Source organism: Nocardioides luteus (assembly GCF_014648595.1).
Lineage (GTDB): Bacteria > Actinomycetota > Actinomycetes > Propionibacteriales > Nocardioidaceae > Nocardioides > Nocardioides luteus.
Genome location: NZ_BMRK01000020.1, coordinates 1 through 57,288, shown reverse-complemented (window position 1 = coordinate 57,288; position 57,288 = coordinate 1). Strand labels below are relative to the sequence as shown.

50 protein-coding genes (1 of these 50 only partly in view) are annotated in these 57,288 nt (G+C 69.6%); 15 read left to right on the top strand and 35 right to left on the bottom strand.

The features are described 5' to 3' along the window. The 12 genes from IEY81_RS20035 to IEY81_RS19980 all read right to left on the bottom strand — a co-directional run. Positions 1–1,671: the 5' portion of an LpqB family beta-propeller domain-containing protein gene (locus IEY81_RS20035; protein ID WP_189120261.1), read on the bottom strand. Its footprint begins 48 nt before the window's first position; the window shows 1,671 of its 1,719 coding nt (coding positions 1–1,671); the start codon lies at positions 1,669–1,671; its stop codon lies beyond the left edge, outside the window. Next, a complete protein-coding gene (gene mtrB / locus IEY81_RS20030) occupies positions 1,668–3,287 on the bottom strand; it encodes an MtrAB system histidine kinase MtrB (protein ID WP_189120260.1) in 1,620 nt (539 codons plus the stop codon). Before mtrB ends, IEY81_RS20035 begins: the two co-directional genes overlap by 4 nt. After that, positions 3,284–3,991, bottom strand: coding sequence for an MtrAB system response regulator MtrA (mtrA, locus tag IEY81_RS20025; protein WP_189120259.1), 708 nt, complete (start codon positions 3,989–3,991; stop codon positions 3,284–3,286). Before mtrA ends, mtrB begins: the two co-directional genes overlap by 4 nt. A 112-nt stretch (positions 3,992–4,103) precedes the next feature. Beyond that, complete coding sequence (gene ahcY / locus IEY81_RS20020; RefSeq protein ID WP_189120258.1) at positions 4,104–5,543, bottom strand: adenosylhomocysteinase; 1,440 nt, start codon at positions 5,541–5,543, stop codon at positions 4,104–4,106. 81 nt (positions 5,544–5,624) lie between these two features. Further along, positions 5,625–6,752 carry an MFS transporter gene (locus IEY81_RS20015; RefSeq protein WP_268244513.1) on the bottom strand — a complete coding sequence of 376 codons (1,128 nt, stop codon included), beginning with the start codon at positions 6,750–6,752 and terminating at the stop codon, positions 5,625–5,627. A 144-nt stretch (positions 6,753–6,896) separates the two neighbouring features. Next, positions 6,897–7,856 carry a DUF808 domain-containing protein gene (locus tag IEY81_RS20010; RefSeq protein ID WP_189120257.1) on the bottom strand — a complete coding sequence of 320 codons (960 nt, stop codon included), beginning with the start codon at positions 7,854–7,856 and terminating at the stop codon, positions 6,897–6,899. 27 nt (positions 7,857–7,883) lie between these two features. After that, a complete protein-coding gene (locus IEY81_RS20005) occupies positions 7,884–8,702 on the bottom strand; it encodes a substrate-binding periplasmic protein (protein WP_189120256.1) in 819 nt (272 codons plus the stop codon). A gap of 120 nt (positions 8,703–8,822) precedes the next feature. Beyond that, positions 8,823–9,635: a substrate-binding periplasmic protein gene (locus IEY81_RS20000; protein ID WP_189120255.1), complete on the bottom strand. Its 813-nt coding sequence runs from the start codon at positions 9,633–9,635 to the stop codon at positions 8,823–8,825. Positions 9,636–9,851: 216 nt separating this feature from the next. Further along, positions 9,852–10,883, bottom strand: coding sequence for an SIS domain-containing protein (locus IEY81_RS19995; protein ID WP_189120254.1), 1,032 nt, complete (start codon positions 10,881–10,883; stop codon positions 9,852–9,854). A 7-nt stretch (positions 10,884–10,890) separates the two neighbouring features. After that, positions 10,891–11,079 (bottom strand): Trm112 family protein, encoded by a 189-nt coding sequence (locus tag IEY81_RS19990; RefSeq protein WP_189120253.1) that lies wholly within the window; start codon positions 11,077–11,079, stop codon positions 10,891–10,893. After that, the gene (locus IEY81_RS19985) at positions 11,076–12,476 is read right to left on the bottom strand and encodes a phosphomannomutase/phosphoglucomutase (RefSeq protein ID WP_189120252.1); all 1,401 of its coding nucleotides are present in this window, start codon (positions 12,474–12,476) and stop codon (positions 11,076–11,078) included. The genes IEY81_RS19990 and IEY81_RS19985 overlap by 4 nt, the downstream gene beginning before the upstream one ends. A gap of 19 nt (positions 12,477–12,495) precedes the next feature. After that, complete coding sequence (locus tag IEY81_RS19980; RefSeq protein WP_373292244.1) at positions 12,496–12,897, bottom strand: DUF3499 domain-containing protein; 402 nt, start codon at positions 12,895–12,897, stop codon at positions 12,496–12,498. A 49-nt stretch (positions 12,898–12,946) separates the two neighbouring features. Here IEY81_RS19980 and IEY81_RS19975 point away from each other — a divergent pair, with 49 nt between their 5' ends. Then, positions 12,947–13,363 carry a metallopeptidase family protein gene (locus IEY81_RS19975; RefSeq protein ID WP_189120250.1) on the top strand — a complete coding sequence of 139 codons (417 nt, stop codon included), beginning with the start codon at positions 12,947–12,949 and terminating at the stop codon, positions 13,361–13,363. On the opposite strand, the gene IEY81_RS19970 is transcribed toward IEY81_RS19975, so the two are convergent. The 3 genes from IEY81_RS19970 to IEY81_RS19960 form a co-directional block, all read right to left on the bottom strand. After that, positions 13,360–15,240: a DUF5719 family protein gene (locus tag IEY81_RS19970; RefSeq protein WP_189120249.1), complete on the bottom strand. Its 1,881-nt coding sequence runs from the start codon at positions 15,238–15,240 to the stop codon at positions 13,360–13,362. The genes IEY81_RS19975 and IEY81_RS19970 overlap by 4 nt on opposite strands. Continuing rightward, complete coding sequence (locus IEY81_RS19965) at positions 15,237–18,143, bottom strand: glycosyltransferase family 2 protein (RefSeq protein ID WP_189120248.1); 2,907 nt, start codon at positions 18,141–18,143, stop codon at positions 15,237–15,239. The genes IEY81_RS19970 and IEY81_RS19965 overlap by 4 nt, the downstream gene beginning before the upstream one ends. A gap of 190 nt (positions 18,144–18,333) precedes the next feature. Further along, a complete protein-coding gene (locus tag IEY81_RS19960; RefSeq protein WP_008361238.1) occupies positions 18,334–18,588 on the bottom strand; it encodes a WhiB family transcriptional regulator in 255 nt (84 codons plus the stop codon). A 353-nt stretch (positions 18,589–18,941) separates the two neighbouring features. Between IEY81_RS19960 and cofD the strand changes: the two genes are divergently transcribed. From cofD to IEY81_RS19945, 3 genes are read left to right on the top strand one after another with little or no spacing between them, the layout of a single operon-like run. After that, a complete protein-coding gene (cofD, locus tag IEY81_RS19955) occupies positions 18,942–19,955 on the top strand; it encodes a 2-phospho-L-lactate transferase (protein WP_189120247.1) in 1,014 nt (337 codons plus the stop codon). Next, positions 19,952–20,914, top strand: coding sequence for a coenzyme F420-0:L-glutamate ligase (locus tag IEY81_RS19950; RefSeq protein WP_189120246.1), 963 nt, complete (start codon positions 19,952–19,954; stop codon positions 20,912–20,914). The genes cofD and IEY81_RS19950 overlap by 4 nt, the downstream gene beginning before the upstream one ends. A 41-nt stretch (positions 20,915–20,955) precedes the next feature. Then, entirely contained in the window at positions 20,956–21,738 is a 783-nt protein-coding gene (locus IEY81_RS19945) for a DUF3105 domain-containing protein (protein ID WP_189120245.1), read from the top strand. A 180-nt stretch (positions 21,739–21,918) separates the two neighbouring features. Here IEY81_RS19945 and IEY81_RS19940 read toward each other — a convergent pair whose 3' ends face one another. After that, positions 21,919–22,995, bottom strand: coding sequence for a mannose-1-phosphate guanylyltransferase (locus IEY81_RS19940; RefSeq protein ID WP_189120244.1), 1,077 nt, complete (start codon positions 22,993–22,995; stop codon positions 21,919–21,921). Between the two features lie 23 nt (positions 22,996–23,018). On the opposite strand from IEY81_RS19940, the gene IEY81_RS19935 reads away from it, so the two are divergent. From IEY81_RS19935 to IEY81_RS19925, 3 genes are all read left to right on the top strand, one after another. Continuing rightward, positions 23,019–23,729 carry a TIGR03089 family protein gene (locus IEY81_RS19935; RefSeq protein ID WP_189120243.1) on the top strand — a complete coding sequence of 237 codons (711 nt, stop codon included), beginning with the start codon at positions 23,019–23,021 and terminating at the stop codon, positions 23,727–23,729. Between the two features lie 347 nt (positions 23,730–24,076). Further along, positions 24,077–24,454 carry a helix-turn-helix domain-containing protein gene (locus tag IEY81_RS19930; protein ID WP_189120242.1) on the top strand — a complete coding sequence of 126 codons (378 nt, stop codon included), beginning with the start codon at positions 24,077–24,079 and terminating at the stop codon, positions 24,452–24,454. A gap of 73 nt (positions 24,455–24,527) precedes the next feature. Continuing rightward, on the top strand, positions 24,528–25,535 hold the full coding sequence (locus IEY81_RS19925; protein WP_189120241.1) for an NAD-dependent epimerase/dehydratase family protein: 1,008 nt from the start codon (positions 24,528–24,530) through the stop codon (positions 25,533–25,535). Positions 25,536–25,538: 3 nt separating this feature from the next. Here IEY81_RS19925 and IEY81_RS19920 read toward each other — a convergent pair whose 3' ends face one another. The 8 genes from IEY81_RS19920 to IEY81_RS19885 all read right to left on the bottom strand — a co-directional run bounded on the left by IEY81_RS19920 (position 25,539) and on the right by IEY81_RS19885 (position 36,265). Next, positions 25,539–27,641, bottom strand: a complete 2,103-nt coding sequence (locus tag IEY81_RS19920; RefSeq protein WP_189120240.1) for an FG-GAP-like repeat-containing protein — start codon at positions 27,639–27,641, stop codon at positions 25,539–25,541. Positions 27,642–27,879: 238 nt separating this feature from the next. Then, positions 27,880–28,701, bottom strand: coding sequence for an ABC transporter ATP-binding protein (locus tag IEY81_RS19915; protein ID WP_189120239.1), 822 nt, complete (start codon positions 28,699–28,701; stop codon positions 27,880–27,882). Further along, positions 28,698–29,597 carry an ABC transporter permease gene (locus IEY81_RS19910; protein WP_189120238.1) on the bottom strand — a complete coding sequence of 300 codons (900 nt, stop codon included), beginning with the start codon at positions 29,595–29,597 and terminating at the stop codon, positions 28,698–28,700. The genes IEY81_RS19915 and IEY81_RS19910 overlap by 4 nt, the downstream gene beginning before the upstream one ends. After that, the gene (locus IEY81_RS19905) at positions 29,581–31,581 is read right to left on the bottom strand and encodes a glycosyltransferase (protein WP_189120237.1); all 2,001 of its coding nucleotides are present in this window, start codon (positions 31,579–31,581) and stop codon (positions 29,581–29,583) included. Before IEY81_RS19905 ends, IEY81_RS19910 begins: the two co-directional genes overlap by 17 nt. Then, positions 31,578–32,771, bottom strand: a complete 1,194-nt coding sequence (gene glf, locus IEY81_RS19900) for a UDP-galactopyranose mutase (protein ID WP_189120236.1) — start codon at positions 32,769–32,771, stop codon at positions 31,578–31,580. Before glf ends, IEY81_RS19905 begins: the two co-directional genes overlap by 4 nt. Positions 32,772–32,820: 49 nt before the next feature. Beyond that, positions 32,821–33,738: a glycosyltransferase gene (locus tag IEY81_RS19895; protein ID WP_189120235.1), complete on the bottom strand. Its 918-nt coding sequence runs from the start codon at positions 33,736–33,738 to the stop codon at positions 32,821–32,823. Beyond that, complete coding sequence (locus tag IEY81_RS19890; RefSeq protein ID WP_189120234.1) at positions 33,735–34,685, bottom strand: glycosyltransferase family 2 protein; 951 nt, start codon at positions 34,683–34,685, stop codon at positions 33,735–33,737. Before IEY81_RS19890 ends, IEY81_RS19895 begins: the two co-directional genes overlap by 4 nt. Positions 34,686–34,759: 74 nt before the next feature. Next, complete coding sequence (locus IEY81_RS19885) at positions 34,760–36,265, bottom strand: LCP family protein (protein ID WP_189120233.1); 1,506 nt, start codon at positions 36,263–36,265, stop codon at positions 34,760–34,762. Between the two features lie 113 nt (positions 36,266–36,378). Between IEY81_RS19885 and IEY81_RS19880 the strand changes: the two genes are divergently transcribed. The 3 genes from IEY81_RS19880 (at position 36,379) to IEY81_RS19870 (ending at position 39,352) form a co-directional block, all read left to right on the top strand. Beyond that, positions 36,379–37,713, top strand: coding sequence for an LCP family protein (locus tag IEY81_RS19880; RefSeq protein ID WP_189120232.1), 1,335 nt, complete (start codon positions 36,379–36,381; stop codon positions 37,711–37,713). A 95-nt stretch (positions 37,714–37,808) separates the two neighbouring features. Further along, the gene (locus IEY81_RS19875; protein WP_189120231.1) at positions 37,809–38,564 is read left to right on the top strand and encodes an ABC transporter ATP-binding protein; all 756 of its coding nucleotides are present in this window, start codon (positions 37,809–37,811) and stop codon (positions 38,562–38,564) included. Next, entirely contained in the window at positions 38,564–39,352 is a 789-nt protein-coding gene (locus tag IEY81_RS19870) for an ABC transporter permease subunit (RefSeq protein WP_189120230.1), read from the top strand. The genes IEY81_RS19875 and IEY81_RS19870 overlap by 1 nt, the downstream gene beginning before the upstream one ends. On the opposite strand, the gene IEY81_RS19865 is transcribed toward IEY81_RS19870, so the two are convergent. Beyond that, positions 39,322–40,065, bottom strand: a complete 744-nt coding sequence (locus IEY81_RS19865) for a response regulator (RefSeq protein WP_189120229.1) — start codon at positions 40,063–40,065, stop codon at positions 39,322–39,324. The genes IEY81_RS19870 and IEY81_RS19865 overlap by 31 nt on opposite strands. Beyond that, complete coding sequence (locus IEY81_RS19860) at positions 40,062–41,204, bottom strand: sensor histidine kinase (protein WP_189120228.1); 1,143 nt, start codon at positions 41,202–41,204, stop codon at positions 40,062–40,064. Before IEY81_RS19860 ends, IEY81_RS19865 begins: the two co-directional genes overlap by 4 nt. 219 nt (positions 41,205–41,423) lie before the next feature. Between IEY81_RS19860 and IEY81_RS19855 the strand changes: the two genes are divergently transcribed. Further along, on the top strand, positions 41,424–42,332 hold the full coding sequence (locus IEY81_RS19855; protein ID WP_189120227.1) for a crotonase/enoyl-CoA hydratase family protein: 909 nt from the start codon (positions 41,424–41,426) through the stop codon (positions 42,330–42,332). Between the two features lie 147 nt (positions 42,333–42,479). On the opposite strand, the gene IEY81_RS19850 is transcribed toward IEY81_RS19855, so the two are convergent. Then, positions 42,480–42,977: a gluconokinase gene (locus tag IEY81_RS19850; RefSeq protein WP_189120226.1), complete on the bottom strand. Its 498-nt coding sequence runs from the start codon at positions 42,975–42,977 to the stop codon at positions 42,480–42,482. Positions 42,978–43,041: 64 nt separating this feature from the next. Here IEY81_RS19850 and IEY81_RS19845 point away from each other — a divergent pair, with 64 nt between their 5' ends. Then, entirely contained in the window at positions 43,042–43,509 is a 468-nt protein-coding gene (locus IEY81_RS19845) for an SRPBCC family protein (RefSeq protein WP_189120225.1), read from the top strand. A gap of 137 nt (positions 43,510–43,646) precedes the next feature. Here IEY81_RS19845 and IEY81_RS19840 read toward each other — a convergent pair whose 3' ends face one another. From IEY81_RS19840 to IEY81_RS19820, 5 genes are all read right to left on the bottom strand, one after another. After that, complete coding sequence (locus IEY81_RS19840; protein ID WP_189120224.1) at positions 43,647–44,450, bottom strand: 3'(2'),5'-bisphosphate nucleotidase CysQ; 804 nt, start codon at positions 44,448–44,450, stop codon at positions 43,647–43,649. Between the two features lie 10 nt (positions 44,451–44,460). After that, entirely contained in the window at positions 44,461–46,524 is a 2,064-nt protein-coding gene (locus IEY81_RS19835; protein ID WP_189120223.1) for a serine/threonine-protein kinase, read from the bottom strand. 84 nt (positions 46,525–46,608) lie between these two features. Then, complete coding sequence (locus IEY81_RS19830) at positions 46,609–47,955, bottom strand: exopolysaccharide biosynthesis polyprenyl glycosylphosphotransferase (protein WP_189120222.1); 1,347 nt, start codon at positions 47,953–47,955, stop codon at positions 46,609–46,611. 155 nt (positions 47,956–48,110) lie between these two features. Then, on the bottom strand, positions 48,111–48,803 hold the full coding sequence (locus tag IEY81_RS19825; RefSeq protein ID WP_189120221.1) for a response regulator transcription factor: 693 nt from the start codon (positions 48,801–48,803) through the stop codon (positions 48,111–48,113). After that, positions 48,784–49,791: a sensor histidine kinase gene (locus IEY81_RS19820; protein WP_189120220.1), complete on the bottom strand. Its 1,008-nt coding sequence runs from the start codon at positions 49,789–49,791 to the stop codon at positions 48,784–48,786. The genes IEY81_RS19825 and IEY81_RS19820 overlap by 20 nt, the downstream gene beginning before the upstream one ends. Before the next feature lie 433 nt (positions 49,792–50,224). On the opposite strand from IEY81_RS19820, the gene IEY81_RS19815 reads away from it, so the two are divergent. Beyond that, on the top strand, positions 50,225–50,821 hold the full coding sequence (locus IEY81_RS19815) for a helix-turn-helix transcriptional regulator (RefSeq protein ID WP_189120219.1): 597 nt from the start codon (positions 50,225–50,227) through the stop codon (positions 50,819–50,821). Here IEY81_RS19815 and pth read toward each other — a convergent pair whose 3' ends face one another. Together pth and IEY81_RS19805 are read right to left on the bottom strand one after the other, a co-directional pair. Then, positions 50,822–51,442 (bottom strand): aminoacyl-tRNA hydrolase, encoded by a 621-nt coding sequence (gene pth, locus IEY81_RS19810; protein ID WP_229788018.1) that lies wholly within the window; start codon positions 51,440–51,442, stop codon positions 50,822–50,824. 7 nt (positions 51,443–51,449) lie between these two features. Continuing rightward, a complete protein-coding gene (locus IEY81_RS19805; RefSeq protein ID WP_189120218.1) occupies positions 51,450–52,070 on the bottom strand; it encodes a 50S ribosomal protein L25/general stress protein Ctc in 621 nt (206 codons plus the stop codon). Between the two features lie 222 nt (positions 52,071–52,292). Between IEY81_RS19805 and pepN the strand changes: the two genes are divergently transcribed. Further along, positions 52,293–54,722 (top strand): aminopeptidase N, encoded by a 2,430-nt coding sequence (gene pepN / locus IEY81_RS19800; RefSeq protein WP_189120217.1) that lies wholly within the window; start codon positions 52,293–52,295, stop codon positions 54,720–54,722. Between the two features lie 37 nt (positions 54,723–54,759). After that, positions 54,760–55,788 (top strand): LCP family protein, encoded by a 1,029-nt coding sequence (locus IEY81_RS19795; RefSeq protein ID WP_194501186.1) that lies wholly within the window; start codon positions 54,760–54,762, stop codon positions 55,786–55,788. A gap of 772 nt (positions 55,789–56,560) precedes the next feature. On the opposite strand, the gene IEY81_RS19790 is transcribed toward IEY81_RS19795, so the two are convergent. Next, positions 56,561–57,288, bottom strand: a 728-nt coding sequence (locus IEY81_RS19790) for an HNH endonuclease signature motif containing protein (protein WP_189120215.1), incomplete at its 5' end; no start/stop codon positions are given.

Below are 57,288 nucleotides of genomic sequence, written 5' to 3'. Positions count from 1 at the left end.
GAACCTGTCGAGGGGATCGAGGAGGTTCCAGCCCGAGGTCGCGTAGAGGCGGGCGGAGGCGACCGGAGAGCCGACGACGCCGGTGACCCGATCGCTGAGGGTGTAGCGCTCCGCGCTGGGGGCTCCGTCGAGCGAGACCGTCTGGAAGAGCGCCGTCGAGCCGATCTGCTGGACCGCGACGATCGTCGTCGGCGAGGTCCAGGCGATGTCGGTGACCTGCATGGTCGCAGCATCCGGATGCGGCAGCAGCACGGCCGAGGTCGCCGTCGTGATCTCACCCTTCGAGGTCGCCCGCAGCCGGCTGACGACGATCCGGTCGGAGGACTCCCCACCGATCACAGCGACGAACCGGGTGCCGTCGCGGGAGACCAGGAAGCGGGTGACGTTCTCGCCCGTCACACCGGGGATGGCAACACGGACCTGGCGGTCGCCGTCGACGTACATCACCCGGGCGCCGGTGGAGTCCTTGTCGACCAGCCACAGCCGTCCGGTGAGGTCCCAGGAGGGCCGGAGCAGGCGGGTGCCGGTCACCGGAGCGGTGCCGAGCCGGCCGTCGCTGGCCAGTCCGCCGACGATGACGCCGGTGCGGTCGGAGGTGATCGCCGCCGCCGTGGAACCGGCCGCGTCGACGGCGACGTCGGTCACGCCGTGAGACTCTGCCCATTCCCCCAGCACCGGCACCCACGGGTCGCCGTTCTCGCCGGAGCTGGTGACGAGCGCACCACCGCGGAGCGCGAAGAGATCGACCCGCGCCGAGGTGCCGTTGGGGTCGTAGCCCCCGCCGCTGTCGACGTTGAAGCTGTCGCCGTAGCCGGGCAGCACCACCGGCTCGCCGTCGATCGTGAGCCGGATGCGATCGACGCTGGCGTCCTGCCGCAGGGTCCAGGCGAGCTGGGCGGCCATGAGCTGGAGCTCCTCGGAGCCGTGGTCGCGCAGGTCGCCGGCGAGGTCGACCTCGGCGATGCCGTCGCGTACGGCCACGGAGCGGGGTTCGTCCGCCCCGGACGGAAGAGCGCTGCGGATCACGCCCTTCCGCTCCTCGCCCGGCCCGCTGAGCAGGCTGGAGACCAGGGTGGTGGCGTAGGACTTCCCCTTGGGCGCGAAGATCGGCTCCGGTACGAGGGTGTGGCCGGTCGGCTCGACGTAGTAGAGGTTGCTGCGGGCGAAGTGGGTGAGGAACCAGTCCTCCTCGATCACCAGGGCGTCCGGCGCCGAGCTGATCCGCCACTCGCCCTCGGTGCGGATCAGCTCGAAGTCGAGGATCGCCTGCGAGGCGGCCAGCCCGCCGCGCCACACGCCACGCTCGTCGAGCCAGCCGGCGTCCTCCAGCTCCACCGAGACCCGCGGCGAGGAGGCGCCGTGGCTGCCGAGCTCGCCGTAGACCAGGGTGCGGCCAGCCGGCGCCCAGTTCATCGCGGCGTCCTTGGTGAGGTAGCGGCGGGCGTAGGCGGTGCTCATCGGGGTGGCCTTCATGGCGTCGAGGAACCCGTCGACGATCTCACCCGGAGACGCGCCGGCGCGCGGGGCGCCCGGGTTGTAGGGGATGACCTCCTCCTGGGCGTCCGGCGCGTCCAGGTCGAGCTGCTGGACCGGCCCGGAGTCGGGCACGTTCGAACAGGCCGAGACCAGGAGCGCGATCGCGGTCATGATCACGGCGAGGGAGGTCCTCACGATGCCTCCAGGGTGTCGCGGGCGTCGGCCGGGACCAGCGGGAGCGGGCTGTAGCGCAGCGCCGTGCCGGCGTAGCGGGGAAGGGTCAGCCGGAACTGGGCGCCCTGGTTCGGTCGACCCCAGGCCTGGAGCCAGCCGCCGTGCAGGTGGGCGTCCTCCAGCGAGATCGACAGACCGAGGCCGGTGCCGCCGCTGGACCGGTCGCGGGCCGGGTCGGCGCGCCAGAACCGGTTGAAGACCAGGGCGGTCTCGCCCGGCGCCAGGCCGACGCCGTGGTCGCGCACGGTCAGGGCGGCCGCGTGCTCGTCGCTGTCGAGGCGGATGGTGACGGTCTGGCCGATCAGCGCGTGGTCGACGGCGTTGGCCACCAGGTTGCGGACCACCCGCTCGATCCGGCGATGGTCGACCTGAGCGATGCAGGGGTGGTCGGGGGCGACGATCTTCAGCTCGATGTCGCGCTTCTCCGCCAGCGGCAGGTGGGCCTCGACGACCGCCTCGGCCAGCGCGGTCAGGTCGGTGTCGTAGAGGTCGAGGACCGCGGCGCCGGCGTCGAACCGGCTGATCTCGAGCAGGTCGCTCAGCAGCGTCTCGAACCGGTCCAGCTCGGTCTGCAGCAGCTCGGCGGCGCGGGCGGTCGGCGCGTCGAAGGTGTCCCTGGCCTCGTGGAGCACGTCGCTCGCCATCCGCACGGTCGTCAGTGGCGTACGCAGCTCGTGACTGACGTCGGAGCTGAACCGTCGCTGGACGCGAGAGAGGTGCTCGAGCTGGCGGATCTGGTTCTGCAGACCGCTGGCCATCTGGTTGAACGAGATCGCCAGTCCGGTGAGGTCGTCCTCGCCATGGACGACCATCCGCTCCTCGAGCCGGCCCGCGGCGAGCCGCTCGGCGGTCCGACGCGCGATCCGGATCGGGGTGACCACGTGGCGGGTGACGATCCAGCTGCCGATGCCGATCAGCAGGATCAGCAGCACTCCGGCGGCGAGCAGCCCGCGGGTGATGATGGCGAGGGTCTCCTGCTCCTGGTCCATCGGGAAGAGGAAGTAGATGTTGTAGGTGTCGTCGTGGAGCTCCACCTGAGAACCGATGACGATGCCCGGGACGGAGGATCGGTCGCCGTCCTCGTCGAAAGAGATCCGGGTATAGGTCCAGGCCGGCTCGGCACGGATCGACTGGAACCTGTCCTCCAGGGCACGCGGGACGCTGGTCACGTCGAGCCCGGGCGTCCACTCGACACCGTCGTCGCTGATCCGGCCCGAGGTCGAGGTCACCGGCCCGGCCATCACGACGCCGTAGCCGCGCGAGAGGCTGCGCTGGATGATCGGGTCACCCAGGTCGTTGCGCTGCAGCGGGGTGCGGCCGTTGTCGCCGGAGGTCTCGGCGATGCTCGAGCGCGCGGCCGAGAGCTCCTCGGAAGCCTCCGCCTTCGCGGCGGCGACCCGGTCCTGGACCAGCTCGTCGCCGATCTGGTCGAGCAGGATCAGCCCGACCACGCTGACCGCGGCCGCGGTGAGCAGCACGGTGTAGACCACGACGCGGGTCTGGATCGACCGGCGCCAGATCGTCAGGAGCTTCTTCGGCGTCCGGGCTGCCGCTCGGACGACCTGCTGGAGTGTCACACGGGTCCTGCCTTGTAGCCGACGCCACGGACGGTGACGACGATCTCGGGGTTCTCGGGGTCGTGCTCGACCTTGGACCGCAGCCGCTGGACGTGCACGTTGACCAGCCGGGTGTCGGCGGCGTGGCGGTAGCCCCAGACCTGCTCGAGCAGCACCTCGCGGGAGAAGACCTGGTGGGGCTTGCGGGCCAGGCACTCGAGCAGGTCGAACTCCAGCGGCGTGAGCTGGATCTGGGTGCCGTCGCGGGTGACCTGGTGGCCGGCGACGTCGATGGTCAGGTCACCGATCTCCAGCACCTCGGGCTCGGCGTCACCGTGGCGGCGTACGCGGGCCCGGATCCTGGCGATCAGCTCCTTGGGCTTGAACGGCTTGACGACGTAGTCGTCGGCACCGGACTCGAGCCCGACGACGACGTCGACGGTGTCACCCTTCGCGGTGAGCATGACGATCGGGACACCCGACTCCTTGCGGATCAGCTTGCACACCTCGATGCCGTCCATCCCGGGGAGCATCAGGTCGAGCAGGACCACGTCGGGCTTGTAGTCGTGGAAGGCCGGCAGCGCCAGGTCGCCTCGGGAGACCAGCTGGGACTCGAAGCCCTCCTGCCTCAGCACGATCGCGAGCATCTCGCTCAGCGAGGCATCATCATCGACGACGAGGACCTTTCCCTTGGCGGGCTGGTCGGAAGCGTTGCGATCGGCCATGTGGCAGATTCTGTCACCAGGTGCGTGCGACACGTCACAGAGCCACCCCGAAACAGCGAGTCGGCGCGTCTACCCCGGTGTGGTGGGGCAGACGCGCCGACTCGGCGATCGCTCAGTAGCGGTAGTGGTCCGACTTGTAGGGTCCCTCGATCGGGACACCCAGGTAGTCGGCCTGCTCCTGCTTGAGCTCGGTGAGCTCGACACCGAGGGCGTCGAGGTGGAGGCGGGCGACCTCCTCGTCGAGGTGCTTGGGCAGGACGTAGACGCCGATCGGGTACTCGTCGGTCTTGGTGAAGAGCTCGATCTGGGCCAGCGTCTGGTTGGTGAACGAGTTCGACATCACGAAGCTCGGGTGACCGGTGGCGTTGCCCAGGTTGAGCAGACGACCCTCGGAGAGCACGATGATCTTCTTGCCGTCCTCGAAGATCCACTGGTGGACCTGCGGCTTGATCTCGTCCTTGACGATGCCCGGGATCTTGGCCAGACCGGCCATGTCGATCTCGTTGTCGAAGTGGCCGATGTTGCCGACGATGGCCTGGTTCTTCATCTTCTCGAAGTGCTCGACCCGGATGATGTCGAAGTTGCCGGTCGTGGTGATGAAGATGTCGGCGGTCTCGACGACCGACTCCAGGCGGCGGACCTCGTAGCCGTCCATGGCCGCCTGCAGCGCGCAGATCGGGTCGATCTCGGTGACGATGACGCGAGCACCCTGGCCGCGCAGCGACTCCGCGCAGCCCTTGCCGACGTCGCCGTAGCCGCACACGACCGCGACCTTGCCGCCGATCATCACGTCGGTGGCGCGGTTGATGCCGTCGATGAGCGAGTGGCGGCAGCCGTACTTGTTGTCGAACTTCGACTTGGTGACCGAGTCGTTGACGTTGATCGCCGGGAAGAGGAGCGAGCCCTCCTTGTAGCGGTCGTAGAGGCGGAGCACACCGGTGGTGGTCTCCTCGGTGACGCCCTTGATGCCGTTGGCGATGTTGGTCCACTTCTGCGGGTCGGCCTTCAGCGACCGGTCGAGGACCCGGAGGACCTCCTTGAACTCCTCGTTGTCGGTGGAGTCCTGGCCCGGCACGGCGCCGGCCTTCTCGAACTCGACGCCCTTGTGGACGAGGAGCGTGATGTCGCCGCCGTCGTCGAGGAGCATGTTGGGGCCGACCCGGTTGCCGGCCTCGTCGGTGAAGTCGAAGACCTTCTCGGCCTCGTCCCAGTACTCCGCCAGGGTCTCGCCCTTCCAGGCGAAGACCGGGGTGCCCTGGGGATCCTCGGGCGTGCCGTCGCCGACGACGACGGCCGCGGCGGCGTGGTCCTGGGTGGAGAAGATGTTGCAGGTGGCCCAACGCACGTCGGCGCCGAGCGCGGTCAGCGTCTCGATCAGCACACCGGTCTGGATGGTCATGTGGAGCGAGCCGGCGATGCGGGCGCCCTTGAGCGGCTGGTCCTTGCCGTAGCGCTCGCGCATGGCCATCAGGCCCGGCATCTCGTGCTCGGCGAGGGAGAGCTCCTTGCGGCCGAACTCGGCCAGGCTCAGGTCGGCAACCTTGTAGTCCATGGTTATTCCTTACCGAAGTTATGCGAGCCTGCGTCGCGCATCTGCGCACCAGCGGGATCTCCCACGCAGGGTCTTCTCAGACTACAAGCGGCCCTCCGGCTCTGCGGTAATCCTGGACATCCGGCGACGGCTGATGAGCAGGTGGCTGCACACCGCTCCGGTGACCACCGGGAGCCCGATCAGCGCGATCGCCACCGGCACCCCGACGAGCCCCGCGGTGACGCCGACGAAGAGGTACGTCGCCAGCGCGAAGGTCTCCTCCCCCACGCCCAGCACGCTGGTGACCGTCGCCCGGGCAGGGCCCTCGATGCTGTCCTGCAGCCGCGTCTCGGCCACGATCATGGCGTTGTTGAGCAGGCCGTAGCCGAGCGCGATGCCGACGAAGCCGACATAGGGGTGGACGAGCGCGCCGAGCGAGATCAGGGTGGCGCCGGCGGCCACGACCGCCGCGAGCGCACGCGGCGACATCCCCGCCGTGCGGCCGGCGAGCGCGGTGCCGACCGCCTGGGCGAGGGTGGCGAGCGAGACCAGCACCGGGACGGTCGCCGCCGCGACGCCGTGGGCGTCGGCGACCAGCGGGAAGAACTCGTCGTACGCCGTCATCCCGACCAGCACCGACGCCACCAGCAGGGCGCGGCGTACCGAGGGTGTCCGGGACGCCTCGGTCAGCCCCGCCCGCAGCATCGTCAGATAGCCGGCGCCGTCGTCCGGGTCGCGGCGACCGTGGCGAGCCTCCCGGCTCACCGGGAGCGTGGCTGCCAGGAGGGCCTGGACCATCGCCGTCGCGACGGAGGCGACCCCGACCAGCTGGTAGCCACCGGCGAGCAGCAGCGGCACCGCCGCCAGCTCCGCGAGCAGGGTGAGGACCAGGGCCGAGGAGCGCGCGTAGCCGATCAGTCTCGGGTAGCGCCCCGCCTCGCCGCGCACCGCCAGATCGTCGTAGAGCAGCGCCTCGAACGTGCCCGACATCAGCGCGCTCGAGACACCCCACAGCACGAACCCCAGCGCGAAGCCGGCGTAAGTCGGCCACCAGGTCCACGCCGCGAACGCGGTGGCATGGATCAGCGCCGAGAGCACCAGCAGGTGGCGTCGGTCGACCGTGTCGGCCCAGGCTCCCGAGGGCACCTCGGCGACGAAGGCGGTCACCGACCAGATCACGAAGAGCGATGAGATCTGCCCCGCCGAGAGACCGTGCTCGGCGAAGAGCAGGGCGTAGACGGCATAGAGCGGGACCGCGTCACGTGAGGAGTGATAGGCGAGGACACGCAGCGTCCGCGCACGGCCGGAGCCGCTGCGCTCGGAGACTTAGATCGGGTGCATGCTCCGAGGGTAGCCCCCGGCCGCGGGCATGGGTCAGTGGTTTTTCTTGAACGGCAGCACGTGCATCACGCCGACCACGACCGCGCCGACGATGAGCCCGACGATCGCGGAGAAGAAGGTGTTGACCAGCCACCCGGCGGCCGCACCGACGGCGCCGAGCGCGTGGTGGACCTCCTCCTCGAGGTGGTGCACCGTGTCGTAGGGCCACGACCAGCCGGGGTGGCCGGCGGCCAGGCCGTTGACGTCGTGGAAACCGACCAGGATCAGGTGTCCACCGACCCAGAGCATGGCGATGGTGCCGATGACCGAGATCGCCGCGAGCACCTTCGGCATCGCCGAGACCATGCCCAGACCCAGCCGCTGGGCGAACGCGCCCGACCGCTGGGAGAGCGCCAGGCCGGCGTCGTCCATCTTCACGATCAGGGCGACCACGCCGTAGACGGCGATGGTGATCAGGAAGGCGACGGCCACCAGGGCGCCGAACCGCATCCAGAAGCCCTGGTCGATGACCTCGTTGAGCGCGATGACCATGATCTCGGTGGAGAGGATCAGGTCGGTGCGTACGGCGCCGGAGATCATCGTCTTCTCGGCCTCGGGGCCGACCTCGGCGACCGGGGTGTCGTGGGTCTCCGCGTGCGGCCGGACCCACTCGAGGACCTTCTCGACACCCTCGAAGGCGAGGAACGCACCACCGAGCATCAGGATCGGGGTGATCGCCCAGGGCGCCCACTGCGCCAGGATGAGCGCCACCGGCAGGATGATCAGCAGCTTGTTGCGCAGCGAGCCGATGGCGATCTTCTTGATGATCGGCACCTCGCGCTCGGCGGCGATGCCCTGCACGTACTGCGGTGTCACCGCGGTGTCGTCGATGACCACGCCGGCGGCCTTGGCCGAGGCCTTGCCTGCGGCAGCGCCGACGTCGTCGACGGACGCGGCCGCCAGCTTGGCGATGGCGGCCACGTCGTCGAGCAGTGCAAAGAGTCCGGCGCTCATGCCCCGAACACTAGCGGGTCAGATCCGCTACTCCACGCCCTGCTCGCGGAAGAGCTCCGAGAGCGGGTACTCCCGGAAGTAGTCGGTCTTGATGCGGAGCCAGGTGCCGTCGACGATCATCTCGTCGATGGCCGCGTTGGACTGGTCGCGGAGCCGGTCGCCCTTGCGGAAGACGAAGGCGATCGGGGCCTTGTCGGACGGGAAGACGATCCGCTCCTCCATCGGCACCGGAGCGTGCTTGATCAGTCCGTCGGTGAACGGCGCGTCGTAGAAGAACGAGTCCGCCTTGCCCGCGGCGACCGCCTCGAGCGCTGCCTTCTCGTTCTTCCGCTTGACGATCTCCGCCTTGGGGAAGCGGTTCTTCAGGATGCTCTCCTGGGCGGTGCCGTCGACGATGGCGACCCGCGAGCCGTTGATGTCCTTGAGCTTCTTGATCGGCGAGCTCTTCGGCGTGGTGAAGGAGAGGTACGTGACGAAGTAGGGGTGCGAGAAGTCGTAGGCCTCCTCGCGCTCCTCGGTCACGCTCACCTGCGAGGCGATCATGTCGATCTCGCCCTCGTCGAGCGCCTTGAACAGGTCGGCGAAGTCCATCGGGACGAACGACGGCTTGATGCCGAGCGACTTGGTGACACCGAGGGCCATCTCGTAGTCGAAGCCCTTGGCCGAGCCGCCCTGGTTGTAGTACACCGGCGCGCTGTCGAGCACGCCGATCTTCAGGCTTCCGTCGTCAGCGGCGCTGCTGCGCTTGGCGGCGGAGGGGTTGCCGGGCTCCACGGTGTTCGACACCACGATGAGGATCACCAGAAGGGTGACCGCGCCCGCAAGGATGAACTTCAAGGATTTCATGCGACGTCCTGGTTGGGGGATGGGTGCGCCGAGACACGTGTGGCCTGGGGGGATCAGGCCAGCGGGCATCGTAGGCTACTGGACTTCAAGCGCCCCAAAATGGGGCGAGCGAGGTCAGGCTCAGACGCCCTTGTCCTTGAAGACGTCTGAGAGCGGATACTCCTTGAAGTACTCCTTCTTGATCTTCAACCAGTCCCCGTTGAGGATCATCTGCTCGAGCACGTCGTCCATCGCCTTCTTGCGCTCGTCGCCCTTCTTGATGACGAACCCGATCGGGGCATCGTCGGCCGGGTAGACGATCGCCTCCTTGAGCGGGATGGGCGCCCGGCTGATGATCGGCGCCGTGTAGGGGGCGTCGTAGAAGAACGCGTCGGCCTTGCCGGTCTCGATCGCCTTGACGGCGGAGTCCTCGTCGGGCGCCTTGACGACGTTGACGTTCTCGTACTGCTCGGTGAGGTAGCGCTCGTGGATGGTGCCCTCGACGACGGCGATGTTCTTGCCGTTGATGTCATCGCGCTTCTTGATCGTCGAGTTCTCGGGGGTGAGGAACGAGAGGTAGGTGACGAAGTAGGGCGCGGTGAAGTCGAAGTCCTTCTTCCGCTCGGCGGTCTCGGTGACCTGGGCGCCGATCATGTCGATCTCGCCGGCCTGCAGCGCGGTGAAGAGGTCGCTGAAGTCCATCACCACGAACTCGGGCTTCGACCCGAGGCCCTCGGCCACACCGAGCGCCATCTCGTAGTCGAAGCCCTTGGCCACACCGTCCACCTTGTAGAAGGCCGGTTCGGTGCCGTCCACTCCGATCCGGAGCGTGCCACCGGCAGCCGCACTCTCCTTGTCGGTGGCCTTGGGGGCCGGGTCGGCGAAGTAGCCTCCGATGACCATGGCCAGTAAGAGAGCCATGGCGCCGGCGACGACGTACTTGATCTGGTTCATGCGTAAAGTCCTGTATTTTTCCGGGATGGTGGGGCATGCCCGTCACGCCGGCGCCGAGATGCCGAGACGTGTTGGCCACAAGTGGCCGGACGATGTTGCATCAAACACCTGTCGGCTCCCCTGCGTCCAGGTTTTCGAACATCATCGGTACATTCCGTATCCGAACTTTCACCATCGTGAGTGATACGCATCACACACAATCCCGGTCATCAGGGATCAGTCGTCGGCGACCAGACCCAAACGCAAGTATTCGGCCGCATAGGTCCCCTGGAGCAACAACGAGGCGTATCGAGCGACCTCTGTTGACGTGTTCGCCTCGACGATCTCCACGCGTACGCCGCGGGCGTCCGCGGCCTCGGTGAGGGTGCGGCGCTGCTCCACCATGATCGGGTCGCTGGCCCCGTCGTCGAGGACGACCAGCACCGGGCGAGCCGAGGCCTGCTCCTCCGCGAAGGGGTCGTCGAAGACGTTGCGCGGGCGCGCGGCCTCGATCACCGGCAGCAGGTCGTCGGCGTCACCGGCGATCGCGCCGCGACCGCTGGCCCGGCGCAGCCCCTCGGCCACCCGGCGAGCCGCACGCGCTGCCAGGACGGAGCCGCCCCAGACGACCGGGAGCGAGTCGGCCAGCGAGATCGCCAGGATCTTGCCGGGGTTGACCGCGATGTCGCGGTGGGGCGAGCAGGCCGTGGCGACGTCGTCGAGCGCGTCGGCCACCGTCGTGGCGTCGGCCTCCGGACCGAGGCCGACGGAGTGGAGGTAGGTGAGCATCAGGATCGCCATCGCGAGCGTGTCACCGCTCTCGACCGGCAGCAGGGTGCTGTCGCGGCCCTCGGCGTGCTGGGCGACCATGGACTTCTCCGGGGCGGCCACGACCAGCTGGGCGCCACGGCGGACCGCCTCGGCAGCGGCCGAGGCCTCCCCCGGGTCGGAACCGGTCGGAGCCAGCACGACCACCAGGTCGAGGCTCCCGGCCCATCCCGGCAGGCCCGGGGCCGGCCAGGCCACGAACGGGACCGGGCAGAACGGCTCCAGGACCGCGCGCAGCAGGCGCGAGTCGGGACCGGCAGCGACCACGGCCCGGGGACGCCCGGCCTCCGCAGCGCGGCGTACGGCCTCCTGCAGGGGCGCTGCGGCACCCGCCGCCTCCCGGCGGACCCGGGCACCGGACTCGGCCAGCGACCGCAGCAGCTGGTCGATCCCGGCCAGCGCCCGCTCGTCGTCCAGCCGGGACTCGTCGAACCAGGTCATCGCTGCCTCACTCGGCCTTGGTCGGGCGGGCCTCATCGATGAGCAGGACGGGGATGCCGTCACGGACGGGGTAGGCCAGCCCGCACTCCCCCTGGCAGACCAGCTCACTGTCTGCTTCGACAGGGAGCAGATCTCCGTGGCACTGCGGGCAGACGATGATCTCGAGCAGCTTCTCGCTCAAACCTAGTGCGCTCATGCGGGAGCCCGCCTTTCATTGGGTTCAGTCTTTCGAATGATCGCGAGCGTCTCGTCGCGCACGCGCTCCATGGTGGGTATGTCCTTGCCCTCCGCGTTGAGCCGCAGCAGCGGCTCGGTGTTGGAGGCGCGGACGTTGATGGACCAGTCGGCGTGGGAGAGCGTCAGGCCGTCGAGCCGGTCGACGGTGACACCGTCACGTCCGGCGTACGCCTTCTCGATCTCGGCCACGGTGGCGGCCTGGTCGGGGACGGTGGAGTTGATCTCCCCGCTCATCGGGTAGCGGGCGTACGCAGCGAGCAGCTCGCTCAGCGGCTCGTCGGTCTTGGCGAGGGCACCGAGGACGTGCAGGGCGGCGAGCATGCCGGAGTCGGCACGCCAGAAGTCGCGGAAGTAGAAGTGGCCGCTGTGCTCGCCGCCGAAGGCCGCTCCGGACTCGGCCATCACGGCCTTGATGTAGGAGTGGCCGACGCGGGTGCGCACCGGGGTGCCGCCGAGCTCGGTGACGATCTCGGGGACGGCGCGGGAGGTGATCAGGTTGTGGATGATCGTCGCGCCCGGCTCGCGGGCCAGGGCGCGCTCGGCGATCAGGGCGGTGATCGCGCTCGGGCTGACCACCTCACCCCGCTCGTCGACCAGGAAGCAGCGGTCGGCGTCGCCGTCGAAGGCCAGGCCGGCGTCGGCACCGCTCTCGCGCACCTTCGCCTGCAGGTCGACCAGGGTGGCCGAGTCGAGCGGGTTGGCCTCGTGGTTGGGGAAGGTGCCGTCGAGCTCGAAGTACATCGGGATCAGCTCGACCGCCTCGGCGCCCAGCCGCCCGAAGACCGCGGGCGCGGTATGGCCGGCCATGCCGTTGCCGGCGTCGGCGACGATCTTCAGCCTGCGGCCCTCGACCGGCGCCAGGCCGAGCAGGTGGGCGGCGTAGGCGTCCAGCACGTCGGTCTCGCTGATGCTGCCCGTGGTTGCGGCGACCGGCGCCTCGCCGGAGACGACCAGGTCGCGGATCTCGTCGAGGCCGGTCTCGGCGCCGACCGGGACCGCGTTGGCGCGGCACAGCTTGATGCCGTTGTACTGCGCCGGGTTGTGGCTCGCGGTGAACATCGCGCCCGGCAGGCCGAGGTGGCCGGAGGCGAAGTAGAGCTCGTCGGTGGAGGCCAGACCGATCATCGTGACATCGGCGCCGGCCTCGGTCGCGCCCTCGGCGAAGGCGGCCGAGAGCACCGGGGAGCTCGGGCGCATGTCGTGGCCGACCACGACGTGGTCCGCGCCGACGACGTGGACGAACGAGCGTCCGGCGAGCCGGGCGAGCGTCTCGTCGATCTGGTCAGGCACGGTGCCACGGACGTCGTACGCCTTGAAGACGGCGTCGGCGGTCTCGCGGTCAACTCTCTCCGGCATGTCCGGAACTCTAGTCGTCCTACTCCGAGGTCAGTACGCGGAGGTGGCCGCGACGAGTGCCACCGGGACGGGGCGGACCGTCGCTGGGTCCGGGCTCGTCAGAGTCATCCTGTCCGGGATGGGCGACGGGGCCTCGCGGAGCGGGAGCGGGCGGCCGGGCGGCCTCCCGAACGGCATCGGCCAGCGCGAGCAGGTCATCACCCTTCGGCTGCGGGTCGACCGGCTCACGGGCCAGCCTGACGACCTCCCAGCCGCGGGGCGCCGAGAGCCGCTCGGCATGCTCCTCGCACAGGTCGTAGGCGTGCGGCTCGGCATAGGTCGCCAGCGGGCCGAGGACGGCCGTCTGGTCGGCGTACACATAGGTGAGCGTGCAGACGGCTTGACGCTGGCAGGCGGTACGCGAACAACGACGAGCAGTCACGGGTGAACCGTACTCCCCTGAGGCCAGCCTCGCAGTTAGGCTCGCGTACATGACCAGGCACAGGGATCGACACGGCCGTGGCAGACGCGGACCGATCGCCGTCCCGACCGACCCGAAGGTGCCGGTCCTGCGCACCCGCCGGGAGCGTTTCGACGACATCGCGCTCTCGATCGTCACCGAGATCGACGCTCGGTGGCAGTCCCGGCTGGGCCTGATCGAGTACGCCGTCGAGGAGTCTCCCGACATCCCCTCCGACTGGACCGCCGAGGACCACATCCCCCTCGGTTCCCTCGAGCGCGGCGCCGGCGCGAAGCCGGCGCGGCTGGTGATCTACCGGCGCCCCATCGAGCACCGCTGCCAGACCCGCGCGGAGGTGGAGGCGATGGTGCTCATGGTCGTGGTCGAGCAGGTCGCCGACCTGCTCGGGATCGACGCCGAAGAGGTCGACCCGCGCTACCAGCCCTAGGGCTTCAGCGGCAGCGGGAGCCCTGGAGCGACCCCGGCGGTGCGTACCTCGGAGCGCAGCGGGCGGAACGGGACGACCGCGTCGCCGTCTCCGCTCATCACCACGGCAGCGTTGACCCCGACACCCTCGGGGACGAGCTGGACCAGCGCGGCCTCGGACGGGATCTCGATCTCGGCACCCAGCCCCGGTCCGATCTTGGCGGACTTGGCCTTCAGCGCCTTGCCCTTCGCTGTCACCGGGACCACCTTGACCGTGCCGCTGGCCGTGGTCTTCTCGACCGGCCCGGAGATCACGACGCGCTTCTTGCCGACCGCGGCACCGGCCGGGACGACCACTGCGGTCGGCTTCGAGATGGTCTCGGTCGCCGTGGTGATCGCGACGTCGCCGCCGTCGACCGAGCGCATCGCGGTGCTGACCGGGCCGGTGGCGACGATCTCGACGCCGTAGGCGTCGTCGGCGCTGTCCTTGCCGAGCAGCTTGGTCACGTCGACCTGCGTCTGCCCGTTGGGCGGCACGCTGATCTCCGGAGCGCCCTCCGGGGTGAGCACGTTCTTCGGGGTGAGCAGCCGCAGCTTCGCGCTCACCTGGGCGTCGCCCGGGTTGACCACGGTGAGCGTGCGGCTCGCGGAGCTGTTCGGGTAGCCGACCAGCAGGTTGGTCTCGGCCGGCGCCGACTGGCCCGGGAAGTAGTCCTCGGACGACTTCGAGGTCTCGAGCGCGATGGCGCGGTCGCGGACCATCACCCCGGCCTGGCCGCGTACGACCGTGGTCTTCAGGGACAGCTCGCCCTTGCGCGGGATGACGTGGAGCAGGTCGAAGGTGCGGGTGGTGTTGCCGGGGATCGCGACGCCGCGCAGATCCTCGGGGACCGCCACGGCGCCCTTGTCGTCGTAGAGCGAGATGTCGACCGTGGCCGCACCGCTGTTGGGGTTGGTGAGCTCGAGCACCGAGTTGTGGGTGGCGCCGGCGCCGACGCCGGGGAACCAGGCCTCCGCCTGCGGGGCCAGGCAGCCGGTGGCGGCCAGCGGCTTGGTGGTCGAGCGGCCGGCGACCAGGCCGGGGGCGACCTCCTTGCCGGCGCGGACCACGACCGACCCGGCCTTGGCCGGGGCGCTGGTGACCTTGCCGGAGCCGACGTCGGCCTGTCCGCCCTTGCCTGCACCGGGACCGGCCAAGGAGACCTCGCCGGAGCCGCCGGCGGCATTGGTGACGGCCACGTCGGAGGAGCCGTTCTTCGGCTTGCCGGGGCAGACCACCGTGGACGCCGTCGGCGCGCTGCTCTCGGAGGCGAGCTTGGGCTGCTCCCACTCGTGGGGCCGGATGAGCAGCAGGGCCACGCCCATCGCGACGATCAGGCCCAGCGCCACCAGAGCGGTGGTGTCGAGCTTGCGGCCACGCTGCCGGCGTACGCGGCGGAGCCGGGGCGCAGCGGCAGCAGCTGCCGCGGCGGCTGCCGCCACCCGGCCGCCCATGGTCAGCTCGGCCTCGGACTCCGGCTCCCCCGCTCGCATCTCCTCGGGGGTCGGCCAGGCCGCGAGGTCCGGCTCGAAACCCGTCTGGAAGGCACCGGGCGGAAGCTCGCCGGTCTGGTAGTCGCCCTCGTAGGGGTAGCCGGTCTGCGCGACGATCTTGCCGGTCTCCGGGCCCGGGACGTAGGGCTCCTGGGCGTAGATCTGCTCCGGGGTGAACTGCTCGGCCGGGAGGTGCTCGGGCGCGAACTGGTCGTACTGCTCCTGCTCCGGCCGCCCCGCAGGCTGTTCGGAGTAGGGGTCGGCGTAGGAGTCGGCGTAGGGGTCGAGCATCCACGGCTCCTGGCCGTAAATGTCGTCGTCCTGCGGCTCGCGCGAGCGGTCGTAGGGGTCACGTGGGTGACTCATGCCGACTCCCTCCTCTGGATCAGCGTCGGCAGGCACAGGACCAGGACGACGAACAGCGCCATCCCGGCCAGGACCAGCAGGATCGTGCGGATGATGGACTGCGAACCGGTCACGCCCGGGTCGCTCGGGTCGGCGTCGAGCAGCCAGGCGCGGGTGGAGCGCTCGACGGTGCTCGCCTGGGTCACCGAGCCGGAGGCGTCGATGCCCTCGGCGACCGAGGAGTCGGCAGGCCCGGGCATCACGATGTAGGCGACGCCCTGGGCGGCCAGATCGCCGATCACCGCGTCGTCGGGGTCGGCGGCGAGGCGGCGTACGACTCCGGTGAGCTCGTCGGAGCCGCCGGCGACCTGGGCGATCTCGTCCTCGCCGAGCGTGATCCCGTCGTTGCGGAGCACGGCATAGCGGATGCCCTCGTCGACCGAGCCGCGCAGCACGAGGACACCGTCCTCGGGGCCGAGCGTGGTCGAGGTCGGGTCGAGCATGTAGGAGGGCACCCCGGTGTGACCGAGGGCCCGGGTGTCGTCGGTGAGGTCGCCGCTGCCGGCGTAGACGAACCAGCCGAGGCTGCCGACCACACCGACCGCCGCGACCGCGGCAGCGGCGCCGACCAGGATCCTCCGTAGGCCGGCGAGACCGTCGAGGATGGCGCCCTGGGCACCCAGCACCGCCGCGACCACCGCGAGGCCCTGGATGGCGACCAGCGGGAAGCTCCAGCCGACCCGGGCGATGCCGGCGTCGAGCGGGATCGGGATCCAGGAGAGCAGCATGGTGACGACGGCCGTGGCGACCGCGGCGATCCAGCAGACCAGGACCGGGATGCGGGTGCGGCTCGGGATCAGCGCGAGCACCGCCAGCAGCGGCAGCGCCAGACCGAGCCACCACGGTGCACCGAGGCCGACGCCGTCGAGACCGGTCAGCCGGCCGACGAGCAGGTCGAGACCACCGGCGGACGGGGCCGGGAGCCGGCCCGGGTCGAGGAGCAGACCGGCCCAGCCACCGGAGAAGATCAGGGGCAGCCACCACGGGAGCAGCAGGGCGACCGGTGTCGCGACCGCGGCCGTGGGCGGGCCCCACTGGTCGCGGTCGCTCAGAACCGCGGGCATCAGCCTGCGTACGACGATGAAGACGACCGCAGCGAAGACGGCCGCGACCAGGAAGGCCATCGGCGCGAAAGCGGTGATGATGGTCAGCAGCAGACCGGTGCGCCACCCGGCACGCCAGCGCCGGTCGGCGACCGGGTCGCTGAACCCGAGCGCGGCGTGGGCGAGCCAGGGCAGCAGCGCGCCGACGACGACCGCGCCGATCCGGCCGTCGCCGAAGGCGCCGCTGACGTAGGGCACCAGGGCGTACGCCGTCGAGCCCCACAGCAGCAGCCAGCGTGGAGCGCCGAGGTGACTGATCAGCCGGCCGGCGACCCGCAGCAGCCGCCAGGCGCCGCCGAGCGCGACCGGGAAGCTGAGCAGCATCACGCCGCTGACCGCCAGGCTCGGGTTGCCGCCGAGGAAGGTGGCCAGCACGGCCAGCGGGAAGACGTGCGGCGGCGCGGGCACGCCGGTGCCCTGCGAGATCGCGTGCCACGACTCGAACTGCAGCTGCCACCAGTCGCCGACACCCTGCGGTGTCGGGCCCAGGCCGCTGCCGGCGACGCCGCCGAGGGCCGCGCGGGCACCGACGATGCCGAGGATGCCGACCACCACCAGGAGCACCGCGACCGGGTTGGTGAACAGCCGCACCAGCCACCCGGTCTCGGCCGGGATCTCGTCCTCCTCCAGCTGGGACCGTTCGGCCTGCCGCTTGGCGGCGAAGGAGGCCGGGTCGGCCTCGGCCTGCGCCATCTGGCGGCGCTCGGCGATGTCGGAGGCCTGCAGGGTGACCGCGGTGGCGACGTCGGAGACGAAGTCGAGGCCGTGCCGGTAGGGCAGCCACGGCGGCGGCAGGAGGGACTTGACGACCTCCTTGTCGGCGTGGGCCTGCTTCCGGCGGCGGCGCTTGGCGGCCATGATCTGACCGGTGTGGCCGTAGATCCAGCCCAGCGCGGCCAGGTCGTCGAGCGCGGCTCCGGGGTCACGCACCAGGACGAAGCCGAGCATCCGCCACAGCGTCTGGAAGAAGAACCTGACCATCGTGAGCGGGAGCATCCCCGGCCGGCCGTTGACCAGCAGGGTGTAGAGCGCCGCACGCCGCTCCTGATAGTGGATCCGGCGGCCGGTCAGCTGCGTCTTGCGTACGCCGCGGTGGGCCGCCTCCACGTGGAAGACGACCGCGTCCGGGACGGCGATGGTCGTGAAGCCCGCGTTGGCGGCGCGCCAGCCGAGGTCCATGTCGGTGCCGAGGACCGGGAGGTGCTTGTCGAAGCCGCCGAGGTATTCGAGGACCTCGCGGCGGATCAGCATGCCGGCGGTGTTGACGGCCAGGACGCGGCGTACCTCGTCGTGCTGGCCCTGGTCGTACTCGCCACGCTCCAGACCGGTCTCACGGTTTCCGGTGACCGAGATCGAGACACCGAGCTCGAGCATCCGGCGCAGCGAGGGCCACTCGCGGATCTTGGGGCCGAGGATGTCGGCCTCCGGGTATTCCTCGGCCGCGTCGAGCAGCGTGGCCAGCGCGCCGGGGTCGGGGGTGGAGTCGTCGTGGAGGAACCAGATCCACTCGGGCGGCTGCGCGGCCTGGTGGAGGATGTCGAGCGCCGCGTTGGCGGCGTCGGCGAACGTCGTCGACGCGGGCATCTCGACGACCTGGGCGAAGGTCTGCTCCAGGATCTCGACCGACCTGTCGGTCGAGCCGGTGTCGATCGTGACGGCAAAGCTCACCGGGGCCTGCTGGTTCCTGATCCCGTCGATGACGGTCGGAAGCCAGCCGGCGCCGTTATGAGAGACGAGGACGAGGGCGACCGACGCTTGCACGATCGGCAACCCTAGTGCCCAACTGGTGATAGTCCGAATGGACCTGTCGGACGATCGGGTACGCCCCTCCAGGTATTTCGGTGCTCCGAAAAGATCAGCAGGCCCGGACCGTGAAGGTCCGGGCCTTGCTGGCTCGTTGCCAGGTGGCGACTGTCAGTGGTTCTCGACTCGCAGCCGCGATCTCGCGAATCTAGACTGCGCGCTTCTTCAGCTTGCGGCGCTCCCGCTCGGAGAGTCCACCCCAGATACCGAAACGCTCGTCGTTGCCCAGAGCAGACTCGAGGCAGTCCTGGCGCACCTCGCAGGTCTGACAGACCTTCTTGGCCTCCCGAGTCGATCCACCCTTCTCAGGGAAGAACGCCTCCGGATCCGTCTGCGCGCACAGGGCGCGCTCCTGCCAGCCCCCTTCGTCGGTGTCCGGCTCGAGGAGAAACAGCTCTCTCATCGTCATTCCGACCTTTCGACCCTATTCAGCTTGTTATCGGGACCGTGACCCCATTCGGGCCAGTCACCTCACGCCATCGGCAGGTAACCGATCCCCCCGTCTTGCGGGAGTCGCGCCCATCAGCTCGGTTTCGTGGCCGACCTCATGATGCAACCCCCATTTCGAATCCTCCCCGAGAATTCTGGGCGGCGTTTATGCCGCTTCGGTACCCGGTTCAGTTCGAATTACACATATGAAATTACATGCCTGTCGGTGCCACAAGTCAACCCTCAAATCTGCTAGGGCCGCTTTCGCAGGGGCTTATCGCACCGGCTGGAGCAGGGGTTCTGGCCCTCGTCTGAGAGGCTAGGGCCATGCGTGACATCACCGTTCTCTCCGGCGGCCATGGTGGCTCGAAGTTCATCTCCGGGCTCCTCCACGGCATTTCCACCGGCCGTGTTCCGGGCATTAGGGAAGATGCCCGGGTCACCGTGATCGCCAATACCGCCGACGATCTGTGGATGCACGGCGTCAAGGTCTGCCCCGACCTCGACACGGTGATGTACACCCTTGGCAACGGATTCGACCACGAGCGCGGCTGGGGCCGCAAGGCCGAGACCTGGTCGATCAAGGCCGAGCTCGAGGCCTACGGCGTTCCCGGCACCTGGTTCGGGCTCGGCGACCGGGACATCGCCACCCACCTGGTGCGCACCCAGATGCTCGAGGCCGGCTTCCCGTTGTCGCAGGTCACCGCAGCGTTGTGCGACCGCTGGCTGAAGCCGGTGTGGGGTGACCGGGTGCAGCTGCTGCCGATGACCGACGACCGCGTGGAGACCCATGTGGCGGTGAAGGACGCCGACTCACCCAGTGGACTCTCGGTCGTCCATTTCCAGGAGTACTGGGTGCGTCTGCGCGCCGGCGTGCCCGTGGAGAAGCTGGTCGTCGTCGGACAGGACGAGTCGAAGCCCGGCCCGGGCGTGATGGACGCGCTGCTGAAGTCCGACCTGGTGATCCTGCCGCCGTCCAACCCGGTCGTCTCGATCGGCACCATCCTCGGCGTGCCGGGCATCCGGGAGGGCCTGGTCGCCACCTCCGCCCCGGTGGTCGGCATCTCGCCGATCATCGGTGGTCACCACGTACGCGGCATGGCGGAGCAGATGCTGGCCGCGATCGGCGTCGACGCGACCGCCGGTGCCGTCGGTCTCCACTACGGCGCCCGCGGATCCGGCGGTGTCCTCGACGGCTGGCTGGTCGACACCGCCGACGAGGCGGCCGTCCCCGCGCTGGCCGACTCGGGCCTGAAGTCGGCCGCGGTGCCGCTGTGGATGTCGTCGGAGGACGCGACCGCCGACATCGCCGCCGCCGCGGTCGAGCTGGTCGCCCGATGAACGAGGGCATCACCGTCACCGCTCCCCGCGGCGTACCCGAGGTGCGCAAGGGTGACGACCTCGCCGCTCTGCTCCTCGACGCGCTCGAGGCGCCGCTGACCGACGGCGACATCGTCGTGGTCACCTCGAAGGTGGTCTCCAAGGCCGAGGGTCAGGTGCGCGAGGGCGTACGCGACGACGCCCTGCCCGGCGAGACGACCCGGGTGGTGGCCCGCCGTGGACCCACGCAGATCGTGCGCAGCCGACTGGGCCTGACGATGGCCGCGGCCGGGATCGACGCCTCCAACGTCGAGGCAGGCCACATCGTGCTGCTGCCGCTGGACCCCGACGCGTCCGCACGCGCCCTGCGCGCCACCCTCCGCGACCGCACCGGCGCCAACGTCGGCGTGATCATCACCGACACGGCCGGTCGCGCCTGGCGCGACGGTCAGACCGACATCGCCATCGGCGCCGCCGGGCTCGAGGTGGTGGAGAGCTTCGCCGGGCAGGTCGACGCCTACGGCAACGATCTCGTCGTCACCGCTCCAGCGGTCGTCGACGAGATCGCCTCGGCCGCCGAGATCTCCCAGGGCAAGCTGGGCGCGCGCCCCTTCGCGATCCTGCGCGGCCGCGCAGACCTCGTCCGCGAGCCGGGCGACGACGGCCCCGGCGCGAGCGCCCTGATCCGCCCCGAGGGGTCGGACTTCTTCGGCTTCGGAGCCCGGGAGGCCGTCGTACGTGCCCTCAAGGGTGCCCCGGAGGACCAGACGCCGTTCGGTGCGCCGGCGAGCGTGGAGGAGCTCTCCGCGGCCGTCGAGGAGGTCACCGGCACGGCCCCGATCCCGCACGGGGACGGGCTTCTGGTGGAGGACGCCGACCCGGCGGTGGTCGCCGCGCTGGCCTTCGCCCATGGCTGGCGGTGCGAGCCCGCGAAGAATAATCCCGGGGCAACTTCCCTATCGCTACCCCTGACCACCTAGAATCTGCGCGTCCCGACAAAAGACCCGAGGTACGCCGAACAGTGGCCAACAAGTCGCTCAGCAAAGACCGCCGTGCGGTCATCAACGACATCCGCAAGAAGCAGGGCCGCGCAGAGCGTGCCCGAGGTGCGGCGATCGTCGGTGTCTGCGTCATCATCGCCCTCGTCATCGTGGGTGCCGCCGCGTGGGGTCCGATCACGGACTTCTTCAAGACCAGCAAGTACGACGACGTCGCACTGCAGGACATCGGCAAGAGCACCAAGGCCGCCGGTTGCCAGAAGGTGATCGAGACCAAGGCCGACGGCAACCAGAACCACATCGCCACCGGCACCGAGCAGACCTACACCACTGCTCCCCCGGCCTTCGGTCCGCACTGGAACGAGGCCAACGTCGCGCCGGCCGACATGTCGCGCAAGTTCTACAGCGCCGGCGACCGCCCCGACCTCGAGGCGCTCGTGCACAACCTCGAGCACGGCTACACGATCGTCTGGTACGACGAGACCGTCTCCGAGGACGAGCTGAACCTGCTCCGCGTGATCGGTGAGAAGTTCGCCGGCACCGCGAACTTCCGCTACAAGTTCATCGCCGCGCCGTGGACCGCCGCCGACGCCAAGGAGACCGCGGTCGCCGGCGACAAGAAGACCGAGTTTCCCTCGGGCACCCACATCGCGCTGACCCACTGGTACGCCGACCCGGCCAACCCGAGCGAGGCCTCCACCCAGAAGGGTGTCTTCCAGTACTGCGAGGGCGTCTCCGGCGAGGCGATCAAGGACTTCATGCAGAAGTACCCCTACACGGACACCCCCGAGCCTCAGGCCATGTGATCGTCCCCTGAGCCTCTGACGACGGCCGCCTCCCTTCGGGGAGGCGGCCGTTCTCGTCTCGAGGTTGGTGGTCGCGGGTCGGGCGTTTCGGGATACTCCAGGGAGTTCTGGCCGGTTACTCGCCAGTAAACCGACCAGAAGTCCCTGGAGTATCCGGATCGGACCGACCCGAACCGCCCCTCAGGTGAGGTGGTCGCGGTCGGAGTCCTTGAGCGCGGCGACGATCTTCTTGACCTGCTGGGCCTGCGCGCGGGTGGTGACCAGGACGGCGTCTTCGGTGTCGACGACGACGATGTCCTCGAGGCCGATGAGGGCGATGGTGCGGCCGGAGTGGGGTACGACCAGGCCGGTGGAGTCGAGGGCGTGGACGAGGGACTCCTCGCCGAGGATCGTCGGGCCCTCGGGCGAGGCGGTGGCCGCGGCCTGCAGCAGGGTCGCGAGCGAGCCGAAGTCACCGATGTCGTCCCAGCCGAGGTCGGCGGGCACGGTGGCGACCTTGCCCGCGGCCGCGGCCGGCTCGGCGACCGCGTGGTCGAGGGCGATCTTCGGCAGCGTCTCCCACAGCTCCTCCAGCCGCGCCGGCTCGGCCGCGATCGCCCGCAGCCGCTCGGCGAAGCCGGGGTCCGACTCGGCGAGCAGGTCGAGAAGGACGGTGGGCCGGACGACGAACATCCCGGCGTTCCAGCGGTAGCGGCCGGTCTCGAGGTAGCCGGCGGCCACCTCGGCCGACGGCTTCTCGACGAACTCGTCGACCAGGTAGGCACCCTCGTGACCGGCCAGCCGCTCACCCTCGGCGATGTAGCCGAAGGCGGTCGAGGCGAAGGTCGGGGAGATCCCGATCGTCACCAACCAGCCGTCGGCGGCGACGGCCGCGGCGCTGCGTACGGTGCGGTGGAAGGTGTCGACGTGGCGGATGACGTGGTCGGCGGCGAAGGAGCCCATCACCGCGTCCGGGTCGCGTCGTTCGAGGAAGGCCGCGGCCAGGCCGATCGCAGCCATCGAGTCGCGGCCGCTCGGCTCGGCCAGGATCGCCTCGTGCGGCAGCTCGGGCAGCTGGTCGCACACCGCCCGCTCGTGAACGGACCCGGTCACCACCATGATGCCGTCGGAGACGGGCTGAAGACGGTCGTAGGTCTCCTGCAGGAGCGTACGTCCGTGGCCGGTGAGGTCGCGCAGGAACTTCGGCTCCGAGGACCGCGAGAGCGGCCACAGCCGGGTGCCGGCACCGCCAGCGGGGATCACCGCCCAGAATGTCATGCCGCACACCTTAGAGTTTCTGCGTGACCAGCTTTCCCGAGACCCTCGCCCGAGCCCTGCGGACCGACCCGGGCGGGCCGTTCGTGACCTTCTACGACGAGGCGAGCGGGGAGCGGCAGGAGCTCTCGACCACGACGTACGCGAACTGGGTGGCCAAGGCCTCCGGGCTGCTCGTCGACGAGCACGGGCTCGAGCGCGGGGACAGCATCCGCATCGACCTGCCGACCCACTGGCTGGCTCCGGTGTTCCTCGGCGCCGCCTGGAACACCGGTCTCGTCGTGACCGACACCGACAGCCCCGACGCGGTCGTCTGCGGCCCCGACACCCTCTCGGCCTGGGCGGAGGGCGCCGGCAAGCGGCCGACGCTGGCCTGCTCGCTCCTCCCCTTCGGCGTACGCTTCGCCGACCCGCTCCCCCAGGGCGTGCACGACGTCGGCATCGAGGTCTGGGGGCAGCCCGACGCCTTCACCCCGTGGGACCCGCCGACCGACGACGACGTGGCGACCTCGTGGGCCGGGAACGAGACCAGCCACGGAGACCTCCTCGGCGGCGGGGGCCGGGCCGAGCGGCTGCTCTCCACGGCTCCGTCGGCCTCTCCGGACGGCGCCACCCTGCTGGCCGCTCTGCTCGCCGGTGGCGGTTCGCTGGTCCTGGTCACGAACGCGAGCGAGGAGCGCCTCGCTGCTCTTTCCTCCAGCGAGCGTGCAACACAGTTTCCGAATCAGCAGCCCTGACGTGCCGAAGTCGTCATGGTGCGAGCGCGGCGAATTCGGCGCACGGATATCTTCGGCATCCTCCGGATTCACCGAAAAATGAAATCGACGTCAGCCCCGAATTCATCATTCGGGACTGACGTCGAGGCGGTTCCCCGGACACCACAGGTGCGGCAGGCTCACGACCACGAGCGGACTGTGCCGTCCGAGGCCGCGGCATGGCCGCAGGCGCGGCCCGCGGTGCCACGAGGGGTGATCGGCGGCCTACAGGCTGTTGAGCAGGTCGATCAACGCCTGGACGAGCTGTTCGAGAATGCCTGGCTCGATCATTCTGAATCTCCTTTCCTAGTGCCCGAGAATCCCTAGAAATGCGAGACGGCCACCGGCAGAGAAAGCGCGTTGCATTCTCCCCCTGTTGCAAACTCGCTGATAAGCAGATTAATCACATTCAGCGCGCGCTGTCCATCAATTCAGCAAATCAACAAAACCAAACCGACGCATTCCAGTGCAATGTCGACCGAAATCGCCGGATTCGCGCGCCGACGCTCAGGTTTGGACGCAGCGAGTCGTCTGCACCCACCGCGGTGCGGGTCGAGCACGCCCGCCGGCTCCTCGAGCGAACGGACCTGTCCGTCGACCAGGTCGCGCACCGGTCCGGTCTCGGCACCGCCGCCAACCTCCGAGAGCGCCTCGCCCAACACACCGGTCTGACGCCCACGGTCTACCGGCGCACCTTCGCGGCATGACGGCCCGACGGACTGGTCGGACAGGTAGAACAACAGGGTTGCGCGGACGCGCCATCCAGCATGGACTGTGCCCATGCAGATACTCGTTCTCGGAGGGACGGCCTGGCTGGGCCGCACGATCACGGCGACCGCACTGGAGCTCGGCCACGAGGTGACCTGCCTGGCCCGGAGCGCGTCGGGGGCAGTCCCCGACGGCGCCGGCTTCGTCCGGGCCGACCGCGACAAGCCCGGTGCCTACGACCAGGTGGCGGAGCAGCGGTGGGACGGTGTGATCGACCTGACCCGGCAGCCCGGCCACGCCAGGGACGCGACCGAGGCCCTGGCCGGCACCACCGACCGGTGGGTGCTGGTCTCGACCGGCAACGTCTACCGCTCGCACGCTCGTCTCGACGACGACGAGACCGCACCGACCCTGGACCCGCTCGAGGCCGACGCGATGGAGTCGTCCGACGACTACGGGCCCGCGAAGGTGGCCTGCGAGCAGGCTGTGCTCGACGTCCTCGGAGACCGCGCGGTCATCGCCCGCGCCGGCCTGATCGGCGGTCCCGGCGACGAGAGCGGCCGCTCGGGCTACTGGCCCTGGCGCTTCGCGCACCCGGCCGACGACTCAGGCTCGGTGCTCGTGCCCGCCTCGGAGATCCAGACCTCGCTGATCGACGTACGCGACCTGGCTGCCTGGATCGTCGGAGCCGCGGCCGGCGAGCACGCGACCGGGGTCTACGACGCGGTCGCCAACCGGATGAGCCTTCCCGACTACCTGAAGGTGGCGCGAGAGGTCGCCGGGCACGAGGGGCCCACGGTGCCGGTGACCGACGCCTGGCTGCTCGAGCAGGGTGTGGCCGAGTGGATGGGGCCGAAGTCGCTCCCCGGCTGGATCGCCGACCCCGACTGGCGGGGGTTCGCCGCCCATCAGGGCGCCCGGATCGCTGCCAACGGCCTCGCCCCGCGTCCGCTGGCGGAGACGCTGCGCGACGTGCTCGCCTGGGAGGAGGCGAGGCCGGAGCCCGGACCCCACGGCGCAGGGCTCAGCGACGAGGAGGAGCAGGCGCTCCTGGCCGCGGCCACGGCTGAGGTGGCGTAGGAGCTAGCCGATCTGGTCGTAACCCCTCACGACGCCCATCTTGACCTTGCGGTCCCAGCCACCGCCCTGGTTGTGCTCGTAGGCGAACCACATACCGTCGGACTTACGGCGCAGCAGCAGGTCGCCGCCGGTGGAGGCACCGCGCAGGTCCTTGGTGGCGAGGATGAAGTCGAAGGCGCTGGTGTCGATGCCGGGGTCGGAGAAGGTGGTCAGCCCGCCGGGGCCGTTGGTGCGGAAGATGAGCAGCTGGTCGGAGCGTTTGAAGATCACCTCGGGCGAGCCGTCGTCGTTGTAGAACCGGCCGGCGCCGATCACCTGGTTCGCCCCGCCCACCCCGCTGCGGAACCGATAGGAGGCTCCCAGCGCCTTGGTGCCCTTCCCCGGCCAGACTCGGATCTCGCCGTTGGGATGCTTGCCGACAAGGTCGGGCCAGCCGTCGCCGGTGATGTCGCCGACCACGTCGATGACGGAGACCGACTGGAAGTTGCGGCCGATGATCACACCGCTCGCGAACGTCTCCGTGCCGTTGCCCCGGTTGACCCGGATGGTGCCGTCGCGGTGGCGGATCAGGATGTCGCCGTCGCCGTCGCGGTCCCAGTCACCGGCGTTCATCAGGGTGGCCGAGCTGCCGCCGATCAGGTTGGTCGCCCGCGGGGTGCCGAACTTGGAGGTGCCGTCGGTGCGGAGCACGAAGATCCGTCCGTCGGAGGCCCGGCGCGCGACCAGGTCGGGATAACCCCGGCCGCTGATCTGCGACTGCAGCTCACGACCGGACCAGCCGGCCTGCTTGGAGCCCGCCTGGGAGCGGATCGTGCTCATCTTGGCGTAGAGGTAGCGACCGGGGCAGGCGGTGGACTTGGTGTCGCGGTGACCCATGATCGCGTGCGAGAAGGTGCGGTCACCGATCTTGGTGGAGCCCTTGTTGCCGCGCACCCCGTGCAGCGACAGCTTCCACGCGAAGAGGGTGCCGAAGGCGTTGACCAGGGCCGCCGGGGGCGAGGCCTTGTCGAAGTTGCCGATCGCCGAGGCGCCGAAGCCGTAGCTGTTGTAGCCCGAGGTGTGGGCGCCGACGACGGGACGGGTGACGCCGCCGTAGCGGCCCTCCCAGATGCGGCCGAACTTGTCGATCAGGAAGTTGTAGCCGAGGTCGCGCCAGCCGCGGCTCTTGACGTGGTAGGTGTAGATGCTCCGGATGATCCCCGGCACCTGCGCCTTGGTGTAGGAGTTGGTGTTGACGGTGTGGTGGACGAACCCGCCCCGGACCACGTGGTAGTCGGGCGGCCCCGACTCCCGGACCCCCTCGTCGGCGCCCCACTGCCGACGGCTGTAGATGGTCGGCTTGGGCGTGTACGCAGCAGCCGACAGCGTCGCCGCCTCTCCAGCGCCCGCCCCGCTGGTGCCCGGGGCGGGCGCAGGCACCTCAGGCGCGTCCTCGGCGCCGGGGTCGATCTCGGGCGACTCGCTGCGCGTCGCCTTCGGGTCGCCGGGCGTGATCACCGCGAGCTTGAGGTCGGCGGGCACCTGAGCGCCATCGAGACGCAGCCGCGTCTGCACCTCGTCGACCTCGCCGACGACGGCCTCCATCGTGCCGGGGCGTGATCCGTCGGCCTCCGCCGAGCCGTCGTCGGGGGCGTGGTCGTCGAGGTGGACGTCCAGCGCCTGCCAGTCGCTCCACGTGCCGTCCACCAGCGTGCGTACGTCGGCCTCGACCGCATCCTCGTCGACGGCCGCTCCGGGCGCCCAGGTGAGCCCGACGGTGCCGAAACCGTCCACCGGCTGCGGCAGGCTGGTGACGGTCACCGTGTCGCTCGCGGATCCGGCCCGCTTCGCCTCCGCGGTGAGCCGGCCGGCGGGCGCGGTCAGCGAGACCTCCTCGAGCCGGGCGTCGACGGCGTCGGTCGGCACCTGGGCCGCCGAGGGCACCGCCACCTGGCTCCCGGAGACCGGGGCCTCCCCCGGCCGGACCACCCTCAGGTCGACGACGGTGCTCGCCGGCACCAGCGCGGCCAGCACGAAGCCGAGCACGAGCAGCTGCTGGGTCGACGCGACGTAGCGCGTGCGGGCGCGTCTGACATCGCCCGTCTCGTCGTGTTCGGCCTGCGACATGTCTGGATCCCCCTGGTTCCGTAACACCAGGGAACATCTTTCACATCAGCAACACAGGTTGGGAAGAGCCCGCGGAGAACTACAGATCTGTAATTCCCCGCGGGCTCCGCAGGTGTAGATCTCGACCCGCTTCGCGGGTTCGCAGGCTCACCCGGCTGCGGGCCCTCCTGAGCTTGTCGAAGGGCTCGCTCGATCTCTTCGCGTTGCGGCCCTGCGACTCCGTCGCAGTGCCACGGGCTCAGACCTCGGCGCCGAGCGCGCTGTCGGCCGCGTCGAGCCTCTTCTGCGCGGCCGACCCCTTGCCGTCGTCCTCACCGTAGTGGAGGAACTCGATGCCCTCGTCGACGTCGCCGTCGAAGACCAGTCGGCCCTTCTCCAGGCAGATCACCCGGTCGCACATCCGCTTCACCGAGCCGGCGGCGTGGCTGACGTAGACCACGGTGCGGCCGCTGTCGCGGATCTCCTCCATCTTCTCCATGCACTTCTTCTTGAAGGGCTTGTCACCGACGGCGAGCACCTCGTCGGCCAGGAAGATGTCGGAGTCGATGTGGACGGCGACCGAGAACCCGAGGCGGGAGTACTGCCCCGAGGAGTAGTTGCCGACCGGGGAGTTGAGGTGGTCGCCGAGCTCGGCGAACCTCACCACGTCGTCGTAGATCGCGGCGGTCTCCTCGGCCGAGAGCCCGTAGATCGCGGCGTTGAGGAAGATGTTCTCCCGTCCGGACAGCTGCGGGTGGAAGCCCGCACCGGTCGCGATCAGGCCGGCGATCTGGCCGCGGGTCTTCACGGTGCCCTCGTCGGGACGCATCACGCCGCTGATCAGCTTCAGCAGGGTGGACTTGCCCGAGCCGTTGAGGCCCATCAGACCCACCGACTCGCCCTGCTTGATCGTGAAGGTGACGTCGTCGAGCGCCTTGAAGGTGTTGGAGACCGCCCGCCCCTTCATCTTGGCGACGGTGATGTCCTTGATGCTGCGGTGGTAGCGGAGCGTGAAGTTCTTGGTGACCCCGTCCACCACGATCGAGTCACTGGCGCCGCCCTGAGCCTGTCGAAGGGTCATGTCAGTCGCTCCGGGATCTTGTTCTCGTGCTTGCTGAAGACCAACTGCGCGATCACCAGCAGCACCAGGGAGGCACCGAACGCGCCCAGGCCGAAGAGCCACAGGTGCTCGGGCAGGTGCTCGGCCGCGGTCTGCTCGGGGTTCTTCGTCACCCCGACCCAGAACGCCTGCTGGAAGAGGAGCACGGCGTCCGAGATCGGGTTGAGCAGGTAGATCCAGGACTTGTCGCCGAGGGCCAGCTCGATCATCGAGAACGGGTACATCATCGGCACGCCGAAGCGGACGTAGTTGGTCAGGATGTTGACCGCGCTGCCGAAGTCACGGAAGAAGACGTTGGCCAGGCTGAAGACCAGCGACAGGGCCGTGCCGAGCGCCATCACGATGCCGAGCGCGAGCAGGAACGACGGGACGGTCTCCCACGTCGGGGTCCAGCCGCTCAGCAGACAGACGACCACCAGGATCAGGGTCGCCGGCACCAGGTGATAGAGCGAGACCAGCATCGAGGCGACCGGGAACATCTCCTTCGGCATCGCCATCTTCTTCAGCAGGCCCTTGTTGCCGAGCAGGGAGCGGGTCCCCGCGCCGAAGGTCTCGGTGAAGAAGTGGACGACGACGAGCCCGGCGAAGAGGTGGACCGGGTAGTTGTCCATCCCCTTGTCGGCGCCCATGATCTTGCCCATGAACAGCCAGTAGACGCAGAACTGCGTCAGCGGGTTGATGTAGGACCAGAAGACGCCCAGGATCGAGTTGGAGTAGCGACCGCTGATCTCCCGCTGCACGAGCAGCTTGAGGAGGTAGCGGCGCTTGAAGACCGAGAGCAGCCCGAGGTTCTCGGCCGGCGGCGCCAGCGGGGCGTCGACGATCCGAACGGGCCGCTCATCAACTCCGGTTGCCATCGGACTCCCTCCACGGCTCGAAGGTCTTCTCCCACGCCTCGGGCGAGGTGAAGTCGCTCAGCTTGGAGCGGTACTCCTCGGCGAGCTTGGGCCAGCGACGCTTGAGCTGACGGTGGATCTTGATGGTGTCCTTCAACATCTGGTTGAAGAGCTTCTTGTCCCGGCGGTAGAAGGCAGCACCCTGCTGGTCGTTCATCGACACGATGGCGCTGTCGTACTTGGTGATCCGGTACCACTGGTTGTCCATCGCGGCGAGCTCGGCCTCGGGGAACTCCTTGGAGAGCTCGCGCGGCTTGAGGAGCTGACGGATCGGCGCCTTGAGCGCGGCCAGCTTCACCTCGCGGCTGGTCGGGACCTCGGTGTCCTCCTTGCCCTTGCGCGGCGGCTTGTGGCGGCGTACGGGCGGGAACTCGTCACGGTCGGCCTTGAGCTGCGCGTCCGGGTACTCCTTGACCATCTCGCGCACGGCCGGCAGCTGGGTCGCGAGGGTCTCGTGGAGCTTCTCGGGACCGGCGAGCACGTCGAGCAGCGCCTGGTGGCGCAGCATCACGGTGGAGTACTGCATCGAGACCAGGTGCTTGATCTGGTGGGAGAACGACTCGGTGACCATCCGGCCGCCGTCGTCATAGATCGAGTGCAGCAGCGCGGCGACGAAGCGGTTGCGCTGGTGGAAGTAGGACTGCCAGTCGAGGGCGTCGTTCTTGTCGGTCCACGGGACGTGCCACACTGCCGCGCCCGGGAACGAGACCGTCGGGAAACCGGCGGCCTTGGCGCGCAGGCCGTACTCGGAGTCGTCCCACTTGATGAAGACGGGCAGCGAGAGCCCGATCTCCTCGATCACCTTGCGCGGGATCAGGCACATGAACCAGCCGTTGAAGTCCACGTCGACGCGCTTGTGCAGCCAGCGGGTCGAGCGCAGGTTGCGGGCGCCGAAGTCCCAGTCGCCGTGGACGCCGGGAGCCGACTGCCACCAGAACCGCCACGGCTGGACGATCTCGCCGTAGGAGTGCAGGCGCGACTTCGCGTAGAGCGAGAACATGTGGCCGCCGACGATGGTGGGCCGCTTGGCGAGGTCACCGAAGGTGACCGCGCGGATGATGCCCTCGGGCTCGCAGACGACGTCGTCGTCCATCATCAGGGCGTACGTCGCGGTGCCCTTGCGCAGCGACTCGAGCTGACCGCGGGCGTAGCCGCCGGAGCCACCGAGGTTGCCCTGCTCGATGATGTGGAGCAGGTCGCCCAGGGCCTTCTCGGCCGCGGGGAACTCGACGTCGTCGACGACCTTCTTGGTGCCCTGCTCCATCACGAAGACGGTGTCGAGGTAGGGGCGCAGCGCCTCGTCCTCGCCCATCTGCGCGAGCAGCTTGGCGCAGAAGTCGGGCTTGTTCATGGTGGTGACGCAGACGTCGACGGTGCCGTGCTGGGCACGGTCGTCGGGAACCTCCGCGGTCCACTCGGCCGAGGTGATCACGGCGTCCTCGTCGGAGGCGACCACGTCGTACCAGTACCAGCCGCCGTCGACGAACGGCTTCAGCGGCAGGTCGAAGGTGAAGGTGCCCTCGGGGTCGGTGCCGGTGTCTGCGGCGTCGACGCGCTGGGAGCGGCCGTTGGCCATCGACTTGTAGACGATGACGCTCGCGCCGCGGCCGGTGAGGGAGACGGTCAGCTTCACCGAGTCGACCACGGTGTGCCGGCGCCAGTAGCTGGCCGGGAACGCGTTGAAGTAGGTGCCGAGCGAGAGCCGCTCGCTCTTCTGGATCCGCAGCGCGGTGCGCGACTCGATCTGGTCGGGGTGGATCTGGGTGCCGTCGTTGATCGACTGACGGATCTGCGCGTTGTTGAGCGCCTGGGCCGTCTTGTCCGAGCCGACCTCGTACTTGTCGGCGTCGAGGATGGCGGCCTGGTTGTCGACGTAGAGCGGGAGTACGTCGGAGTCACGGTCCAGGGGCAGGATCTGCCGCTGGAGCAGTCGGGTCACGCTCATTCGTCAACGCCTCCGGAGGTGAGCGGGGTGCCGTCCTCGAAGTGAGGACGGAGCTTGTTCTCGAACATGGTGAGCGCGGACGCGATCGCCATGTGCATGTCCAGGTACTTGTAGGTGCCGAGGCGGCCGCCGAAGAGCACCATCGGCTCCTTCTTGGCCAGGTCCCGGTAGACCAGGATCTTCTCGCGGTTGTCGGCGGTGTTGATCGGGTAGTAGGGCTCGTCGCCCTCCTGGGCGAAGCGGCTGTACTCCCGCACCACGATCGTCTTGCCGGGCTTGTAGCGGTCGGCACGCTCGGGGTGGAGGTGCTTGAACTCGAGCTCGCGGGTGAACGGGACCTCGAGGTCGTTGGCGTTGATCACGCCGGTGCCCTGGTAGTCGTCGACGTCCAGCGTCTCGGACTCCAGGTCGACGGTGCGCCAGGAGAGCTTGCCGGCGGAGAAGCCGAAGTACTCGTCGACCGGGCCGGTGTAGACGATCGGGACCTTGCCCTTGAAGTCGTCGATGACCGAGAAGAAGTCGGTGTCGAGCATGACCTCGATGTTGGGGTGGTCGGCCATCCGCTTCAACCACGCGGTGTAGCCGTCGACCGGCAGACCCTCGTACTTGTCGTTGAAGTAGCGGTTGTCGAAGGTGTAGCGGACCGGGAGCCGGGTGATGATGTCCGGCGAGAGCTCGGTCGGGTCCTTCTCCCACTGCTTGGCGGTGTAGCCCTTGATGAAGGCCTCGTAGAGGGGACGGCCGATCAGCGAGATCGCCTTCTCCTCCAGGTTGGTGGCGTCCTCGGTGTTGAACTCGGCAGCCTGCTCCGCGATCAGCGCGCGGGCCTCGTCGGGGGTGTGCGACTTCCCGAAGAACGAGTTGATCAGCGCGAGGTTCATCGGCAGGGAGTAGACCTGCCCCTTGTAGCGACCGAACACCTTGTGCTTGTAGTCGGTGAAGTCGGTGAACCTGCGCACGTAGTTCCACACCTTCTCGTTCGAGGTGTGGAACAGGTGGGTGCCGTACTTGTGCACCTCGATGCCGGTCTCCTCGTCGAACTCGGAGTAGGCGTTGCCACCGATGTGGGAGCGGCGCTCGATGATGAGCACCTTCTTGTCCAGCTCGGCGGCCGCACGCTCGGCGATGGTCAGGCCGAAGAGGCCGGAGCCGACGACGACGAGGTCAGGAGTGGTTTCAGGGAAGGACACGATCGCTCAGTCTAGGTCTCTGTGGGTTGAGGGTCGGACGGGAGTTCGGTCAGGCGGGTGGGACGGTGCCGGACTTGGGCAGGGATCGCATGCCGCGCGCAGCGCGCAGGGCCTTGATCACGTTGACGGCCTCGTGCTTGCCGCCGCGAAGCGGGCTGAGGAGGACCACAGCCGCGGTGATGAGCCAGGGCTTGAGACGTACGAGGACGTTCTCGCCGTAGCGCAGGTGGACGACGAAGAAGTTGCGGTACATGTAGAAGCCCTTCCAGCCGGCCAGGTCGTGCTGCTGGCTGAAGTCGAGCTGCCGCACGAGCACCGCGTCGCGTACGGCCCAGATGGTGCGGCCGGAGCGACGGGCGCGGATCGCGAGGTCCACGTCGTCGTAGAAGATGAAGTAGGAGGGGTCGGGCAGGCCGATCTCCTCCAGGACGGTGCGGCGGATCATGAAGCCCTCGAAGGCGACGTTCTCCACCGGGACCCGCTCCGGGAGTGCGTCACGGGTCGGGTAGGTGTCCATGACCGAGGCGGTCTTCGGCTTGATCGCGAGCGGGTTGCGCAGGTCGAACTTCAGCGCGGCCAGCTCGATCAGGTCACCGTTGCGGTCCTCGCGCACCGAGAAGAGGCAGTCCTCGTCCTGGGCGAGCAGCACCTCGAGGCAGTCGTGGGCCGGGACGACGTCGTCGTCGATCAGGTAGAGCCGGTCCCAGCCCTGCTCGACGGCGGCCTTGGTGCCGAGGTGGAAGCCACCGGCGCCGCCGAGGTTCTCCGGGCTGTCGATGATCTGCAGGTTTGGCGTGATCGCCTCGGCCAGCACCTGCGCGGTGTGGTCGGTGGAGGCGTTGTTGACCACGATCACCGCATCGGCGGGCTGGTCGAGCTTGGTGAGCCCGTCGAGCAGCCCGCGCAGCATGTCGGCGCGGTTGTAGGTGACGACGACGATCGCGACCGTCTCACGGGTGGTGCTCAACGAAGGAACCTCTCGTGTCCAGTGAAGTCCCCCCGGACAGCCGCCCACCATGCCTGCGCAGAGAGCCGGATCCGCTTCGGCTGCGGCTTGGTGAGCAGGTAGAACCATAGAGTCTTCGCCACGAAAGCCAAAGCGAAGGGCCACCCTCGGTAGTCGCGCAGGTTGAGCAGGTTGTTGCGTGCCATGCAGTAGTGCTTCAGGTCGCTCGGCGTGTGGTTGTACGTCGCCCTCCCCCACGCCATCGGGGTGCCGAGGTCACCCACGGCCGGGTGGCGCACCTGAGCGCCGACGACGGTCGCGATCCGGGCGCCGGCCTTCTCGGCGCGCAGGCGGTATTCGTGGTCGTCGCCCCAGATGAAGTACTCCGCCCGGGGATAGCCGATCCGCTCCACGAGGTCGCGGGTGACCAGCACGCCGTTGAACGGGATCACGATGTCCTTGATCAGCCCGTCGGTGGCGGCCTCCTCCACGTCGCGCAACTGGTGGACGACCTTGGAGCGGCCGGGGAGCCGGATCGGGAAGACGAGGCGGCCGGGGTCACCCTCGTCGACGACGAGCGGCCCCCAGAAGTCGAGGTCGGTCTGCTTGAGCAGCAGGGCCAGGCAGTCTGGGTCGGGCAGGCCGTCGTCGTCCATCAGCCAGACCAGGTCGGCGCCGCGCTCGATCGCCGTCTCCAGGCCGTCGTGGAAGCCGCCGGCGCCGCCGCTGTTGCGCTCCAGGGTGCGGGCGACCACCGGGACCGCGCGGCGTGGGCTCGAGTCCGTCGAGGCCGCGTCGGCTCCGTCGAGCTCGGCCAGCCACTGCGACGTACCGTCGGTGGAGGCGTTGTCGATGACGATCACCTCGTCGAGGCCGTCGACGCCGTCGAGCCGCTCCAGCAGTCGCTGCAGCAGCTCGAGACGGTTGTAGGTCACCACGACGGCGGCGACGCGTTTGCTCCCTGGCACGGATCCAGACTAGCCGCGACCGCGGGGTATCCCGGGAATCAGCGAGTCGCTGTAACCACCCGTTGATGAGCTGTTCAGCACGCCGATGCGAGGTCGTCGGTCGCGTTGGCCTGGTAGCCCTTGTTGCGCGAGCCCAGGGCGCCGCCGGTCACCGGACCGCCCTTCTCGGCGCCGGCCTCGGGGCCGCCGTCGTCCTTCTTCGCGGGGGCCTTGGTCTCGCCGTCGTCGGGCGAGGCGCTCTCCGACTTGAAGGCCTCCTCCTTCTTGGGTGTGGCCTTCTTCACGGCCTTGCGCACCTGCGCGTGGATGTCGGACATGTCCGGGTCGGCGGTGTTGATGAGCGGCGGCACCAGCGAGAGCGTCGAGATCTTCTGCGACTTCGCCTTCAGCGCCAGCGTCGAGAACCGTTCGATCTCACCCGGCGGGACGGTGGTGGTGATCGTGGAGCTGGTCGCCTTCGCGACCTCCTGGTAGTGGCGTACGACGTCGGCCGGGCTGGTCTGCTGCAGGATCGCGTTCAGCACGCACTTCTGGCGGGCCATCCGGGAGTAGTCGTCGGAGTCGTGGCGGGCTCGGGCGTACCAGAGGGTCTCCCAGCCGTCGAGCTTCTTCGTGCCGGGCTCGATGTGGGTGTAGAACTTGTCCGACGGCAGGCCGACCGGGATCGGCTGGCGGACGTTGAGGGTCACTCCCCCGATCGCGTCCACGATCTCCTGGAAACCGTTGAGGTCGACGATCGCGTAGTAGCTGATCTGCAGGTCGGTGATGCCCTCGACCGCGTCGATCGTCGCGGCCATGCCGGGGTGGTCCTCGTCCTCGTAGAGGTCCTTGTGGTCCTCGGCCCAGGTGCTGACCCCGTTGAGGTAGCAGCCGTCGCAGTCGAAGCCGCGCGGGAACTCCTCGTCCATCGGGGAGCCCTTGGCGAAGGTGAAGTTCTGCATGTTGCGGGGCAGCCCGATGAGGACGGTGCGCCCGGTCACGGCGTCGATCGAGGCGACCGTGAGGGAGTCGGGACGCAGGCCCCAGCGGGTCTTGCCGCCGTCGGAGTCGGCACCGGCGAGCAGGATGTTGAACCGGCCGTTGTGGGCCTCGGCGGCCTCGGCGCCGGCGAAGATCGTCTCGACCATGCCCTTGTGGACGCCGACCAGGTGGGCGCCGAAGATGAGGGTCGCGGCCACCGAGAAGGCGAGCGCACCGTTGATGGCCACGACGATGCGGCGCTGCTTGAGCTCGAGCTCCAGCGGACGGCCCAGGCGCCAGGCGTCGATGAAGAGCGCCGCCCAGGCGATGGCTCCGGCGATGAGGCCGACGCGGAAGACGCCCAGCAGCCACGGGGTGGTGCCGAGCCGGAAGATCAGGCCGTGCCACACCAGGGAGATCAGGAAGACCAGCCCGCCGGTGATGACGAGGCCGATGACGGTCCAGATCGCGATCCGACCGACGCGGCGGTTGCCGGCGACGAGCTGGGCCGAGCCGGGCAGGAGCAGCGTGATCAGCAGCAGCGCCATGGCGCGACGGAACCGCACGCGCGAAGCGCGCTCGGCGGCCGTGCGCTGGGGCCGGTAGTTCTGATCAGCCATCTGAGGTCCCTCGTGTGAAGAGTTTGCAACGCCAGTATCACCAGTCACACGAGTAACAGGGTGGTGCGACGCGCCGACTAACTTTAGCGGCCCGGCACGGTACGTTTGAGCGCATGCCAAACCCCCGCAACCCTGGCAACCCTGGCAACCCGCACGATCCCCGGTCGCAGCAGTACGGCTGGGCGTACGGCGGTGGCCAGCCTGATCGGTCCCAGGGACCGGAGCCGACCAACGTGATGCCGACCGCTCCTCGCCCGTCCTCCGGCCCACCGCCGCAGGCACCGCGACGCGGCGGCTACGACCGACCGCTGCCCCAGCCCGGCCAGATCGCGCCGACGCCGGACCAGTACGGCAACCAAGGTTACGGCCAGGGTTACGACCAGGGCTGGAGCCAGCCGAACGAGTACGGCGGCCGCGGCGGCAACGGTGGCTACGGGGGTCCGGGTGATGGCTACGGCGGCGGTCGCGGGGGCCGCCAGCCGAGGCCGAAGAAGCGCCACCCGTTCCGCAAGCTCGTCGCCATCGTGATGATCCCGGTGCTGATCCTGGTCGGCGCGGTCGCCTGGATCGGCATCTCGGCGTGGAACAAGGTCGAGAAGGTCCCCTACGAGCCGACCGCCGGCGAGCGGCCCGCGGAGCAGAAGGGCACGACCTACCTCATCGTCGCCAGCGACTCCCGCGAGGGCCTGACCGCCGAGGAGAAGAAGAAGCTCCACACCGGCGACGCCGCAGGGCGGCGCACCGACACGATCAAGCTGATGCACACCGGTGCCGGCAAGACGGTCGTCGTGACGCTCCCTCGCGACTCGCTCGTACCGATCCCCGGCCACGGCACCACCAAGATCAACGCCGCCTTCGCCTACGGCGGGCCCGAGCTGCTGGTGCAGACGATCGAGCAGAACACCGGCGTCCACATCGACGAGTACGTCGAGATCGGCATGGGCGGTCTCGTCCGGCTGGTCGACGGCGTCGGGGGCGTCGAGATCTGCCCCGAGAAGAAGATGAAGGACAAGCTGGCCGGCCTCGACATCGAGAAGGGGTGCCAGGACGTCGACGGCGCCACGGCGCTCGCCTACGCCCGCTCCCGTCACGCGGTCTCGACCGGTGACCTGGGGCGCGGGGCCAACCAGACCGAGGTCATCTCCGCGATCGGCAAGAAGGCCACCAACCCCGGCACGGTCCTCAACCCGTTCAAGCTCGCCGAGATGGGCAAGGGCGCCGAAGGTCTCAAGGTCGGCGAGGGCATGAGCGTCATCGGGGGTGCGAAGTTCCTGTGGGCGTTCAAGGCGCTCGCCGGCGGATCCGCGATGACCTGCGGCGTCCCGATCAGCGACTTCGCGGTCCACTGGCGCAAGGAGGACGCGCAGACGATGTTCGGCCACATCAAGGCCGACACCACCGACCAGATCCCAGCGGACATCTGCACGCCGACGGGTCTGCCCGAGTAGTACGTCGCGCCTCGCCGTCCCTACTGACCATCGTCAGTAGGGACGGCTGCTTTTCGTCCACTGTGCCCGGCCGCGCGCGTCCCTAGGTTCGAGGCATGATCACTTTGGACCACCTGACCAAGAGATACGGAGCGACCACCGCGGTCGACGATCTCACCCTGCAGATCCAACCCGGCCGGGTCACCGGCTTCCTCGGCCCCAACGGCGCCGGCAAGTCCACCACGATGCGGATGATCCTCGGGCTGGACCGGCCGACCTCGGGCACCGCCCTGATCGACGGTCGTCCGTACGTCGCACTGCGTCGCCCCCTGCGCGAGGTCGGCGCCCTGCTGGACGCCAACGCCGTGCACCCCGGCCGCCAGCTGCGTACGCATCTGGTGGCGATGGCGCGGAGCAACTCGATCCCGGTGGCCCGGGTCGACGAGGTGCTCGAGCGCGTCGGCCTCGCAGGCGTCGCCCGGCGGCGGGCCGGCAACCTCTCGCTCGGGATGAGCCAGCGGCTCGGGATCGCGGGCGTGCTGCTCGGCGACCCGCAGGTGATGCTCTTCGACGAGCCGGTCAACGGGCTCGACCCCGACGGGGTGATGTGGATCCGGAAGCTGCTGAGGTCGCTCGCCGCGGAGGGGCGGACGGTCCTGGTCTCCAGCCACCTGATGAGCGAGATGCAGCAGACCGCCGACCATCTGATCGTGATGGGCCGCGGGCAGCTGCTCGCGGACGACTCGATGGCCTCGTTCGTCGCCGGGCACGGGTCGCTCGAGGAGGCGTACTTCCGGCTGACCGCTGGGAGCGTCGAATACACGGGCCGAAGCGAAGCCCGGGGCGATCGAGCAGGGACGGAGGTCTTCTGATGCTGAGCTCGTTCCTGGCAGTGGTCTCGTCCGAGTGGACCAAGCTCTGGTCTGTGCGTTCGACGTGGTGGTGCCTGATCGGCGCGGTCGCGCTGATGACGCTCTACTCGGTGCCGCTGGGCTTCGACGCCGCCGAGCCGAACCCGGCCCTGTCGCACGCCGACCAGCTCCTCCACGTCGAGGAGGTCGCCACCGCGGGACTGCTGTTCACCCAGTTCGCGCTGATCGCGCTGGCTCTGCTGACGGTGACCTCGGAGTACGCCTCCGGCAGCATCCGCACGACGCTGCAGTGCGAGCCGCGGCGCGGCCGGGTGCTGGTCGCCAAGCTGGTGGTCGTCGAGGTGGTCGCGCTCGTCTCCGGTGGCCTGCTCGCGTTCCTGGGAGCCGGTCTCGGCTATCTGACCGCCGGTGGCTACGGCGTCTTCGACCTCTCCGCGGTGGCCGAGGTCGCCGGCAGGGTCAGCGTCTACATGGGTGCTGTCGTCGCGTTGGCCGTCGGGCTCGCGGTCGGGCTGCGCAGCACCGCCGGCGCGCTGGTGGTGGCCTTCCTGGCGCTCTTCCTGTTGCCAATGGTGCTGATCATGAGCGGGATGGACCTGATGACCGAGGTCTCCTACTACCTGCCGGGCACGGCGGGCACGGAGTACCTCGGCATCGGGATCGCGACCCTCTTCGGTCTCGGCGACGACCTGCCCTACGACGGCACCGGCGGGCTCGGGCTGCTGGCCGGTTGGGCCGTGGTCACGCTCCTCGCCGGCTATCTGGTGTTCCGTCGGCGCGACGCCTGATCGGCCCCGGTCGAGCTTGTCGAGACCCCGTCACCGACGGTCTCGACAAGCTCGACCACCGTGAGGCCGGCCTCGTGAGCGAGGACCGCCGCCTGCACCCGGTTGCGTACGCCGAGACGACCGAAGGCGCTGCTCAGATAGGCCTTGACGGTGCCCTCCACCAGATGGAGCCGGGCACCGATCTCGGCGTTGGAGAGCCCGGCGCCGACCAGCGCCATCACGTCGCGCTCGCGGTCGGTGAGTCCGGCGACCTTGGCCCTCGCCTCTGCCGCCCGCGACATCCGGTCACCGCCGCCCGCCCCCAGCTCGGCGATGACCCGCTGGGCGACCCGCGGGGAGAGGAAGGCCGCGCCATCGGCGACCGCATGCACCCCGGCGAGCAGCTCGCGCGGGTCGCCGGACTTCAGCAGGAAGCCGCTCGCGCCGTCGCCGAGGGCCCTGGCGATGTAGGCATCCTCCGAGAAGGTGGTCAGCATGACTCGGGCGGTCTCCGGAGACGTTCGCGCGATCTCCGCCGCTGCAGCCAGGCCGTCCAGGCGCGGCATCCGGACATCGAGCAGCGCGACGTCAGGCCGGTGGCGCTGGGCGGCATCGACTGCTTCGCGGCCGTCGGCGGCCTCGGCGACGACCTCGATCTGCTCGTCGGTCTCCAGGATCGCGCGCACGCCGGCGCGCACCATCGCCTCGTCGTCGGCGAGCAGCACCCGGATCACAGCGCCGCCTCGTGGTGCTCGGCCTCGAACCGGGGCCCGGCAGCAGGCAGGTCGGCCACGACCTCGAAGCCCCCGCCCGGGACAGGCCCGTGGCGCAGTGTGCCGCCGGCGGCGCGCGCCGCCTCCTCCAGCCCGACCAGCCCCAGTCCGGAGGTGGCCCCGGCCCGCGGCGGCAGGGTCGCCGGCCCGTTGGTCACCGCCAGGCGTACGCCGCCGGGCTCCAGCGTCTCCACCGAGACCGTCACCGACGACCCGGGTGCGTGCCGGGCCGCGTTGGTGAGCGCCTCCTGGACGATCCGGTGCGCGGCAGCCTCACGCACGGGCGGGGTGCCGGGCCGCTCGTCCAGCGAGCCCTCCAGGCGTACGTCCATGCCGGAGTCCCGGGCGCGCTCGACCAGGCCGGCGATGCCGGCACCGGCCGGGAGCAGCGGCGCTGCCTCGGACGGCGGGCGGAGGACCCCGACGATCTCGCCGAGCCGCTCGGTGGCACCGCCCGCAGCGGAACGGATGGCGCCCGCGGCGCGCTGATGGGTCTCGGAGAGCCCGGGCGCGACCTCGAGGGCTCCGGCGCGGAGCGCGATCAGACTGAGCTCGTGGCCCAGCGAGTCGTGCATCTCCTGGGCGATCCGGCCACGCTCGGCCAGGTGGGCCTGCGCGATCGCGGTGGAGTGGTTGTGAGCGACCTGACGCAGGTAGCGACCGCTCAGCCAGGGCAGGCCCATGAAGACGGCCATGTTGCCCACCAGCGCCGCTCTCGGACCGCCGTTGACGACGGCGTCCAGGACTGTCAGCACCACCACCGCGGCACCCACCACCGCCACCGGCGGCCACGCCGGGTCCGCACCGCGGCCGACCAGGAAGCTCACCAGCACCGCGAACCCGACGTAGCTGATCAGGATCCAGCCGTTGTTGATCACGACGGTGCCCCCGGCCAGCGCGCACACGAGCGCGGCGGCGACCGCCGGAAGGCGTCGGTGCAGCCACATGGTGAGTGCGACACAGAGGACCCCGGCCGCCGCCGACCAGGCCGGCCACTCCGGGTGCCCGGCGCCGCTCATGTAGAGATGCTCGCCGAGCACCGCCACGACCAGCAGGGCCGAGATGATCCCGAGGGCGGGAGTGGACCGCAGCAGACTCACGCTGATCACGGTACTTGCGGGGTCGTGCGGGGCGTACCGACTTTCGACAGTACGGCGGGGACGACCGGAAACGCGATCGGGGTCTCGACAAGCTCGACCTCCAGGGCTTCGGGTCTCGACAAGCTCGACCACCGGGGCTCCCGGGCTCCGGGGCTCGACAGGCTCGGCCTGCGGACACTCGGTCTCGACAAGTTCGGCGTCCGGTGCAGACTGGGGGCCATGGCTTACGAGACCCTGACCTTCGACGTGGACGCCGACGGGATCGCGCTCCTGACCCTCAACCGTCCGGACGCGCTCAACTCGTTCACGGTGACGATGGCGCGCGAGCTGGAGGAGGTCTTCACCACTGACGCGATGGCCGACGAGGTGCGCGCGGTGGTCGTGACCGGTGCCGGGCGGGCGTTCTGCGCGGGGATGGACCTCACCGCCGAGGGCAATGTGTTCGGTCTGGACGAGACGCTGCAGCCGACCCCGGAGAAGCTCGCCGAGCATCTGGCGGACCCCGACAAGCACCCCGAGTACGCCGAGGGCGTACGCGACACCGGCGGCAAGGTCACCCTGGCGATCCACGCGCTCCCCAAGCCGGTGATCGCCGCGGTCAACGGTCCGGCGGTCGGGATCGGCGCCACGATGCTGTGTGCGATGGACGCGCGGCTCGCCTCCTCCAAAGCCAAGATCGGCTTCGTCTTCGGCAAGCTCGGCATCGTCCCCGAGGCCTGCTCGTCCTACTTCCTGCCTCGCGTCGTGGGCGTACCGCTCGCGCTGGAGTGGCTCTACACCGCGGAGATCCTCGATCCCGACCAGGCCCTCGAAGGCGGGCTGGTGCGCAGCATCCACCTGCCCGACGAGCTGGTGCCCGCCGCCATCGAGCTGGCCCGCCGGTTCACCCGCAACCGGTCCGCGGTCGGCACCGCGCTCGTGCGCCAGCTGGTCACCCGCAACTCCGCCGCCCGCCATCCCCTCGACGCGCACCTGGCCGACTCGCTGGCGATGTTCTACGCCTCGGTCGGCGACGGCAAGGAGGGCGTCGCGGCGTTCCTGGAGAAGCGCACCCCGGAGTTCACCTCGAAGGCGTCCGAGGTGCCGGACGTCTTTTTTTACGCGCTGACCTGCAAGGACAGCAGGTAATCCCCTGTTCTGCCGGGGCATCCTGGGTTACCGTCGAAAGTGGGCCCGCCCGCTGGTCCCTCACCCGGGTGTGGCCGCGGCCGGCACGCAGTGCCCAACCCGAGATGGGCGCGTGTCGGCCGCCTCTCGGCGCCGACATGGGCCTTCTCAGGCGCCGGTGCGCTCTGCGTACTCCTCGACGATCTTGTCGACCGGCTGGTCGACGTCGATGACGATCCCGGCCTCGTCGTCCTCGAGCGGCTCCAGGGTCTTGAACTGGCTGTCGAGGAGCGAGGCCGGCATGAAGTGGCCCGGCCGGCTGGCCTGCCGTCGGGCGATGACCTCGCGGGTGCCCTGCAGGTGCAGGAACGTCACCTCCGGGTGATGCCGGCGCAGCTGGTCGCGGTACTTCCGCTTCAGCGCCGAGCAGCTCATCACCCCGCCGCGCTCGGCGTGCCGGGCGAGCCAGTCCCCCACCGCCTCCAGCCACGGGAAGCGGTCGTCGTCGTCCAGCGCGATCCCGGCCGTCATCTTCTCGATGTTCGCCGGCGGGTGCAGGTCGTCGGCATCCTCGTAGGGCACCCGCAGCCTTCCTGCGATCGCCGCCCCGACCGTCGACTTCCCCGACCCCGAGACACCCATCACGACCAGCACCGGTTTCGCCATCACGACCTCCCTGTCGCCGCACTCTGCGCGACCTCGACCATCACGCTACTGCCATGCTTGGCGCATGACCCTGCATCTGGAAGCATCCCGCGCCATCCCGGTGGAGCACGAAAAGGCGCTGGACCTCGTCCTGCCCGCTCCGCTGCCGAAGATCTTCGGTCGCCGGTACGCCGCGATCACCCCGATCGCGGAGGTCCGTGACCAGGCCGGCGCCTGGGACTCCGCCGGCGAGACCCGCACGATCGTCCTCGCCGACGGCGCCACGATGCGCGAGACGCTGACCTCGATCGACCGACCGTCGACGTTCACCTACGAGATCACGCCGCTCTCCGGCCCGCTCGGCCTCCTCGTCGGCCATGTCGAGGGCCGCTGGTCCTTCGTCCCTGCCGGCACCGGCACCCGGGTCACGTGGTCCTGGGACGTCACCCCGGCCTCCCGCGCGGCGTCGTTCGCGATGCCTGTCTTCGGGTGGATGTGGAGGGGGTACGCGCGGCAGAGCTTGGAGGATCTGGAGGAGCTGCTTCTTTCGTGACTCTTCCTTTGGCGTGCTGTAGATGAGCACGCGCCGAGTCGGCGCATCGGCACGCGTCGCTCGCTTCGCTTCGCTCTAAGCGTGCAGATGCGCCGACTCGGCTACACCAGTTTCTCGGGCTACACCAGGTTTCCCGGCTACACGAGGTCCTTGTTGCGCTCGATGAAGCCCAGGATCTGCTCGCTGAGCTCCGGGCGGCAGACGATGACGTCGGGGAGGTAGACGTCCTCCTGGTTGTAGCGCAGCGGCGAGCCGTCGATGCGCGAGGTGAACAGGCCGGCTGCGGCGGCGACGGCGACCGGGGCGGCGGAGTCCCACTCGAACTGCCCGCCGGCGTGGACGTACGCGTCGGAGATGTCGCGCACGACGGACATCATCTTCACTCCGGCCGATCCCATCGGCACCAGCTCGGCGCCGAGCTCGTCGGCCAGCGCCTCGACGAAGGCCGGCGGGCGGCTGCGGGAGACGGCGATGCGAGGACGCGGCGAGGTCGAGGGCGGCACCACCGGGGCGGCGCCGGTGTGGAAGGTGCTCTGCACCGACGACTCTGCCAGCGCCGGCTGCGCGACCGCGCCGGCGATCAGCTCGCCACCGTTGGAGGAGGCCCACAGGGCGACGTGGACGGCCCAGTCGTCGCGCGGCGGCTCGGAGAACTCCCGGGTGCCGTCGAGGGGGTCGATGATCCACACCCGGTCCTTGGCGAGCCGCTCCTTGGAGTCCTTGCCCTCCTCGGAGAGCACCCCGTCGTCGGGACGGTGCTCGGCGACGAGCTCCATCAGCAGCTCGTGGGCGGCCAGGTCACCGGCGTCCTTGAGCTCCTTGCCCTCGAGCCCGGAGGTGGCGCGCACCTCGAGCAGGCGGCGACCGGCGGTCTCGGCGAGCCAGGCGGCCAGCAGGTGGTCGGAGGCGAGGATCTCGGGCGTGGGAACGTCGTTGGTCACGCGCGGCACTCTAGTGGGGCTGGCGAGGCTCCCGCTGACCCCGGTACATGACCAGCCCCAGGATGATCGCGGCGACCAGCGCGACCCCGGTCAGCACCGAGCGCAGGATCAGCCCGGTCTTCGCGCGCTCGTGCTCGGCGGAGACGTCGTCGGCCATGGCCTCGGTCGCCTTCATGATGACCTCGCGCAGGCTCTGGATGTACTCCACCGCCCGGTCGGACCAGGTGCGCACGATCGGCTCGCCCTTCGAGGCCGCCCGCATCTCCTTGGCGACGCCGTCGATGCTGCCCTTGGCTGCCACGTCCCGGACCGTACGCTGCACCAGCATGGCGCCCGAGCCCTTGTCGAAGGTGCCGTCGGAGACGCGGTCCAGGTCGGCCTGCAGGTCGGCCGGCGCACCCGAGTAGAACGCCGAGGAGGCCTTCACCCACGAGGCCTCGGCCTGGGCGAGCTCCTTGACGGCCTTGGTGCCGATCTCGTTCTCGGAGAGCGCGACCACCATGAGCTCACGCTCGGTGCTGAACGCCTTCGCCGCCCTGTCCAGGTTGCTGAGGTTGCGGAGCTGGTCGGCGACCGAGTCGTCCTTCAGCTCCGGGATCTCCGCGGCGAGCATCAGCAGGTTGCTGGCCAGGCCGGTGTAGACCTCGCGGGCGGCGTCCTTGGCGGCGCGGTCGCCCTCCTGCATCTCGACCCGGTAGAGCTCGAGGTCGGTGAGGACATCGGTGATGTCGTGGTGGAGCGCACGCAGCTCGGCGTCACCGTCGACGTCGATCTTGGCCGAGGCGGCCTGCCACTCCTCGATCGCGATGTCGGTGGTGTGCTGATAGCTGGAGACCACGTTGACCGGGGCCTGGGAGACCGGCTGCAGCGAGTCCCGCTCGAAGATCACGTCGATCGCGAGCTCGATCGTCTCCGGGAGCGCCTCGCTGATGGCCGCGGCGCGGCCGGTGTCGCTGGCGCCCCGGAAGGCGGAGAAGGTCGCCCATCCGCCGACGACCAGGCAGAGCAGGGAGACGGCGAGCAGGATGCTCACCGTGCGGCGAGCGCCACCGGAGCGCTTCGCGGCACGGGCTCCGCCGGTCGGGATCGGCCCGCTCGCGGCCATCCCGGCGAAGCCGCCGGTCGAGCCGGTGGCGGTGGCTGCGGGGAACGAGCCGCTGCCTGCGTAGCGCTCGAAGGCGCCGGAGGTGCTGATCGGGCCGGACGGGTGGCGCGGCCGCGGGACCTGCGCATCGAAGGCGGGCAGGGGGCCGGAGCCGGTGAGCACCGCGACCACGTCCTGCGCGCTCGGCCGCTGCGCGGCCTCCTTGGCCATCATCATCGCGACCAGGTCGTCGATGATCTGCGGCACCTGCACCTCGTTGCTCACCCGCGGGACCGGGGCGGTCGCGTGCTGGTAGACCATCGTCGCCGGCGCGCCGCCGGAGTAGGGAGTGTGGCCGGTGAGCATCTCGTAGAAGACGCAGCCGAGGGAGTAGATGTCGCTCGGCGGACCGACCTCACCACCGGAGCCGCGCTCGGGCGAGAGGTAGCCGAGGCTGCCGACGACGTCGTGGGTGGAGGTCAGGCGCTGGTCACCGAGGCTGGCGAGTTGGGCGATGCCGAAGTCGACGATCCGGATCCTGCGGTCGCCGTCGTAGACGAGGTTTGAGGGCTTGATGTCACGGTGCACGATGCCCTGGCCGTGCACGGCGGCGAGCGTGCGCGCGGCCTGGACGATGACCTCCCCGGCCTCGCGGGCGACCAGCGGACCGTGGGAGCGCAGCCGCTCGCCGAGATCGGGGCCGGTCAGCAGCTCCATCACGAGGAAGGCCGTCGGCCCGCTCCCGGTGCGCTCGATACCCGCGTCGTGGACCTGCACGGTGCCGGGGTGGCTGGCGGCGGCGGTGGAGAGCGACTCCCGCCGGAACCGCTCGATCATCGTGGGGTCGGCGGACGTCCGCACGACCTTGACGGCCACCCAGCGCTGCAGGGTGAGGTCCATCGCCTGCCAGACCTCGCCCATGCCGCCTCGCCCGATCAGGCGATGCAGCTCATAGCGGCCGGCGATCATGGGGTGGGGGGAGGTTTGCATGGGGGACGTTCCCGTCGAGGATCCAGTTGTTCATTCGTGTTGACGTGCTAGAACACAACGGCCTGGGAGTGTAGGGGTTACGTGCTAATAAGCGCCAGAACCCCTGACGACCACCTTCACCGTCCGAACGACGATGCCGAAGTCTCGCAGCAGTGTCCAGTTGTCCACGTAGTCGAGGTCCAGGCGCACCGTGTCCTCCCAGGAGAGGTCCGAACGCCCCGAGACCTGCCACAGCCCGGTCAGGCCGGGGGCGACCGCGAGCCGGCGGTGCGAGTCGCGATCGTACATCGCGACCTCGCTCGGCAGCCCGGGCCGAGGACCGACCAGCGACATCTGGCCCAGCACGATGTTGAAGAGCTGGGGCAGCTCGTCGAGGGAGTACTTGCGCAGCACCCGGCCCACGCGGGTCACCCGCGGGTCGGCGCGGAGCTTGAACAGGACGTGTCCCGGACGGTGGTCGAGCGTGCGCAGCAGCGACTCCGCGTCGACGACCATGGTGCGGAACTTCCAGATGCGGAACTGCTTGCCGTTGCGGCCCACGCGCACCTGCCGGAAGAAGACCGGTCCCGGGGAGTCGAGCTTGATCACGATCGCCAGGGCGATGAAGACCGGCAGCAGGACGGTGGCGGCCGCGGCTGCGGCGAGCCACTCCCAGACGTACTTGACCACTCGGGTCAGCCGCGCCCGCAGCGCCTCGTCGACGTAGAGCAGCGTCATCGAGCCGAGCCGCATCGAGGACGTACGCTGCGGGGTCACGTCCTGCATCCGGGTGCTGACCAGCAGCGGCAGGCCGAAGGACTCGCTCGTCCACGCCAGGCGCTGGATCTCGCGGCCGGCCAGGTCGGGGCCGGGGACGACCAGCACGGCGTCGGGAGCGACCGAGGCGATCGCGTTGGAGAGACCCTCGGCGCGGCAGACCGCTGCCGCCTCCATCAGGCCGCCGCTGAGGCGGCGGGTCCACTCCGGGATCGCACCGGTGTCGTGAGCGGCCTCCACGACGACGACGCGCAGCGGGTTGCGCGGCCGCGAGCTGAAGATGTAGCCGCCCACCCGGAAGGCCAGTGCGGTGATCAGTCCGATGATCGTCTGGGCGACCAGCTGGGTCTGCTCCAGCTCGACCGCGGCGCCCAGGAGCCAGGTCGCCATGCACATCGCCATGAAGGCCTTGAAGACTCCCGAGACGGTCGCCCGCAGCCGCTCGGCGCCGGGCAGGATCTTCGGTGCGGCGATGCGGGTCATCAGGCCCCAGGCCACGCCCCACCCGATCGCGTGGAGGAGCTCCTGGCCCACGAGGAGCGGCGCGAGGATCGTCAGAGCCAGCCCGTCGACCATCGAGGCCTGCAACCGAGGGGAGGGTGCCTTGGGAGACACCCTCCGGTGGTCGATGTCGAGCGAGACCGCGGTCTCCATCGACGCCAGCTCTATCGTCATTCATCTCCCCCATGGGTGCTGGTGGGCGCCCGAACGCTACTTCATTCCAGAACCTTGCGGTAAAGAGGTAGTCGTTGGGGGCCGATGGGGGTCCGGTTAGACCAAATGAGTGAATGGCACCCTGCTGGTCCAGACCAGTCGGTCCGGCCTGCCGCTCACTCCAGGGACTGCGGGGAGCGCCAGCCCAGGCGGTGGGCGAGGCCCACCGCGGCGATCTGGGAGGTGACCTGGAGCTTGGCAAGGATGGACTTCACCTGGGTGCGTACGGTCGCCTCGGAGACGACGCCGATGACGGCGATCTCGTGCACGGTGCGGCCCAGCATCAGATGGCCGAGCACCTGCGACTCGCGCTTGGTCAACAGCTCCATCCGGCGGCTGAGCTCGGCGACCTCGTGCTGGCGGTCGAACCAGATCCGGATGAGCCGCTCGCGGTCGCTGACCGCGAGCACGCAGGCCCCTTGATACAGCCGCCTGACGGTGCCGAGGATCTCGCCGAGCGGGCGCGACTTGGAGAGCACCGTGCGAGCGCCGTTCCGCAGCGCCTGGCCCCAGCGGGCCTCCTCGATCGCTCCGGTGACCACGACGACGTCGACTCCGGCCTTGGCGAGCGGCTCGATGAGGCGTACCCCGTCGCCGTAACGGCCCAGGTCGAGGTCGAGGAGGACGACCTTCGGCTTGTTGCGCAGCACGACCGAGACCATCGTGGCGGTCGAGACGGGCTCGCTGGGCATGGGGATCCGACGTACGTCGTATCCCTCCATGGAGACGGCGAGCTCCAGGGACTCGGCGAAGAGGACATGGTCCTCGACGATGACTACTCGGTACTGGCTACGCGGCGACAACGCCATTGTGTGCGCCTTCCTTCTCTGCTTCGGTGTGGGGCGCGTCGATCTCGGTGCTGGCGATCACGGCGCTGGGAAGCGTGACCTCGAAGGTCGTACGCTCCGTGGCGGCGAGGCGGAGCGACCCGCCCATCCGCACGGCGAGCTTGTGGGCGAGGTTGAGCCCGATCCCCTGGCCGGCCGAGTCCGGTCCGCGGACGCCCTCCTCGAAGATCCGGTCGCGCACCTCGGGTGCGACGCCGTCGCCGTCGTCGGAGACCTCCACGACGACCATCGGGCCGGAGGCGCCCGGCTCGTGCCGGACGGCGACCTCGACATCACCCGCGCCGTGCTTCGCGGCGTTGTCGAGCAGGATGTTGACGATCTCGGAGAGCGCGTCGGAGCTGCCGGCGACGAGCGCGTGGCTGGGTGCGTGGACGACCGTGGTGCCGCTGGCCTCGTGGGCCAGGGTGAGATTGTGGATCACCGCGTCGACGTCGACGACGCCGTTGTCGATCGGCATCGTCTCGATGCCGCCCCGATGGGCGCGGACGAGTCGCTCCAGGCGCTTGAGCTCGGTGGCCATCATGGTCAGCATCGCGTCCCGGCGCTCCGGGTCGAGGGTCTCGGAGTTGCGCAGCAGCTCGCTGGCCGAGCGCACACCGGCGAGGGTCGAGTTCACCTCGTGCATGCGGGCCCGGTGGAGACGCTGCGTCTCACGCGCGGTGAGAAGGTCGTCGTAGATCTCGTCGGCCGCCTTCGCCTCCGCCGCACAGACCCGGCGGTAGATACGAACACCACCCTGCACGAGGCCGATCGAGGCGGCCAGCGAGGTGGCGATGACGACGACGGTGAGGAGGATCCAGTGCAGCGCGCCAGTGGCGTGGAACGAGACCCACGGCCCTTGGAGCACAGCGATCAGAAAGCTCTGTACGCCGATGAAGACGGCGGCGGTTGTTGCGTAGGCGGTGCCCAGCCAGCCCGAGCTGATCCGTTGGAAGATGGACGTAGACATACTGCTCCCCATGACGGGTCGGCCAGTGAGGTATGAGTCCCGAATCGGACCGTGCCCAGGTCCTTGCTCCCCCAGCCCGAGTTGTCGGGCCGTCCCATTTGAATGTTGTGACCGATTCCTTCGTTCAAAGGAAACGTAATCAGCACGTTATCGCCGCGTGACCGCATTTCGGGCCAATACCGAGAATTGAGGAGTCATGAAATTCCGAGGTCGCCCATAACCTACATTGCGGGACACGTTGTCCCAGGTCATCCCCAAACTTGGGGCTTCCTAGAACATGTTTCCGACACGCTTCGCCAGCAGGCCAGAATCGACATACCCTCGGGGGGATCCAGAATGCCCGAGACGACCGAACGGCGCAGCACAGATGGCAGGCTCCTCCGTAGGACTCAGGGTGGCTCTCTCGGCGGACGAGACGATGACACTCGATGCGGTGAGAGTCGCGCTCGAGGAGCGCGACATCACCGTGACAGCGACCGCTGCCACCGGCGCGGACCCGGCTGATCTGCTCCTCGGTGAGCCGGCGACCTGGCTGGTGGTCACCGACATCGACGAGTGGGCCCACCTCGAGCGAGTGTGTGCGCTCTTCCGTGGCGTACGGCTGCCGGGGGTGGCGCTCACCACGGCGCCGCGTGGCGGCCTGTGGGGAGCGCTCCTGGAGGCCGGCGCCGTCGAGGTGCTCGCCGCCGACGCCGACTCGGACACGATCGAGGGAGCGCTGCGCGACGCCGCCGACGGGCGGCGCGGGCACACCCCTGTCGAGGTCGAGGGGCTGGTCGCGCAGTGGCACCTGATGCGCGAGGGCCGCGAGCGCATGCGGCGGCTGGTCGCCTCGCTCACCGCGCGAGAGCGCGAGGTGCTCGAGCTGCTCTACGCCGGCGACACCGTCGCCGAGATCGCAGAGCACTTCGGAGTGGCCCAGACGACCGAACGGACCCAGGTGAAGTCGATCCTGCGGAAGTTCGAGGTCGGTTCGCAGCTGGCCGCGGTCGCCGCGTACGACCGGTTCCTGCGGCCGCCGCGCTCCTGACTAGGAGTTGAACCGCTGCTGGGTCTTCTCCAGGCCCTCGGTGACGAGGGTCTCGATGGCGTCGGCGGCCGTGTCGACCACGAACGGCAGCACCTTGCGCTCCGCACTGGAGAAGTTGGAGAGCACGAAGTCGTGCACCTCCTGGCGGCCGGGCGGACGGCCGATGCCGACGCGCACCCGGTGGAAGTCGCCGGTGCCAAGGGAGGAGCGCATCGACTTGAGGCCGTTGTGGCCGTTGTCGCCGCCGCCCAGCTTGACCCGCATCGTGTCGAAGGCGATGTCGAGCTCGTCGTGGATGGCGATGACGTGGTCCGGGCGGACCTTGTAGAAGGTCGCGAGCGCCTTGACCGGCCCACCGGACTCGTTCATGTAGGTCCGAGCGCGGGCGAGCACGACGCGTGGGCCGGGCACCCCCGGGGTCGTACCCCGGAGGCGCCCTTCCACGACGTCAGCACGGCCGGACTTGTGGGCGCGCCACTTGCCGTCCAGCCGGTTGGCCAGCTCGTCGGTGACGAGATAGCCGATGTTGTGACGGTGTCCGGCATAGGCCGGCCCGGGGTTGCCCAGGCCGACGACGAGCCAGACGCCGTCGGTCACCTTGTCGGTCACCGTGTCGGTCACCGGTCGGTCACTCGGCGTCGGTGGCCTCGGCGTCGGCGGACTCCTCGGTCTCGCCCTCGGCAGCCTCGTCGGCGGGCTCCTCGATGGTCTTGGCCTCGGTGATGTTCACGACCAGGGCCTCCGGGTCGGTGAGCAGCGTGGTGCCCTTCGGCAGCTCGACGGAGCCGGCCAGGATCTGGGTGCCGATCTCGAGACCCTCGATGTCGACCTCGATCGTCTCGGGCACGTGGGTGGCCTCGGCCTCGAGGGACAGGGTGTTGAGGTCGGTGACGACCATGCTGCCGGAGGCGGCGTCGCCCACGACGTGGACGGTGACCTCGACGGTGACCTTCTCGCCGGCGCGGACGGCGACGAAGTCGACGTGCTCGATGACGCGGCGGACGTCGTCGATCTGGACCTGCTTGGTCAGGGCCAGCTGGGTCTTGCCGTCGATGTCCAGCTCCAGCAGCGCGTTGGCACCGTGGTTCTTCAGCGCCATCATCGTGGCGTGACCCGGCAGGGTCAGGTGCATCGGGTCGGCGCCGTGGCCGTAGACGACCGCCGGGATCTTGTTCTCACGGCGGATACGACGAGCGGCACCCTTGCCGAACTCGGTGCGCTTCTCGGCGACGATCTTCTCGCTGGACATGCGTTGAACTCCTCGATGAGTGGTGCTGACGTCAATGGGGCCCGGCAGGTCCAACGAAGGCCGTGCGACGAAGGCACGGCGTCTCCCGGGGAGACGTCAACCTTGTCGATCACGGAGCGCGAGGCGCTCCCTCGCCGAGGCAACTGCCACAGCCTATCCCCGGATCTCGCTGACAGCGAAATGCTCGCGCGTCCTGACCTGCGAGGACGTACGTTGGAGGCCGTGTCCCTCACTCTCGACGAGGCTCGCGCGCGGGCCGCGGTGGTCTCCTCCGTCTCCTACGCCCTCGATCTGGACCTCTCCGGTACGACGAGCTTCCGGAGCCGTGCTCTGGTCCGGTTCCGTTCGGATGAGCCCGAGACGTTCCTGGAGCTGAGGGGTGCGCTGTCGGTGTCCCTGGTGGTCGGAGGTGAGCCGATCGAGGCTGCCGAGGCTGCGTACGACGGGGAGCGGCTGCACCTGGTCGGCCTCTCGACCGAGACGGTCAACGAGGTGGAGGTGACCGCGACGCTGCCCTACACGACCGACGGCGACGGGATGCACACGTTCACCGACCCGGTCGACGGGTCGCGCTACGTCGGGGCCTACCTCGGCATGGACAACGCCTCGAAGGTCTTCGCCTGCTTCGACCAGAACGACCTCAAGGCGCCGTTCGCGGTCACCGTCACCGCCGATCCCGCCGACACCGTCCTCGCCAACGGGGCCGTCGTCTCGCGGGAAGGCGGGCGGTGGGTCTTCGCCACCACTCCCCCGATCCCGCCCGCGCTGCTGGTCGTCGCCGCCGGCGCGTGGCACTCGGTGCGGTGGTCCGGGGTGACAGCGGCCGGCGAGGGTCTCGAGTTCGGCTGGCACGCCCGGCGGTCGCTCGCGAAGGAGCTCGACCGGGACGCGGCCGAGCTGCGGCGTACGACGGAGGCGTGCTTCGCCCACTACGCCGACCTGATCGACGAGCCCTATCCCTTCGACTCCTACGACCAGGTCTTCGTGCCGGGGCTCAACTGGGGCGCGCAGGAGATGCCGGGGTGCGTGACCTACCGCGACGAGCTGCTGCCGCGCGGTGCGATCACCGACACCCAGCGGGCGGTGCGGGCGTCGATCATCGCCCACGAGATGTCCCACATGTGGTTCGGCGACTCGATGACGATGACCTGGTGGGAGGACACCTGGCTGCAGGAGTCGTTCGCCGACTACATGGGCTACCGGGTCGCGGAGGCCGGCGCCGGCTTCTCGGACCTGCGGGTCGCGGTCGAGATCAGGAGCAAGCCGTGGGGCTACCGCTCCGACTCACGGCGCTCGACCCACCCGGTCGCGCCGCTGGCCGAGGACGTACCCGACGTCGACACCGCCGCCACCATCTTCGACGGCATCTCCTACGCCAAGGGCGGGGCCTGTCTCGTCCAGCTCGCGTTCTGGCTCGGTGACGAGGAGTTCATGGCCGGCGTCAACCGTCACCTGACCCGCTTCCGCTTCGCCAACGCGACCCTGGCCGACTTCGTGGAGTCGCTCGCGGAGTGCTCGACGAAGGACGTACGCGGCTGGGTCGACGCCTGGCTGCGGCGGCCGGGCTTCGACACGATCTCGGTGCGGCGCTCCGAGGACGTGCCGGTCCTCGAGCGTGAGGGCAGCCGGCCGCACGCGTTCACGGTGGCCGCCTACGACTCCTCGCTCCGGTTCGTCACGAGCACGCGGGTCGAGCTCGGCGCGGAGCCGGTGGCGCTGCCGGACCTCGCCGGGCTCGTGGTCGTGCCCAACGCCGGTGGCGAGACCTTCGCCGCGCTCCGGTTCGACGCGGAGTCGTGGCAGGCGCTCGCCGGTGGGCTCTCGGCCGTCGAGGACCCGCTGGTGCGTGCTGTGCTCTGGTCCTCCGCCGCGCTGCGGGTCCGTTCGCGGGACCTGTCGGCCGACGACCACCTGGGGCTGGTGGAGGACCATCTGCCCACGGAGACCCGGGCCGAGATCATCGAGGGCGTGGTCTCGGAGGTCCGCTCCGAGGTGATCCCGAGACGGGTGGCTGCCTCTCGTGCGGCGGGAGCGGTCGCGCGGGTCGCGTCGGCGGCGGCCGCCGGGCTGAGGGCTTCCGCCGACGACGAGCAGCGGGCGCTCGCCTGGGCGTCGACCCTGGCGGCGACCAGCGCCGACGCCGGGATGTTGCGCGCCTGGCTCGACACCGGCAGGGTCGGGCCGGGCGTACCGCTGCTGCCGACCACCCGTTGGGAGGCGGTCGTACGTCTCGCCTCGCTCGGTGAGGCCGACGCTCGCTTCATCGCGGCCGAGCGCGACCGGGACGGCACCGTCGAGGGCGAGCTGGGCGCGTTGCGGGCTCTCGCCGCGCGGCCGTCGGTGGCGGCGAAGGACGCTGCTTGGGAGGCGATGCTCGCCTCCGGCGTCGACAACCGACGCTTCGGTGCGCTGGCGGCGGGGCTGTGGATCCCCGAGCAGGCCCACCTGCTCCGCCCCTACGTCGACGCCTATCTCGCCGAGGCGCCGCGGCTGGCCACCCGCGGTCAGGCCTTCGCCCTCGAGGTCGGCCGCGCCTTCCCCGCGATCGCGCTCGACGACGGGCAGATCGATGCGCTGCGCGCGGCGCTCGCCGGCGACGTACCGACCGTCCTGCGACGCTCCTGGGAGGACCACCTCGACGACTGTGCGTAGCGGTCGCTAGCCTCTATCCGCCCTCGACACCCCCACCATGAGGACGGCCATGAAGAAGTCGCGCATCTGGCTCAGCGTCGGGATCGCGTTCGTCGTGCTCATCGGCGCGGTCGCCGGCACGGGCTGGTATCTCGCCCACCGTCTCGACGAGCAGGTACGCACCGTCGACGTCTTCGCCGGCCTCGACGATCGTCCGGAGCCCGCCAGCGACGCTGCTGCCGGCGCTATGAACATCCTGCTGCTCGGCACCGACGGCCGCACCGACGGCGAGGCGACCACCGGCAGCGACGCCACCTCGACGTGGACGCCCGGTGAGCAGCGCGCCGACACGATGATGCTGCTCCACCTCAGCGCCGACCGCCGCTCGGCCTCGGTCGTGTCCATCCCGCGCGACTCGTGGGTGCGGATCCCCGGCCACGGCAAGGCCAAGGTCAACGCCGCCTTCTCGCTCGGCGGCCCCCGCCTCAGCGTGCAGACGGTCGAGAAGCTCACCGGCGTACGCATCGACCACGTCGCCTGGGTCGACTGGGCCGGTTTCGAGGAGATCGGGGACCTTCTCGGTGGCGTCGAGGTCTACATCCCCGAGACCGTCTACGACTCGGCCCGCAAGCGCACCTGGACCCAGGGCAAGCACCTGCTCTCCGGCGAGGAGGCCCTCCTCTACGTACGCCAGCGCTACGGCCTCCCCGGCGGCGATCTCGACCGGGTGAAGCGCCAGCAGTACGTGCTCCGCTCCATCCTTCGCGGCCTGCGCCAGAGCGTCGACCCGAAGAACCCCAAGAAGGCCTACGACCTCCTCGACATCATCACCCGCCACCTCACCGTCGACTCCGGCTTCTCCGGAAGCGACCTCCGCACCCTCGCCCTCGACCTAGCCCGCATGCCCTCCGAAGACCTCACCTTCTTCACCGCCCCCGTAGCCGGCCTGGGCAAAGAGGGCAAGCAGAGCGTCGTCCGCCTGGACAAGCGCGAAGGCCGCCACCTCTGGTCCGCGATGCGCGAAGACGACATGGAAACCTGGCTCGAGCAGAACCAGGACGCACTGACCGGCCGGACCGTCAACTGACCCTGGGTGCTCCCGGTGGTCGAGCTTGTCGAGACCCGAGTCCCTGGAGGTCGATCTTGTCGAGACCACGTGCGTGCGGACATCGGCCGACGACTGTGTTTGTCGTTCCAGTGTTCGCCGCCGACCCGATCTCTGAGTGTCTCTCGATCACGCGCCGCGTCAAGGACGGGCTTCGCCCGCCGCTTGCGCGGTGGCCTACGGCCATCCTTGACCCGACGCCCGATCGAGAAAAGATTCCGCCAATATCGGAGCGGCGGCGAGGGGTGTGGCGCGGGCTCATGAGAATTCGAAAGAGCCGACCTCGAGTCATGAGGAGAACCCCTCATCCCCGCTGGTCGAGCCGCCGGAGCGGCCGGGCGAAGGCGTGTCGAGACCACCCTCCACGGAACATCGTCCTGAGGCGCGCAACAGACCGAGGCCGGCGTTGCTCGAGTAGGGGTCTCGACAAGCTCGACCACCGAGAGTGAGTGCGAGCGCCTTCCGGGTGCCTCTTCGGTCGAGCCACCAGAGCCGCTGGGCAAAGTCGCGCCAAGACCAACGCAGTCGCTCGCCGTTCGCTCGCGTCGCGGCTGAAGCCCCGATGGCCCGCACCAGTGGTCGCTGCCGACGATCGAGCTTGTCGAAACCTGAGCTACCGGTGGTCGAGCTTGTCGAGACCACCCTCCACGGAAGATCAAGCCCGTGGCACGCAACAGACCCGGGGCCAGCGTTGCTCGAAGATGGGTCTCGACAAGCTCGACCACCGAGGCCACCGAGGTTGCCGGGGTGCGGGTCAGGTACCGGCGCGTCGGCTGAACCGGATCTGCCCGTTGGGCAGCCGTTCGTGGTCGTAGTGTGGATCGTGGATCCGTCGATGGTCGCTCGGACACAGCAGGACCATGTCGACGAGGTTGGTCTTTCCGCCTTGGGACCAGGGTTTGAGGTGGTGGGCTTCGGTCCAGGCTGCTGGTGTGTCGCAGTCTTCTGCTTGGCAGCACTTGTCTCGGAGCCGTAGTGCGCGGTGTTGGATCGGATGCGCCAGCCGGGCGGTGCGACCGAGGTCGAGGATCTCGGAGTCGGTGCCCAGCACGACGGGGATGAGGTCGGCGTTGCACGCCATCCTGCGGGCCTCGGCGGCGGTGATCTTCTCACCGTCGAACCCGAGGGAGGCGGTGGCGAGGTCCTTGCGGAGCTCCTCGAGGCTCATGGTCACGAAGACGGTGGTGGCGTGACCACCGTGACGGGGGAGCTGGTCGACGTCGTAGGTCTCGATCACCCGGGCGAAGGCCTGCCCGAGGAGCCGGTCGTAGGGGGCTTTGCGGCCCTTCTCTTCTGCGGACCACTTCCGTGGTTGGGCGAGCGAGTCGAGCATGGTGCGCAGCCGCAGGCCGACCGCACGAGAGACACGAGCCTGGATCTCTACCGTGCCGTCGCCGTTGTCGCGGGACTGGAAGAACGTGCGCCGTTGGGCGTTCTCCTCCTCGCGCTGCAGTGCTTTGGCTTCGGCTTCTTCGAACCGGT

Excerpts from the sequence above, each read along its gene's own strand:
- mtrA (WP_189120259.1), bottom strand. The coding sequence starts at position 3,991 with ATGGCCGATCGCAACGCTTCCGACCAGCCCGCCAAGGGAAAGGTCCTC.
- ahcY (WP_189120258.1), bottom strand. The coding sequence starts at position 5,543 with ATGGACTACAAGGTTGCCGACCTGAGCCTGGCCGAGTTCGGCCGCAAG.
- IEY81_RS20010 (WP_189120257.1), bottom strand. The coding sequence starts at position 7,856 with ATGAGCGCCGGACTCTTTGCACTGCTCGACGACGTGGCCGCCATCGCC.
- IEY81_RS20005 (WP_189120256.1), bottom strand. The coding sequence starts at position 8,702 with ATGAAATCCTTGAAGTTCATCCTTGCGGGCGCGGTCACCCTTCTGGTG.
- IEY81_RS20000 (WP_189120255.1), bottom strand. The coding sequence starts at position 9,635 with ATGAACCAGATCAAGTACGTCGTCGCCGGCGCCATGGCTCTCTTACTG.
- IEY81_RS19995 (WP_189120254.1), bottom strand. The coding sequence starts at position 10,883 with ATGACCTGGTTCGACGAGTCCCGGCTGGACGACGAGCGGGCGCTGGCC.
- IEY81_RS19990 (WP_189120253.1), bottom strand. The coding sequence starts at position 11,079 with ATGAGCGCACTAGGTTTGAGCGAGAAGCTGCTCGAGATCATCGTCTGC.
- IEY81_RS19985 (WP_189120252.1), bottom strand. The coding sequence starts at position 12,476 with ATGCCGGAGAGAGTTGACCGCGAGACCGCCGACGCCGTCTTCAAGGCG.
- IEY81_RS19975 (WP_189120250.1), top strand. The coding sequence starts at position 12,947 with ATGACCAGGCACAGGGATCGACACGGCCGTGGCAGACGCGGACCGATC.
- IEY81_RS19970 (WP_189120249.1), bottom strand. The coding sequence starts at position 15,240 with ATGAGTCACCCACGTGACCCCTACGACCGCTCGCGCGAGCCGCAGGAC.
- IEY81_RS19960 (WP_008361238.1), bottom strand. The coding sequence starts at position 18,588 with ATGAGAGAGCTGTTTCTCCTCGAGCCGGACACCGACGAAGGGGGCTGG.
- cofD (WP_189120247.1), top strand. The coding sequence starts at position 18,942 with ATGCGTGACATCACCGTTCTCTCCGGCGGCCATGGTGGCTCGAAGTTC.
- IEY81_RS19950 (WP_189120246.1), top strand. The coding sequence starts at position 19,952 with ATGAACGAGGGCATCACCGTCACCGCTCCCCGCGGCGTACCCGAGGTG.
- IEY81_RS19940 (WP_189120244.1), bottom strand. The coding sequence starts at position 22,995 with ATGACATTCTGGGCGGTGATCCCCGCTGGCGGTGCCGGCACCCGGCTG.
- IEY81_RS19930 (WP_189120242.1), top strand. The coding sequence starts at position 24,077 with ATGCGAGACGGCCACCGGCAGAGAAAGCGCGTTGCATTCTCCCCCTGT.
- IEY81_RS19925 (WP_189120241.1), top strand. The coding sequence starts at position 24,528 with ATGCAGATACTCGTTCTCGGAGGGACGGCCTGGCTGGGCCGCACGATC.
- IEY81_RS19920 (WP_189120240.1), bottom strand. The coding sequence starts at position 27,641 with ATGTCGCAGGCCGAACACGACGAGACGGGCGATGTCAGACGCGCCCGC.
- IEY81_RS19915 (WP_189120239.1), bottom strand. The coding sequence starts at position 28,701 with ATGACCCTTCGACAGGCTCAGGGCGGCGCCAGTGACTCGATCGTGGTG.
- IEY81_RS19910 (WP_189120238.1), bottom strand. The coding sequence starts at position 29,597 with ATGGCAACCGGAGTTGATGAGCGGCCCGTTCGGATCGTCGACGCCCCG.
- IEY81_RS19905 (WP_189120237.1), bottom strand. The coding sequence starts at position 31,581 with ATGAGCGTGACCCGACTGCTCCAGCGGCAGATCCTGCCCCTGGACCGT.
- IEY81_RS19885 (WP_189120233.1), bottom strand. The coding sequence starts at position 36,265 with ATGGCTGATCAGAACTACCGGCCCCAGCGCACGGCCGCCGAGCGCGCT.
- IEY81_RS19880 (WP_189120232.1), top strand. The coding sequence starts at position 36,379 with ATGCCAAACCCCCGCAACCCTGGCAACCCTGGCAACCCGCACGATCCC.
- IEY81_RS19875 (WP_189120231.1), top strand. The coding sequence starts at position 37,809 with ATGATCACTTTGGACCACCTGACCAAGAGATACGGAGCGACCACCGCG.
- IEY81_RS19870 (WP_189120230.1), top strand. The coding sequence starts at position 38,564 with ATGCTGAGCTCGTTCCTGGCAGTGGTCTCGTCCGAGTGGACCAAGCTC.
- IEY81_RS19855 (WP_189120227.1), top strand. The coding sequence starts at position 41,424 with ATGGCTTACGAGACCCTGACCTTCGACGTGGACGCCGACGGGATCGCG.
- IEY81_RS19850 (WP_189120226.1), bottom strand. The coding sequence starts at position 42,977 with ATGGCGAAACCGGTGCTGGTCGTGATGGGTGTCTCGGGGTCGGGGAAG.
- IEY81_RS19845 (WP_189120225.1), top strand. The coding sequence starts at position 43,042 with ATGACCCTGCATCTGGAAGCATCCCGCGCCATCCCGGTGGAGCACGAA.
- IEY81_RS19835 (WP_189120223.1), bottom strand. The coding sequence starts at position 46,524 with ATGCAAACCTCCCCCCACCCCATGATCGCCGGCCGCTATGAGCTGCAT.
- IEY81_RS19830 (WP_189120222.1), bottom strand. The coding sequence starts at position 47,955 with ATGACGATAGAGCTGGCGTCGATGGAGACCGCGGTCTCGCTCGACATC.
- IEY81_RS19825 (WP_189120221.1), bottom strand. The coding sequence starts at position 48,803 with ATGGCGTTGTCGCCGCGTAGCCAGTACCGAGTAGTCATCGTCGAGGAC.
- IEY81_RS19820 (WP_189120220.1), bottom strand. The coding sequence starts at position 49,791 with ATGTCTACGTCCATCTTCCAACGGATCAGCTCGGGCTGGCTGGGCACC.
- IEY81_RS19805 (WP_189120218.1), bottom strand. The coding sequence starts at position 52,070 with ATGTCCAGCGAGAAGATCGTCGCCGAGAAGCGCACCGAGTTCGGCAAG.
- IEY81_RS19795 (WP_194501186.1), top strand. The coding sequence starts at position 54,760 with ATGAGGACGGCCATGAAGAAGTCGCGCATCTGGCTCAGCGTCGGGATC.